This window comes from Aquirufa sp., from assembly GCF_044239315.1.
GTDB lineage: Bacteria > Bacteroidota > Bacteroidia > Cytophagales > Spirosomataceae > Aquirufa.
The window spans coordinates 57,672-115,342 of the sequence record NZ_JBIIBQ010000007.1; the positions used below are offsets into that span (position 1 = coordinate 57,672).

General features: G+C 43.3%; 54 protein-coding genes (2 of these 54 cut by a window edge). 30 read left to right on the forward strand and 24 right to left on the reverse strand.

Going from position 1 to position 57,671, the window contains the following annotated elements:
- On the forward strand, positions 1–189 hold the 3' portion of the coding sequence (locus ACILP5_RS03935; RefSeq protein WP_395617359.1) for a hypothetical protein. 39 nt of this gene lie to the left of the window's left edge; 189 of the gene's 228 nt are visible here — the last part of the coding sequence; the start codon falls outside the window, past its left edge; its stop codon occupies positions 187–189.
- 91 nt (positions 190–280) lie between these two features.
- On the opposite strand, the gene ACILP5_RS03940 is transcribed toward ACILP5_RS03935, so the two are convergent.
- A complete protein-coding gene (locus ACILP5_RS03940; RefSeq protein ID WP_395617360.1) occupies positions 281–499 on the reverse strand; it encodes a DUF4287 domain-containing protein in 219 nt (72 codons plus the stop codon).
- Positions 500–556: 57 nt separating this feature from the next.
- Between ACILP5_RS03940 and ACILP5_RS03945 the strand changes: the two genes are divergently transcribed.
- Positions 557–835 carry a hypothetical protein gene (locus ACILP5_RS03945; RefSeq protein ID WP_395617361.1) on the forward strand — a complete coding sequence of 93 codons (279 nt, stop codon included), beginning with the start codon at positions 557–559 and terminating at the stop codon, positions 833–835.
- A gap of 3 nt (positions 836–838) precedes the next feature.
- Positions 839–1,168 carry a hypothetical protein gene (locus ACILP5_RS03950; RefSeq protein ID WP_395617362.1) on the forward strand — a complete coding sequence of 110 codons (330 nt, stop codon included), beginning with the start codon at positions 839–841 and terminating at the stop codon, positions 1,166–1,168.
- On the opposite strand, the gene ACILP5_RS03955 is transcribed toward ACILP5_RS03950, so the two are convergent.
- From ACILP5_RS03955 to ACILP5_RS03985, 7 genes are read right to left on the reverse strand one after another with little or no spacing between them, the layout of a single operon-like run.
- On the reverse strand, positions 1,169–3,268 hold the full coding sequence (locus tag ACILP5_RS03955) for a c-type cytochrome domain-containing protein (protein ID WP_395617363.1): 2,100 nt from the start codon (positions 3,266–3,268) through the stop codon (positions 1,169–1,171).
- Positions 3,268–4,719: a DUF1501 domain-containing protein gene (locus ACILP5_RS03960; protein WP_395617364.1), complete on the reverse strand. Its 1,452-nt coding sequence runs from the start codon at positions 4,717–4,719 to the stop codon at positions 3,268–3,270. Before ACILP5_RS03960 ends, ACILP5_RS03955 begins: the two co-directional genes overlap by 1 nt.
- Position 4,720: 1 nt before the next feature.
- Positions 4,721–7,039, reverse strand: coding sequence for a PSD1 and planctomycete cytochrome C domain-containing protein (locus tag ACILP5_RS03965; RefSeq protein WP_395617365.1), 2,319 nt, complete (start codon positions 7,037–7,039; stop codon positions 4,721–4,723).
- A 53-nt stretch (positions 7,040–7,092) separates the two neighbouring features.
- On the reverse strand, positions 7,093–8,523 hold the full coding sequence (locus tag ACILP5_RS03970; RefSeq protein ID WP_395617366.1) for a c-type cytochrome domain-containing protein: 1,431 nt from the start codon (positions 8,521–8,523) through the stop codon (positions 7,093–7,095).
- Complete coding sequence (locus ACILP5_RS03975; RefSeq protein WP_395617367.1) at positions 8,524–9,594, reverse strand: 6-bladed beta-propeller; 1,071 nt, start codon at positions 9,592–9,594, stop codon at positions 8,524–8,526.
- A 5-nt stretch (positions 9,595–9,599) separates the two neighbouring features.
- Positions 9,600–12,374, reverse strand: a complete 2,775-nt coding sequence (locus tag ACILP5_RS03980; RefSeq protein WP_395617368.1) for a PSD1 and planctomycete cytochrome C domain-containing protein — start codon at positions 12,372–12,374, stop codon at positions 9,600–9,602.
- A 3-nt stretch (positions 12,375–12,377) separates the two neighbouring features.
- Positions 12,378–13,838, reverse strand: a complete 1,461-nt coding sequence (locus ACILP5_RS03985) for a DUF1501 domain-containing protein (protein WP_395617369.1) — start codon at positions 13,836–13,838, stop codon at positions 12,378–12,380.
- Between the two features lie 104 nt (positions 13,839–13,942).
- Between ACILP5_RS03985 and ACILP5_RS03990 the strand changes: the two genes are divergently transcribed.
- Positions 13,943–15,028 carry a Gfo/Idh/MocA family protein gene (locus tag ACILP5_RS03990; protein ID WP_395617370.1) on the forward strand — a complete coding sequence of 362 codons (1,086 nt, stop codon included), beginning with the start codon at positions 13,943–13,945 and terminating at the stop codon, positions 15,026–15,028.
- Here ACILP5_RS03990 and ACILP5_RS03995 read toward each other — a convergent pair.
- The gene (locus tag ACILP5_RS03995; protein WP_395617371.1) at positions 15,017–16,303 is read right to left on the reverse strand and encodes a GntP family permease; all 1,287 of its coding nucleotides are present in this window, start codon (positions 16,301–16,303) and stop codon (positions 15,017–15,019) included. The genes ACILP5_RS03990 and ACILP5_RS03995 overlap by 12 nt on opposite strands.
- Before the next feature lie 128 nt (positions 16,304–16,431).
- Here ACILP5_RS03995 and ACILP5_RS04000 point away from each other — a divergent pair, with 128 nt between their 5' ends.
- The gene (locus tag ACILP5_RS04000) at positions 16,432–16,986 is read left to right on the forward strand and encodes a hypothetical protein (protein WP_395617372.1); all 555 of its coding nucleotides are present in this window, start codon (positions 16,432–16,434) and stop codon (positions 16,984–16,986) included.
- Positions 16,987–17,104: 118 nt separating this feature from the next.
- Positions 17,105–19,582 carry a zinc-dependent metalloprotease gene (locus ACILP5_RS04005; RefSeq protein WP_395617373.1) on the forward strand — a complete coding sequence of 826 codons (2,478 nt, stop codon included), beginning with the start codon at positions 17,105–17,107 and terminating at the stop codon, positions 19,580–19,582.
- Here ACILP5_RS04005 and ACILP5_RS04010 read toward each other — a convergent pair.
- The gene (locus ACILP5_RS04010; RefSeq protein ID WP_395617374.1) at positions 19,572–19,988 is read right to left on the reverse strand and encodes an SRPBCC domain-containing protein; all 417 of its coding nucleotides are present in this window, start codon (positions 19,986–19,988) and stop codon (positions 19,572–19,574) included. The two genes, ACILP5_RS04005 and ACILP5_RS04010, sit on opposite strands and share 11 nt — an antisense overlap.
- 176 nt (positions 19,989–20,164) lie before the next feature.
- Between ACILP5_RS04010 and ACILP5_RS04015 the strand changes: the two genes are divergently transcribed.
- Both ACILP5_RS04015 and fabV read left to right on the forward strand, forming a co-directional pair.
- Positions 20,165–21,133 carry an outer membrane beta-barrel protein gene (locus ACILP5_RS04015; protein WP_395617375.1) on the forward strand — a complete coding sequence of 323 codons (969 nt, stop codon included), beginning with the start codon at positions 20,165–20,167 and terminating at the stop codon, positions 21,131–21,133.
- Between the two features lie 65 nt (positions 21,134–21,198).
- Positions 21,199–22,401: an enoyl-ACP reductase FabV gene (gene fabV / locus ACILP5_RS04020; protein WP_395617376.1), complete on the forward strand. Its 1,203-nt coding sequence runs from the start codon at positions 21,199–21,201 to the stop codon at positions 22,399–22,401.
- A 231-nt stretch (positions 22,402–22,632) separates the two neighbouring features.
- On the opposite strand, the gene ACILP5_RS04025 is transcribed toward fabV, so the two are convergent.
- Positions 22,633–23,544: a LysR substrate-binding domain-containing protein gene (locus ACILP5_RS04025; protein ID WP_395617377.1), complete on the reverse strand. Its 912-nt coding sequence runs from the start codon at positions 23,542–23,544 to the stop codon at positions 22,633–22,635.
- A 261-nt stretch (positions 23,545–23,805) separates the two neighbouring features.
- Between ACILP5_RS04025 and ACILP5_RS04030 the strand changes: the two genes are divergently transcribed.
- From ACILP5_RS04030 to ACILP5_RS04045, 4 genes are read left to right on the forward strand one after another with little or no spacing between them, the layout of a single operon-like run.
- Positions 23,806–24,774: a sodium-dependent bicarbonate transport family permease gene (locus tag ACILP5_RS04030; RefSeq protein WP_395617378.1), complete on the forward strand. Its 969-nt coding sequence runs from the start codon at positions 23,806–23,808 to the stop codon at positions 24,772–24,774.
- A complete protein-coding gene (locus tag ACILP5_RS04035) occupies positions 24,767–25,609 on the forward strand; it encodes a DUF6671 family protein (protein ID WP_395617379.1) in 843 nt (280 codons plus the stop codon). The genes ACILP5_RS04030 and ACILP5_RS04035 overlap by 8 nt, the downstream gene beginning before the upstream one ends.
- Positions 25,610–25,617: 8 nt before the next feature.
- Positions 25,618–26,568 (forward strand): L-threonylcarbamoyladenylate synthase, encoded by a 951-nt coding sequence (locus ACILP5_RS04040; protein WP_395617380.1) that lies wholly within the window; start codon positions 25,618–25,620, stop codon positions 26,566–26,568.
- Positions 26,565–27,908: a dihydroorotase gene (locus ACILP5_RS04045; protein WP_395617381.1), complete on the forward strand. Its 1,344-nt coding sequence runs from the start codon at positions 26,565–26,567 to the stop codon at positions 27,906–27,908. Before ACILP5_RS04040 ends, ACILP5_RS04045 begins: the two co-directional genes overlap by 4 nt.
- Here ACILP5_RS04045 and ACILP5_RS04050 read toward each other — a convergent pair.
- Positions 27,885–28,421 carry a GNAT family N-acetyltransferase gene (locus tag ACILP5_RS04050; RefSeq protein ID WP_395617382.1) on the reverse strand — a complete coding sequence of 179 codons (537 nt, stop codon included), beginning with the start codon at positions 28,419–28,421 and terminating at the stop codon, positions 27,885–27,887. The two genes, ACILP5_RS04045 and ACILP5_RS04050, sit on opposite strands and share 24 nt — an antisense overlap.
- 76 nt (positions 28,422–28,497) lie before the next feature.
- On the opposite strand from ACILP5_RS04050, the gene ACILP5_RS04055 reads away from it, so the two are divergent.
- Positions 28,498–29,136 (forward strand): DUF4386 domain-containing protein, encoded by a 639-nt coding sequence (locus ACILP5_RS04055; protein WP_395617383.1) that lies wholly within the window; start codon positions 28,498–28,500, stop codon positions 29,134–29,136.
- On the opposite strand, the gene ACILP5_RS04060 is transcribed toward ACILP5_RS04055, so the two are convergent.
- On the reverse strand, positions 29,110–29,913 hold the full coding sequence (locus ACILP5_RS04060; protein ID WP_395617384.1) for a glycerophosphodiester phosphodiesterase family protein: 804 nt from the start codon (positions 29,911–29,913) through the stop codon (positions 29,110–29,112). The genes ACILP5_RS04055 and ACILP5_RS04060 overlap by 27 nt on opposite strands.
- A gap of 293 nt (positions 29,914–30,206) precedes the next feature.
- Between ACILP5_RS04060 and ACILP5_RS04065 the strand changes: the two genes are divergently transcribed.
- Genes ACILP5_RS04065 through ACILP5_RS04095 form a run of 7 tightly spaced genes read left to right on the forward strand, consistent with a single transcriptional unit; the run spans position 30,207 to position 33,510 of the window.
- Positions 30,207–30,452 carry a hypothetical protein gene (locus ACILP5_RS04065; RefSeq protein ID WP_395617385.1) on the forward strand — a complete coding sequence of 82 codons (246 nt, stop codon included), beginning with the start codon at positions 30,207–30,209 and terminating at the stop codon, positions 30,450–30,452.
- Between the two features lie 59 nt (positions 30,453–30,511).
- Entirely contained in the window at positions 30,512–31,297 is a 786-nt protein-coding gene (locus tag ACILP5_RS04070) for a PhzF family phenazine biosynthesis protein (RefSeq protein WP_395617386.1), read from the forward strand.
- Between the two features lie 2 nt (positions 31,298–31,299).
- Positions 31,300–31,455 (forward strand): hypothetical protein, encoded by a 156-nt coding sequence (locus ACILP5_RS04075; protein ID WP_395617387.1) that lies wholly within the window; start codon positions 31,300–31,302, stop codon positions 31,453–31,455.
- A 4-nt stretch (positions 31,456–31,459) separates the two neighbouring features.
- Positions 31,460–31,975: a DinB family protein gene (locus ACILP5_RS04080; RefSeq protein ID WP_395617388.1), complete on the forward strand. Its 516-nt coding sequence runs from the start codon at positions 31,460–31,462 to the stop codon at positions 31,973–31,975.
- A 53-nt stretch (positions 31,976–32,028) separates the two neighbouring features.
- Entirely contained in the window at positions 32,029–32,166 is a 138-nt protein-coding gene (locus tag ACILP5_RS04085) for a DUF2256 domain-containing protein (RefSeq protein ID WP_252624661.1), read from the forward strand.
- Positions 32,123–32,434, forward strand: a complete 312-nt coding sequence (locus ACILP5_RS04090; RefSeq protein ID WP_395617412.1) for a TIGR03643 family protein — start codon at positions 32,123–32,125, stop codon at positions 32,432–32,434. Before ACILP5_RS04085 ends, ACILP5_RS04090 begins: the two co-directional genes overlap by 44 nt.
- On the forward strand, positions 32,434–33,510 hold the full coding sequence (locus ACILP5_RS04095; RefSeq protein WP_395617389.1) for an FAD-binding domain-containing protein: 1,077 nt from the start codon (positions 32,434–32,436) through the stop codon (positions 33,508–33,510). Before ACILP5_RS04090 ends, ACILP5_RS04095 begins: the two co-directional genes overlap by 1 nt.
- Here ACILP5_RS04095 and ACILP5_RS04100 read toward each other — a convergent pair.
- Together ACILP5_RS04100 and ACILP5_RS04105 are read right to left on the reverse strand one after the other, a co-directional pair.
- Positions 33,490–34,929, reverse strand: coding sequence for a cryptochrome/photolyase family protein (locus ACILP5_RS04100; protein ID WP_395617390.1), 1,440 nt, complete (start codon positions 34,927–34,929; stop codon positions 33,490–33,492). The two genes, ACILP5_RS04095 and ACILP5_RS04100, sit on opposite strands and share 21 nt — an antisense overlap.
- Complete coding sequence (locus ACILP5_RS04105) at positions 34,926–36,389, reverse strand: deoxyribodipyrimidine photo-lyase/cryptochrome family protein (protein ID WP_395617391.1); 1,464 nt, start codon at positions 36,387–36,389, stop codon at positions 34,926–34,928. Before ACILP5_RS04105 ends, ACILP5_RS04100 begins: the two co-directional genes overlap by 4 nt.
- Positions 36,390–36,473: 84 nt before the next feature.
- Between ACILP5_RS04105 and ACILP5_RS04110 the strand changes: the two genes are divergently transcribed.
- Complete coding sequence (locus ACILP5_RS04110) at positions 36,474–37,103, forward strand: hypothetical protein (protein ID WP_395617392.1); 630 nt, start codon at positions 36,474–36,476, stop codon at positions 37,101–37,103.
- On the opposite strand, the gene ACILP5_RS04115 is transcribed toward ACILP5_RS04110, so the two are convergent.
- The 3 genes from ACILP5_RS04115 to ACILP5_RS04125 all read right to left on the reverse strand — a co-directional run bounded on the left by ACILP5_RS04115 (position 37,098) and on the right by ACILP5_RS04125 (position 40,338).
- Complete coding sequence (locus ACILP5_RS04115; RefSeq protein ID WP_395617393.1) at positions 37,098–37,586, reverse strand: DUF4442 domain-containing protein; 489 nt, start codon at positions 37,584–37,586, stop codon at positions 37,098–37,100. The two genes, ACILP5_RS04110 and ACILP5_RS04115, sit on opposite strands and share 6 nt — an antisense overlap.
- A gap of 11 nt (positions 37,587–37,597) precedes the next feature.
- Positions 37,598–38,218, reverse strand: a complete 621-nt coding sequence (locus ACILP5_RS04120; RefSeq protein ID WP_395617394.1) for a hypothetical protein — start codon at positions 38,216–38,218, stop codon at positions 37,598–37,600.
- A gap of 113 nt (positions 38,219–38,331) precedes the next feature.
- Positions 38,332–40,338, reverse strand: a complete 2,007-nt coding sequence (locus ACILP5_RS04125; protein WP_395617395.1) for a glycoside hydrolase family 3 protein — start codon at positions 40,336–40,338, stop codon at positions 38,332–38,334.
- A 53-nt stretch (positions 40,339–40,391) separates the two neighbouring features.
- Between ACILP5_RS04125 and ACILP5_RS04130 the strand changes: the two genes are divergently transcribed.
- Together ACILP5_RS04130 and ACILP5_RS04135 are read left to right on the forward strand one after the other, a co-directional pair.
- Positions 40,392–41,039 (forward strand): DUF1801 domain-containing protein, encoded by a 648-nt coding sequence (locus tag ACILP5_RS04130; RefSeq protein ID WP_395617396.1) that lies wholly within the window; start codon positions 40,392–40,394, stop codon positions 41,037–41,039.
- A gap of 59 nt (positions 41,040–41,098) precedes the next feature.
- The gene (locus ACILP5_RS04135) at positions 41,099–41,590 is read left to right on the forward strand and encodes a 2TM domain-containing protein (protein WP_395617397.1); all 492 of its coding nucleotides are present in this window, start codon (positions 41,099–41,101) and stop codon (positions 41,588–41,590) included.
- 48 nt (positions 41,591–41,638) lie between these two features.
- On the opposite strand, the gene katG is transcribed toward ACILP5_RS04135, so the two are convergent.
- The gene (katG, locus tag ACILP5_RS04140; protein ID WP_395617413.1) at positions 41,639–43,783 is read right to left on the reverse strand and encodes a catalase/peroxidase HPI; all 2,145 of its coding nucleotides are present in this window, start codon (positions 43,781–43,783) and stop codon (positions 41,639–41,641) included.
- Between the two features lie 255 nt (positions 43,784–44,038).
- Between katG and ACILP5_RS04145 the strand changes: the two genes are divergently transcribed.
- Positions 44,039–44,929, forward strand: a complete 891-nt coding sequence (locus ACILP5_RS04145; RefSeq protein ID WP_395617398.1) for a LysR substrate-binding domain-containing protein — start codon at positions 44,039–44,041, stop codon at positions 44,927–44,929.
- 15 nt (positions 44,930–44,944) lie between these two features.
- Here ACILP5_RS04145 and ACILP5_RS04150 read toward each other — a convergent pair whose 3' ends face one another.
- Positions 44,945–45,508, reverse strand: a complete 564-nt coding sequence (locus ACILP5_RS04150) for a methyltransferase family protein (protein ID WP_395617399.1) — start codon at positions 45,506–45,508, stop codon at positions 44,945–44,947.
- A 110-nt stretch (positions 45,509–45,618) separates the two neighbouring features.
- Between ACILP5_RS04150 and ACILP5_RS04155 the strand changes: the two genes are divergently transcribed.
- The 6 genes from ACILP5_RS04155 to ACILP5_RS04180 all read left to right on the forward strand — a co-directional run bounded on the left by ACILP5_RS04155 (position 45,619) and on the right by ACILP5_RS04180 (position 52,355).
- A complete protein-coding gene (locus tag ACILP5_RS04155; protein WP_395617400.1) occupies positions 45,619–46,536 on the forward strand; it encodes a TolB family protein in 918 nt (305 codons plus the stop codon).
- Between the two features lie 33 nt (positions 46,537–46,569).
- The gene (locus ACILP5_RS04160; protein WP_395617401.1) at positions 46,570–47,970 is read left to right on the forward strand and encodes a Gfo/Idh/MocA family protein; all 1,401 of its coding nucleotides are present in this window, start codon (positions 46,570–46,572) and stop codon (positions 47,968–47,970) included.
- Between the two features lie 28 nt (positions 47,971–47,998).
- Entirely contained in the window at positions 47,999–49,630 is a 1,632-nt protein-coding gene (locus ACILP5_RS04165) for a sulfatase (protein ID WP_395617414.1), read from the forward strand.
- A gap of 77 nt (positions 49,631–49,707) precedes the next feature.
- Complete coding sequence (locus ACILP5_RS04170; protein WP_395617402.1) at positions 49,708–50,931, forward strand: hypothetical protein; 1,224 nt, start codon at positions 49,708–49,710, stop codon at positions 50,929–50,931.
- Between the two features lie 2 nt (positions 50,932–50,933).
- Complete coding sequence (locus ACILP5_RS04175; RefSeq protein WP_395617403.1) at positions 50,934–52,010, forward strand: bile acid:sodium symporter family protein; 1,077 nt, start codon at positions 50,934–50,936, stop codon at positions 52,008–52,010.
- A gap of 18 nt (positions 52,011–52,028) precedes the next feature.
- Positions 52,029–52,355, forward strand: a complete 327-nt coding sequence (locus ACILP5_RS04180; protein ID WP_395617404.1) for a DUF6370 family protein — start codon at positions 52,029–52,031, stop codon at positions 52,353–52,355.
- On the opposite strand, the gene ACILP5_RS04185 is transcribed toward ACILP5_RS04180, so the two are convergent.
- The 4 genes in view from ACILP5_RS04185 to ACILP5_RS04200 are tightly spaced (at most 45 nt apart) and all read right to left on the reverse strand, a layout consistent with a single transcriptional unit that may run on beyond the window.
- A complete protein-coding gene (locus ACILP5_RS04185) occupies positions 52,352–53,545 on the reverse strand; it encodes a multidrug effflux MFS transporter (RefSeq protein ID WP_395617405.1) in 1,194 nt (397 codons plus the stop codon). The two genes, ACILP5_RS04180 and ACILP5_RS04185, sit on opposite strands and share 4 nt — an antisense overlap.
- 45 nt (positions 53,546–53,590) lie before the next feature.
- Positions 53,591–54,979, reverse strand: coding sequence for a TolC family protein (locus ACILP5_RS04190; RefSeq protein WP_395617406.1), 1,389 nt, complete (start codon positions 54,977–54,979; stop codon positions 53,591–53,593).
- A complete protein-coding gene (locus tag ACILP5_RS04195; RefSeq protein ID WP_395617407.1) occupies positions 54,969–56,267 on the reverse strand; it encodes an HlyD family secretion protein in 1,299 nt (432 codons plus the stop codon). The genes ACILP5_RS04190 and ACILP5_RS04195 overlap by 11 nt, the downstream gene beginning before the upstream one ends.
- Positions 56,254–57,671, reverse strand: partial view of a peptidase domain-containing ABC transporter gene (locus ACILP5_RS04200; RefSeq protein WP_395617408.1) — the 3' portion only. The gene runs 214 nt beyond the window's last position; 1,418 of the gene's 1,632 nt are visible here — the last part of the coding sequence; the start codon falls outside the window, past its right edge; the stop codon is at positions 56,254–56,256. Before ACILP5_RS04200 ends, ACILP5_RS04195 begins: the two co-directional genes overlap by 14 nt.

A 57,671-nucleotide genomic window follows, 5' to 3' on the forward strand; every position in this document is an offset into this window, starting at 1 on the left:
ATTTTAGCCTCTATGAGTTCTTGCGCCACCGTTTTTGGAGGAAGAGTGACTGAGTATCAAAGAACAAAACCTGCTGTAGGTCAGCCAGCCAGAGAAATTAGAGCTGGAGCTTTGATTGCCGATGTTTTCCTTTTCTGGCCAGGTGCCATTGTCGATTTCGCAACCGGAGCGATTTATCGACCAAAGTAATCGTTATCTAAGTAAGAAGCACCTTTTCGAAGGTGCTTCTTTGTTTGGGATTATCATCACGCTGAATAATCAAATGCCATTTTCACTACCACTAATCCTTCTTTCCCTTAAATAAAGCCCAAATCGCCATACAGTGTCCGTGGCCTAAATCGAATACCTCTTTCAACCAATTCGTCACGTCGGTCGCTTTAACAGTTGCAACCAGTTGACCGTTTTTTAGAAAGCCTTTTTGTTCAGCGAGTGATTTTAAATCTTCAGGGCTTTTTCCTGTTTTAGCTTGAATGTTATCGAGATAGGCTTGGAAAGACATATATAGGGTGATTACAAATTCAATTTTTGCAAATATATTTGTTGTAAATAAACCACCATGAAATCATCTTTCAACAAATACTTGTACATCGGTTTCGTCCTTTTTGGGCTTTATGAATTGTTTGTGAAACACTCGGCTTTAGAGGCTGCTACTCGATTCGGAATTGCTTTAGCATTTGATCCATTTGACCAGGATCAACCGTGGAAAGAGCGTCCCATGTGGCAAAAAGCGGTATTAATTTTTCATCTAGCTGTTGTTGCCGGATTGTTTGGCTATGAAGTAGGGAGCTCAGATGATTTAATAAATGGTATTAAAGACGGCTGGAACGGCAAATAGGCTATGTATATCTCACTCACTGGTTTAAAGCCTAAAGGATTCTTCTCTTACCTTCGGTTTTGGCTTTTAGCCATTCCGTCATTTCGTCAAGCCCAAACAGCGCCGGGAATTCTCCATAGCCAAGTTAAAAAGGTGCACGAATACCAATGTACGATTACCGCTTGGGAGAGCCGGGAGCTTATGCTAAATTTCATGCGAAGTGGAGCGCACCTTAAAGCCATGAAAGCCTTTTATCAAATCGCGACGGGTCCTACCTATGGGTATGAATCGGAGACCATTCCTAGTTGGGAGGAGGCGTATGCCTTACTCACGGAAAAGGGTAAAATGCATTGATTAATAAAACAATAATTCATCCACCCGTAACCAAGCGCCCTTTCCCTTGTTGTCTACGAAGGCCGGCATTCTTTTTAATCGCTCCGCTTTGATGCGGTAATATTTTGCCTTTATGCCGGTAACCGGGATGTTAATTCCACGTGGAGAATAGCCATTTTTCTCTTTAGGTTGAGAAGGTTTTACAGTGGTAATCAAACGCAATTTATCTGGCGATTCCCCTGCCCAAACTTCCACCTTCACCGGAGGGAAAACATCTGAATCCGTTCGCTCTAAATAGGAGAGGGTTACACCATGGATGGGCGCCGGCTGCGCAAAGGTAGCGACCGCATCGAAGTCTGTTTCTTTAAATCCAAGCCAAGAATAATTGGATACACCTTTCACCTCTCGAGCGCCTAACACAAAATCGTATAAGCTGGCACCGCCTGCCGCAGGATAGGTAGGGTCTGGCTTGGTTAGTAGATCTATGCGGGCTGGGATGAATTGAGATTTGTACACCCGCATGTCGATGGGCTTACTGGCAAGCCAGCCGGGCTTAGTGGCCAAGATACGTACCTTCGCATAATTCGTGATGGCAATCGATGCCTTTGTTGCCGGGCTACGTAAGCTATCGGGCAAGGAATCATTTAACGTATAGCGGAACAACACGTCACGCAAGGTATGTTTGAAGTTGAGCTTTTCTCCGGGTTTTAAAATCAGATTTTCATTCACTAAAATGGGTGGATTGATCTGCAAAGTTTCCTCCTTTGGAATGTAGCCGGCATCGAATGATACCTTTGGGAATTGGTTACGTAAAGCCCCTAAATCTGCCGTTGAAAGGTTCGTGCTCCACACATGAATTTCCTTTAAGGCAGGGAGTTTTGCAAGCAATTTCGATACCCCTGATTTCCCTACTTTCGTTCCCGACACAGACAACTGCTCTAAGTGATTTAAGCCAGCTAATTGTGCTATTCCTGCATCGTCTATAGACGTGAAATTGAGGTTCAATTTTTCAAGATGAGAGAACTTTGAAACAAGGTTCAGCGATTCATTCGTGATGGGCATTTTCGAGAGCTGCAAGCCTACTAACTGCTCGCTGACTTGCGATAAATTAGACAGCGTTATGGGATCAAATTTTGCCGCTACATAAAAATCTGCCTGCAATGCGGGGGACTCATTTGCGATTGGATACACCGTGCAATACGGGGTGTTCACGGATTCGATGGATGATTCCGACGCAGCTGAAAAATCGTACGATTTTGTGTTTGCTGTTAGGGTATTAGGCTGTAGTAGTTTCTGAAAATCCGCACTGAACTGACCCATTTTCTTATCGAAAGAAGCCCCTTCTTTTACCCATAAAGTCAAGATCGTAATTTCGTCAAGAGTCAACTGCGCTTTACCCAGAGGAGGCATGTGCTCCTTCGCGTTCATGGGCAATTTGATTCGCTGAATGAGGTGACTATTTAACGCATCCCCGGCCTTCCAAATCGCGCCATGTTTTCCGCCCTTCATCAGGTTCGCAATGCTATTCATTTTGAGTGCGCCTTTTGTCTTTTGGTCATTGTGACACGACTCACATTTGGCTTTTAAAATGGGTTGGACAATGTCCTCAAACACCACACTTTCTGAGGTGATTTCTGTCGCCTTCTCCCCAAAACGTAAATAGTCTTCCCCATGCGTTATGCTCGCTCCGGTGTGTCCGGCCACCACTAAGGCGGCGAATCCAAGCGCAGCTCCTATGAGGAGATTTCGGCGAAGTAACACCCAAACAAAATATAGAAATGATACCGCGACTCCCGACCACTGATGCCAGTCCAAAGCGCTCGTTTCGAAGCCGCCTTCTTTGGCCAAAAACAAACCAAAAATGGCTGTAATGGTGGAAAAGATGGCGGTAATTAATAACAGAAATTCAGCTAAAACTTCGAAGGAAGGCAACTGATTTTTGATGGCGAAAAGACCTAGCAATAAAACCCCGAAGCCGATAGGTAAGTGTAAAATTAGAGGATGCAAATGGCCGATACCTACTAGTGGCAATGCAAAGCTTGATTGGAAAATTAATAGGAAAACGAGGAAGCCTTGGAGACCCCACAAAATCAAATTCCCTATCTTTTCGACTTTCCCCATTACGCGATTAATCCTGGTAAAACATTCCCTGCGATATCCGTTAATCGGTAACGACGGCCCAAATGCTTGTAAGTCAATTGTTCGTGATTGATCCCCATCAAATGCTGTACCGTCGCATGGAAATCATGGATGTGCACCGGGTCTTTCACGACGTTATAGCCCAATTCATCTGTCTCCCCATAAACGGATCCCGCCTTTACGCCTCCGCCGGCCATGAAAATACTGTAGGCACGCGGGTGGTGATCGCGGCCGTAATTATCTACCGTATATTTCCCTTGGCAATAATTCGTACGACCAAATTCCCCTCCCCAAATTACCAGCGTTTCATCTAATAATCCGCGCTGTTTCAAATCTGTAATTAGTGCTGCTGAAGATCGGTCTACATCTTGCGCTTGCATCGCCATTTCTTGTGGCAAATTGCCATGAGAGTCCCAACCTTGGTGGTAAATTTGCACGAAGCGAACGCCCGATTCGGAAAGTTTACGCGCTAGCAAAACATTCGCCGCATAAGTACCCGGAACTAAACATTCCGGTCCATACATTTTGATGATGTGGTCTGGCTCTTTTGATAAATCCGTTAATTCCGGAACCGCTGTCTGCATGCGGTAAGCCATTTCGTATTGTTGTACTTTGGCTTCTACTTCCGGATCCTTATTCTCCGCAAAACCTTCGTGGTTTAATTCCGCAAGCTGGTCCAGCATTCTGCGGCGACCGGCCTTATCGATTCCATCCGAATCATTCAAATATAAAATGGGATCCTCTGAACTGCTAAATACCACACCTTGATGCGTCGAATCTAAAAATCCATTCGTCCAAAGCTTCGAATAAACACCCTGTCCATTTCCGCGTCCGCGCGAAAGTAACACGCAGAAAGCAGGTAGGTTTTTGTTCTCACTTCCTAAGCCATACGACATCCAGGCACCCATACTCGGGCGGTTACCTACCTGAGCTCCCGTTTGCAAAAAGGTCAATGCCGGATCGTGATTAATGGCATCGGTACTCATCGTGCGAATCACACAAATGTCATCCGCGATCGAGCCTATGTGCGGGAATATTTCACTGATGTAGGTACCCGATTTTCCGTGTTGTTTGAAATTATAATACGAACCGACGAGCGGGAATTTATCTTGTGATGCCGTCATTCCGGTGAGCCGTTGGGTCCCACGAATCGAGTCCGGTAAATCCTGCCCGGCCATTTTGTTCAGCATGGGCTTGTAATCGAAACTCTCATATTGCGAGGGAGCACCGTTTTGGCATAGGTAAATGACGCGTTTTGCTTTAGGGGCAAAGTGTGCAACGCCTAAAGGCAATGATTGCGCGGAGGCATCGCCTTTGAATAAATCGGGCACGAGCAAGGAACCTAGGGCTAGTCCGCCTATGCCCGCAGCCGCCTGACCGAAGAAATGGCGGCGCGTAATATTGAGTCGATTTTTAAAGAATTCGTTTTCCATATTATACCCGCATGATGGCCTCCTCTAGGTTATAAATTAATTGAATCGTCAGCATCATCGCCGCCGTAGATCCGGTGACCGCCGCCTTGTCCTGTTTGTATTCCCCTATCTTCATGAGCTTCTGAACTTTCTTCGGATTTTGAACACAAGAGGCTTGCTCGGCTTCATAGTATTTTTTCAGCATCGCGAGTTCCTTGTCTTTCGGAGCTCGACAAACAATGCGCCTAAATGCGCGCGTTAATTTATCCTCAAGGCTTCCTTTTTCACGCGAAAATTGACTGGCTAAGACGCGCGAACTTTCCAAAACGTGTGGATCATTCATCATCACCAAAGCCTGCAATGGGGTATTCGTTCGACCTCTCTGCACCTCACATTGATCGCGATTACTCGCATCGAAAATCAACATGGTAGGCGGTGGGACCGTACGTTTAATGAACACATACATACCGCGGCGGTATAAATCTTGGTTGTGGTCTTGGATGTAATTCATCAATGATCCTCTACCAGAAGTGGCTACTTCCCACAAGCCTTTAGGCTGGTAGGTCTTCACACTTGGACCACCAATTTCTTTATTTAAGATACCAGCAGAGGCTAATACTTGATCCCGAATCTGTTCAGCCGGAATTCGTATACGGGACATGCGCGACAAATAGATATTTTCTGGGTCGACTTTTATGGAAGCAGAGCTAACTGTGGAGGCTTGTTGGTAGGTGGCCGACAACACGATTTGTTTGACTAATCGTTTGATATTCCAACCGTGACTTTGGAAGTCAACAGCTAACCAGTCGAGTAATTCCGGATGGGTAGGAAGTTCTCCTTGCATTCCGAAATCGCCCACCGTTTTCACGATGCCTCGCCCAAAAAACTGTGCCCACATGCGGTTAACAAACACGCGAGATGTCAGTGGGTTTGCAGGATCTACTACCCAACGCGCTAAGCCAAGGCGATTTTGTCCGTACTTGGCAGGGGTGAAAGGTAAAATACTTTTTGGCAATCCAAAACCAACCTCAGGCCCAGGCATATCGTAATTCCCGCGCGACAAGACGTAGGTAGGCCGATGTTTACTGGAATCTGCCATGACCATGACGTCGACGGTTGCGGTATCTTTTTTATGAATAAATTTCAGAATCGATTGCACGTCTTTAGTCGATATGGACATATTAGGGGGATCCGCAAACGAGGCGTCGATGGTCCCAAACAATCCCTTTTCAGGCACCTGGTTAAAAAAGGCATAGGTGCTGTAATAGTCCTTTTGCGAAATAGGATCATACTTGTGATCATGGCAGCGCGCGCATTCGAAGGTCAGCGCAAGGAAAGATTTTGAAAAAGTATTCGTCCGATCGTTCACATATTCCACGCGGTATTCTTCGTCGATCACCCCACCTTCTTGCGTAATCTTGTGATTGCGGTTGAAGCCAGTAGCGAGTAGCATCTCTTTAGACGGCCGAGGCATTAGGTCGCCGGCTAGTTGCCACGTGACGAATTTAGCATACGAATAATTTGAATTAAATGCGTGAATTACCCAATCTCTCCACGGCCACATGGTTCGCAAACCATCATCTTGGTAGCCGTGCGAATCCGCATAGCGCGCCAAATCCAGCCATTGAATCGACATTTTTTCGCCGTAATGTTTACTGCTGATTAGCTCGTTAATGATCTTTTCGTAGGCCTGCGGGCTGTCATCTTTTAGGAAACGATCCTGCATTTCGAGCGTCGGCGGCAGGCCAGTTAAATCAAGACAAACTCGTTTCAATAACTGCTCTTTCGATGCTTCAGGGCTAGGCTTTAACGATTTCTCCGCCATTTTTGCGTAGACGAAGTAGTCAATCGGATTGCGCACCCAATCCTCATCTGCATCAGGCAATTTCGATTTTACGGGTTTGATAAAGGCCCAGTGTGGTTTGTAAACGGCCCCTTGTTTGATCCACTTTTCGATGAGGTCAATTTCATGTTTGGAGACTGTTAAATGCGAACTCATCGTAGGCATTCTTAACGAGGTATCCTTCGTGATTAATCGTTGGAAAGCATCTGAAGATTCTGGGTGGCCTGGAACAATGGCACGCATAGAAGGATTATCTTTGAAGGCGGCGTATGCTCCTTCCGGGGTGTCTAATCGAAGGCCAGCCTTTCGCTTGTTCGCATCCGGCCCATGGCATTTGAAACAACGGTCGGAAAGAATCGGTCGGATGTGGTAGTTATAATCAATGACATCCGGCATCGCGGTTTCCTGCGCTTGCGTATCTGAACAGCGGGTATACGCAAAAATGCTCCCGATGGCTAGGAGTAACAGAAACCCAAATCGCTTGCTCAATAATGTCATAGTTTTCAAGACGAATACCGAAATATACGATTAAATTTTTTCTTTGAAAATTGCTATTTGTTAAAGGCTAGCTGAGCGCTGTCTACTTCGATCGGCCACTGCCCTTTGAACCCAGATTGAATGGCTAAATCTGGTCGATTTTTTTTGAGTTGTGCGACGCCTTTTTCGGTAATTCGTGTTTGCCACAAATAAACGCGCTTGAGCGATTTGATTTTCGCAAGCGTTAGCAAACCTCGATCACTGATTTGGGTCCCCACCAGATTAATTGACTCTAAATAGGCCAAGTTTTTTAGGCTCTCGAGATCCTGGTCTGTAATTTTGGTATGCTGTAAATCAAGGAAAATCAACAAAGACATGTCCGCAATTTCCTTCATAAATTCTCCGCTAACACCGGTATTCCCTAATTTTAAGCGGATGATTTGTGCATTAATCGATCGTAAATCAGCCAGTTCTTTGTTGGTTACGCGAGGTGCGTTTATGGCATTGACCTCGATGTAGTTTTGGGCTTTTGAAACTGGATTTGCGAGTAGGCCATGCTTGCGAATCCGCGCAAGATCAGCCTCGTCGGCTGCATCAACTGACTGTTTAAATACGGCGGATTCCATTGCTACCTCCGCTTGTGTATACGATTTTAAAATGGCATTTATTTTTTCGTCAGCGGGTAGTTGGGCTACTTTTTTATTGAAATCAGCCCCCTGCTGTATCCACCAATGCAGTAAAGAAATGTCGTTCTCGGTTAGGGGAGTTTTTCCTTTTGGAGGCATGTGGTGCTCATCGTTTTCTTCCAATAAAAGCCGTTTGATTAGCTCGCTTTCTAAAGGCTTTCCGGCAGCGATAATGGGACCATCTTCGCCGCCTGCTAGGATAAAATTAGGGGCGTCTAAACGAAGTTTGCCTTTTTGTTTTTCTGCATTGTGGCAGGAAATACAGCGCTGGGTTAAAATCGGTTTGACGAGTTGCGTATAAACGACGGCTTCTTTCAGGTTTGTGATTTTAGGGGCCTCTTGCACGTCTTCTTTTTCAATTCCCAGCATTTTCTGTGCAGGGGCAGGGAAACTCGCCGTTAAATAATCAGAACCATGGGTTAGATTTCCTCCATAATGGCCGGTGACCGTAAGGCAAAGGAGCCCGAGAATAAACAGGGAATTCGTTAAATGGCGATTCAGGCCAGCGCGCATGATATAGGTTAAACCAAGCGATAGCACGCAAGTACTTACTCCCAGCCACAGGTGAATTTGTAAGGTCCCAGGATCGTATTCGCCAGCTTGTGCAAGCGACCAACCCATGGCTGCGGAGATTAGGGCAAATGCGGACGTCCAGATTAACATATGCACGACAATTGGCCGGGCAGCTGTATGCTTTTGTGCATAAAAAAAATGCAAAATACCGGCCATGAAGAACATACCGATGGGCAAATGCACCAGCATCGGATGGAAATGTCCCCAAAAAATAAGCCATGACTGGCCTGCCTCCGCGATCACCATTTAGCCAATTCGTTCAAGTTTGATTGGGTAGGTTTTTCCAGACGCCCACTGTGGCACATAGATATTTTCGTCGGAATCCGCATAGACATCGTGCGGGTGAATAAAGACTTTATGCACGTCGTCTTTTACCTGCTTTTGCAAAACGCCATTTTGGTAGATAGGTTCCGAGCCTCCGGGTGTTGAAACTACCTTCATATTTTTATCTAGGATTTGGATATATCCTGAACCCACTAGGGAGGCATCTGTGCTACGGAAGCAGGCGGCTAAAATATAGTCGCCGTGTAATACAGGTCGACAAACAAAAGACCCAGGTAGGTGATATCGAGTGATGAATTTACCATCTAACGTGAAGCGCTTTAAGCTATTATTCACGCGATCCGTGATTAATAATGTCCAGTTATTGGGGTCGCGGGTATCCACTAAAACCCCATGGCAGCAGTTAAACTTATTATCGTCATAAACGGAGGAGTGTCCTCCGAAGTGGCGGATGTAACGGCCTTGCGAATCATATTGAATGATGTAATTAGCCCCATATCCGTCGGCCACATAGATGTCACCATTCTTTGGATTGACCGCTGTTTCCGTGGGAACAAATTGAAGTGGATGATCGTATACGCCCGTCTCTTTTGGGTAATCAATCTTGAAAATTTCGCGACCTTTTAAATCAGTTTTGATGACTTGATGGCGTGTGTTATCGCAGATTAATAAAAACTGTTCGCCTCCTTCATTTAGTATGGTTAAACCATGGGCACCCGGATAGGAATGTCCCCAGGAGTCGAGTAGTTTGCCGGATTTATCGTAGATGAGGACGTTGTTTTTCACCTCGTTAGTGAGCATAAATAATCGGCCTTTTGCGTCTTCCACCATCTCGTGGCAGTCGTTTACGGGATTTTTTCCAGCGTCCAAAATGCCCCAATTGGGCACTACTTTATACCTAAATGAGCCATGGCCTAGGGTGATTTCTCCGGCTTTGGGTGCGATTTTTTTCATGTTGTTGTTGGTTAACAGGCCGGTTCCGATCAGTGCGGAACTGGCTTTTAAAAAGTCTCTGCGTGGGATAGATTCTTTCATCAGTTTTAAGGTTTATTTATGCTTTCATCAATGTTAAATAGGGCGTTTGCCACTAAGGTTTTAGCGACTAAATTAGCCGGATTAGGTGGCACATCGTTATCTGGACAAATTTTTAAAAAGGCCAACGTTTCTTTCGGGTGCGCTCGATAATACGCCAGGGTCTGCGTATAAAAAGTACTTAATGTCTCCGCTTTTTTAGGAGCAATAGTTCTGCCAAATAAATCAGCATAGCCTTTTTCAATAAAACGCAACCCATTCTCTTGGTATTTGCGCGCAAAAAATTGCGATGCCTCTATAAACACGGGATCATTTAGGGTATTCAGCGCTTGCATAGGCGTGTTCGTGCGAATCCTACGTGAAAGGCAAATATCGCGCGTTCCTGCATCAAAGGTTACCATCGTAGGATAAGGGCTGCTGCGTCTCCAATAGGTATAAAGTGAGCGTCTCCATTGTTCTTCTCCACTACTTTTTTCCCATTTCATGCCACTATACGGTGCATTCCAAACCCCATCTGGTTGCTCTGGCATAACACTAGGGCCGCCTAGTTTTTCACTCAATAATCCAGACCAAGCCAGGGCTTGATCGCGTACTTGCTCTGGGCTTAATCGGATGCGTGGACCCCGAGTTATGTAGCGATTGTTCGGGTCTTTTTCGCGAGTGGCCTTATCTACAATTGCAGATTGTTGGTAGCTAGCGGACATGACGATATACTTCAATAAATCTTTCGGTTTGTACTTGAAATCAACCTGAAACTTATAGGCTAAATGATCTAGCAAGGGCTGGTTTACAGGCGAGAGACCTTGACTCCCTAAGTCTTCTAATGTTTCGACGATTCCGATCCCAAACAGCTGTTCCCAGAATCGATTCACCGCCACGCGGGCAGTCAACGGATTGCTTTTGCCACCGATCCAATTCGCTAAATCCAAGCGATTGTTAACGGGGCCATTTTTGAATAAGGCCGGAATTCCAGGTTGTACCGCATCGGCTGGATTTAACCAAGAACCACGAGCAAAAACTCGGGTTGTTCTGGCAAAGTCCGCCGGGTTTTCGAGCATAACGGGGGTTGTTAATTCCGGTTCGGCGGCAATCGCTTTTAGGGCTAAACTTTCAAATTCGGTTGCTTTAAGTGCCGCAGGAACTTCAGGCAATAAAGCCCAAAATCCAATCGTCGCGGTCGTTTGGTCTGGCTTTGTTTTGGCATTCGTAAATTCCCAAACCAGGTCTTGCTTTCCAGGCAAAGAAGGAATGTTTACGAAGGTATAGGCCCAGCCTTTCACAAATAACCCTTTCGGTTTAGCGTATTTTTCCTGCAGCGTCGTATCTAGTTTTATACGAGCGATAACCGGCCCCGTTTTTGTGCCCTGATGAATAGTTAAAAACGTAGGCGCTGGACCCGAGTTTCGACAAGCAATTAACAGCTTGGTTTTTCCCATCACGGGAACGGCTTTAAAGCGCGCGGAACCGTTGTTTCGAACGGCTAAGTATTTGTTATCCGCTAAGGCGCTATTATCAAACTGATCTGCCCAATGTGGATGGATTTTAGGCTCCACAAAACGGATCATATTTCCCCAGGCTTTTTGGGAGGCGACAGGTTGATTGACTAAAAAGGATTTGAGCTGCGCAATCGTTTTTTCATCCTCCGGTTTGTAATGTTTGTAGGTAGGAGAATCATCGGGAATATCTTCGTCGCGGGAGTTATTAAAGAAGGCCATGTAGCGGTAATATTCCTCATGCCGAATCGGATCATAGGGATGGGAATGGCATTGAACACAGCCAAAACTTGTGCCTTGGAGCACCTCCCAAGTCGTATTTACGCGATCTAGGATAGCCGCCGTTCTGAACTCTTCATCCTCCGTTCCCCCTTCATCATTATTCGTAGTATTGCGGTGAAAGGCGGTGGCGATGTAATCGTTTTCTTGTGGATTAGGAAGCAGGTCCCCCGCGAGTTGTTCCTTAATAAACTGATCGTAAGGCTTGTTTTGATTGAAAGAGGCGATGATGTAATCCCGGTATTTCCAAATGCTTCGCGCCTCATCTTTCTCATATCCTTTCGTGTCCGCATAGCGCGCTAAGTCCATCCACATGGAGGCCCATTTTTCTCCAAAATGAGGGGATTTCAACAACTTATCCACCTGCTTTTCATAGGCGTCATCTGACTTATCTTTTTCGAATTCTTGGTAATCGGATGGCGTAGGAGGAAGCCCCGTTAAGTCTAAATAAAGTCTGCGCAATAGGTCTGGTTTAGTCGCCGATTCAGCAGGGGATAAGCCCTGATTTTTTTGTTCAGCTTGGACAAAATAATCCAACTCATTCTTTGCCCATCCACTCGAAATCCCTACCCAACTCAGTGCCTTTTCCCACCAACTTCCTACCGGAATGCTAGGAGCTTCCACGGGCTGATAAGCCCAATGTTCTCCCCAAGTGGCACCCTCTTTTACCCAGGTAGTTAGCAGCTCGATTTCTTCTTTCGAAAGTGCCGGTCTTTGGTACGGCATTTTTTCCTCTGGATCCTGACTGTGCAGTCGCTGAATAAAACTCGATTGTTCCGGATGTCCGGGGATAATGGCCGGCTTTCCAGATTTCGTTTTCGCTAAGGCCTCCTCTTGAAAAAGTAAACTAAAGCCACCTTGCTTTTTAACCCCTCCATGGCAGGAGATGCAATTCTTATTTAGGATGGGTTTTATCTGGGTGCTATAATCTACTTTTTCCGGTTTGCTTCCGAAGTAATAAGCCGCAATTCCAGCGATGCAAAGGCCCAGAAAAAGGATTATTCTGTTCATCACCTAGGCTAAAATCGGTTTAATCACTTTCCCGAATACATCGGTCAAGCGGAAATTTCGCCCTTGGAAAGGGAATGTAAATTCTTCGTGGTTGATGCCTAAGCAGTGCAAAATAGTTGCCTGAAGGTCATAAATGGACGTTTTCCCGCTAACGGTCGCATAGCCTAAATCATCGGTTTCGCCTAGCGACATACCCGGTTTGATACCTCCGCCTGCTAGCCACATGGTAAACGCCTCCGTATGATGGTCACGACCAAAATACCCTTGCGCCTTCCCTTCTCTATTTTCTTGCATGGGCGTACGTCCAAATTCCCCACCCCATACCACTAACGTTTCCTCTAACAATCCACGCTGTTCTAAGTCTATTAACAAGGCCGAAACCGCTCTATCTGTTTGTAAACATTTTTGATGCAAACCAAAATCTACCGATTCATTTTTCCCTGTTCCATGCATATCCCAGCCCCAGTCAAATAGCTGCACGAAACGAACGCCTTTTTCTACCATTTTTCTGGCCAGCAAGCAGTTATTCGCAAAGGATTCTTGCCCTGGATTTGTCCCGTATAACTGGTGGATATAGTCTGGCTCTTTGCTGATGTCCATCACCTCAGGAACGGAACTTTGCATCTTATAGGCCATCTCGTATTGTGCAATTCTGGCAACGGTTTCCGGGTCCCCAAACTCCTGGTAGGTTTCCTGATTTACCGCATTAATGGCATCGATACTAGCCTTACGAATATCGGATGTTAAGCCGTCAGGATTTTTGATAAATAGGACGGGCTCCCCAGCGGAGCGGCACTGCACTCCTTGGTAAACAGATGGGAGAAAACCACTTCCCCAGGCAGATTTACCCGCGTCGGGATTCTTTCCTCCAGAAGCAAGCACCATGAACGAAGGCAGGTTTTCATTCTCAGATCCTAGTCCGTAAGACACCCATGATCCAATCGATGGCCGGCCTAAGCGCGCCGATCCTGTATGCATAAGTAACTGGGCAGGTGCGTGATTAAATTGATCCGTATACATGCCTTTCAAGAAGGTAATTTTATCTGCTTGTGTGGCTAAATGTGGCAGGTGGTCTGAAATCCAATGACCTGCACTTCCTCGTTGCAGGAAATTTGCTTTAGGGCCTAATAAATTAGGCACCCCGCGAATGAAAGCAAATTTTTTTCCTTCAAGTAGTTCCTGTGGGCATTCTTTTCCATCAAATTTGGCAAGTAGAGGCTTGTAGTCAAATAATTCTAGTTGCGACGGCGCCCCAGCCATGTGTAAAAAGATGACCGACTTCGCTTTTCCGAAATGGGGCGGGATTCGAGTAGTCGCTTGTTGTGAGGTAGCCGGTGTTTGACAATTCCACAAGGCAGAACCGAAGGCAAGCGAGCCAATGCCTGTACCGAGCGACTGCAAAAAATGCCGTCTAGTCGCCAATACGGCTTCTTTTTCGATTGCTTCTTTGACTAAATTGTTCATATGGCCTGAATCAGGTTACCGGCGGATAAATCGCAGTTTCAAATATAGAACTTTGCATGATATATAAGTAAAATTTTATAATTTCCTACTCAAATACCATTCTTATGAAAAAGCTACTTTTCTTGATAATGTTGCCTTTTGTGTTTCAGGCTAAACCTGTGCGTGTCGGTATCGCTGGCATGACCCATGGACACGTGGGGCAAGTATATACGGCCATTAAAAAGCCACAACAAGATGTGATCATTGTAGGCTTTGCGGAACCCAATAAGGAATTAGGGATGTCGCTTTTGAAGAAGCAAAATCTCCCAGATTCGCTTTGGTTTCCTTCCTTAGAAGCCCTAATTGCGAAGACGAAACCAGAGGCCATTGCCGCCTTCAACAGTATTTATGAGCATTTGGAAGTAGTTAAAACTTGTGCCCCTAAGGGAATTCATGTGATTGTAGAAAAACCTTTGGCAGTTAATATGGATCACCTGAACCAAATGAATGCCATTGTGGCAAAACACCCTATTCATCTATTAACCAATTTTGAAACTACGTGGTATCCGTCTCATGCAAAAATGTGGCAGATGGTGAAGGAAGAAAAAGTCTTAGGAACCATTCGAAAAGTAGTAATCATGGATGGCCATCGTGGACCTAAAGAAATTGGATGTGCTCCTGAATTTCTACAGTGGTTGACGGATCCCGTTATGAATGGCGGTGGGGCGATTATTGATTTTGGCTGTTATGGGGCAAATATTATGACTTGGTTAATGGACGGCAAAAGACCGCTTTCCGTGACAGCGGTGACGCAGCAACTGAAACCCGATGTGTACCCGAAGGTGGACGACGAAGCGAGTATTATTTTGACATATCCGGATTGTCAAGCGATTATTCAAGCATCTTGGAATTGGCCTTTTGACAGAAAGGATACCGAAGTATATGGTACCAAAGGAATTCTTGTAGCCGATAAAACAAACAAGATGCGCTATGTGAAGGGAGATCGATTCGGGGAGGAAGGAATGATTTCCCTAAGCCCATTACCACACGAGGTTTCTAATGTGTTTCCCTATTTAGCGGCGGTCGTTCAAGGTCGAATTAAACCCAAGAAAGATTTATCCTCTTTCGAAATTAATCAAGCGGTGGTAGAGATTTTATCAGCCGCGAGGGAGTCCGCGAAAACAGGTAAGGCGGTTCAATTAAAGAACTAATTCAATTCCCAATACACCGATTAATCCCATAACTGCGAGTATGGTTTCCATGATGGTCCAGGAGCGCAAGCTGTTTTTGATGGATACGCCGAAGTATTCTTTGTAAAGCCAAAAACCGGCATCATTTACATGCGACAAAACCATAGACCCGGCTCCTATACTTAAAGCGAGCAGATTTGGGTTTGTGCCTGAGGAGGCCAATAAAGGCAATATCAATCCGGCTGTGGTGATGCCTGAAACGGTGGAAGAACCAGTCACAATCCGTAAAACGGCGGCAATTCCCCAGGCAATGATCAAGGGATTCAGGGCTGAATCTTGGGTAAACGAATGTAAGGCATCCCCCACGTGCATTTCTTGAAGTACTTCTTTAAAAGCACCTGCACCACCGAAGGTTAGCATCAGCGGAGACACTTCTTTGATGGATTCCACCAGCCATGCGCTGATTTCCGCCCAAGTAATTCCACGCCTGATTCCGAGCACATATACGGCGGCGAATACGGATACCAAGAGTGCCACCATAGGTTCGCCCAGTAATTCAATGACAGGCAATTGAACGAATGATTTAATAGCAATCAGCACCACAGGTAGTAATAAAATGAATAGACTATGTGCTACACTTGGGTTTTGGCCTACTTCATCTACCTCCACAAATGACATGGGAGTAGCGGGAATGTTTTTTACTGTTTTCCCAAACAACCAGCCAGAAGTTAACATGGCCGGAATCGAAATAAGGATACCATAACCCAGCGTGGCACCCATATCAGCCCCAGGCAAATGGGTAACTAAATAATAGGGAGCTGGATGAGGAGGCAGAAAACCTTGCGTAGTAGAAAGGGACGCCAGCATGGGAATTCCCAGGTAGACCGGGGGTAATTGATAGCGTTCTGCAGTCGACAACACGAGCGGCGCCAGCAAAAGAAACGCGACCGAAAAGAAAAGAGGAAGACCCACAATAAACCCGATCAACATAAAAGCAACAGGCAGGTTTTTTGGCCCAAATAGACGAACAAAATACTCAGATAAAACATAGGTGGCTCGGCTTTTCGCGACCATTTTACCTAACATGGCCCCTAAAATGATGATGGGGATGATGGATCCTAAGGTGCCGCCTATTCCCTTTTGAATGGCAGCAATGGTCTGTTCTGAAGAAAGCGAGCCTACCATTCCAAGGCCCAAGGAAACGACTAAGAAGGAAATAAATGGTTGAAGTTTCAGGACCGAGATTAGGGTCACTAATACCAATATGGCGATGCCGATTAGAAGCCAAATGCTCATATTTATCGATAGGTTTTTACAAATATAGGATAATTTCGTAGACGAAAGCGGAGGATTCAATCGACGAAATGACAACCTGAATGATGCATCTTTGTGGAACTTTGTCCAATCATAAAAACCCAACCAAAATGAAAAAATACCTAGCCATTTTAGCCGCGGCCATTCTATTTATGTCTTGTAAAAAAGACGAGAATGTTGAGCCTACAGATGACAATGAATTAATCACACGTGTAGAGTTAACCTTTATAAATAAGGCTACCAATGCATCAACCAAGTATACTTTTCAAGACAAAGATGGAGACCCGAAGACAGCTCCTGAAAAGTTTGATAAAATTGTTTTAACAAAAGGCGTTACCTACACGATGAGTATCGAAGCTTTTGATGACACTAAATCTCCAGTAACGGATATTACAGAGGAAATAGATGAAGAGTCAGATGTGCATTTATTTGTATTCAAAACCACGCCAGCTTCTTTATTAACGACGACGATTGAAGATATAGATAAAAATGGTTTGCCTATTGGTTTAACCACGAAAGTGCTAGCCTCTTCCACAGCTGGTACAGGTAAATTCAATGTGTTATTAAAACACCAGCCAGTATTAAATGGAGTTAAAGTGAAGACGGGACAAGAAGCGGGAGGGAGTACGGATATCGATCTTACATTTGATTTGGAAGTGAAATAGCCTCATAATCACTTAAAAAGGAAGCCCTCAGACGAGGGCTTTTTTTATGGTTAGCCTACAAGGTGTTCGTAGATTAAATAATTATTTCATTAATTTGGGATAAATAGAAATAAGACGAATGAAAAAAGCAATTCTCCTTAGTTGCGGCTTACTTGCAGCTACTTTTTTAAGCCACGCTCAATCGAGCAAAGCTCCAGCTGCAATCCAGCCTAAACCTGCCGATTCTTCCGCTGTGAAGAAGCCTGCATCGAAGTCGAAATCTTACGATCAGGTCATTACGAAGGAGGCGAAATCCAAAAAAGGCCTATTCACCACTCACCAGGTAGGCGATAAGTTCTATTTCGAAATCCCGAAAAAACATTTAGGCAAAGATATGTTATTGGTCAGCCAAATCGCCAAACTTCCAAGTGGTATCGGCGGGGGCTACGTCAATGCGGGAACGTCTTCTCGGGAGCAATTGATTGTTTGGGAGAAATTCCAAGAAAAGATTATGATCAAAATCAAATCCTACGCGTCGGTTGCAGCAGATTCATTGCCTATTAGCTTGTCAGTAAAGGCCAATAATTACGAGCCTACCTTGTATATGTTTGACATTGAAACCTACAGCAAAGATTCTTCTAATGTAGTGATTGATGTAACTAAATTTTACAGTAGTGACGTTCCGGCAATGAGTGCTTTAGATGCCTCCTTGCGTGCGACTCATGGGGTGAGAAACTTAGATGCGTCAAGGAGTTTTATTCGTTCCATGAAGTCGTTCCCGTTGAACATCGAAGTGCTACAAGATTTCACCTACAATGCTTCGAAACCATCCGTAACGGCTTACACGGAAACCATTAGCTTGCAGATGAATCAGTCGATGATTTTATTGCCTGAGAAGCCGATGAAGCCGCGTTTATTTGATGAGCGTGTGGGGTATTTCACCCAAAGACAATACGATTATTCCAGTGAGGAATTAAAATCAGATCAAAAAACATACATCCAGCGCTGGCGCCTAGAGCCGAAAGACATGGCGGCTTACAAGCGCGGGGAACTAGTTGAACCGATAAAACCAATCGTCTATTACCTTGATCCTGCGACGCCGATGAAGTTGCGCAAGCACATGAAAAAAGGGGTGGAGAACTGGCAAAAAGCCTTTGAAGTTGCCGGTTTTAAAAATGCGATTATTTGCAAAGATCCTCCAACTGCTGCCGAAGATCCGGATTTTTCTCCTGAAGATATCCGTTATTCCGTGATTCGCTATGTTGCAAGCACGACGCGCAATGCGACGGGACCCAGTGTGAGCGATCCGCGTTCTGGAGAGATTATTGAGAGTGATATTATTTGGTACCATAACCATTTACGTTCCTACCGTAATCGATTCTTATTAGAAACCGGTGCCTCTAATCCGAACGCACGTACCCTAGATACGCGTGAGGAGGACATTGGCGAGATGATGGAAATGGTGATTTCACATGAGGTGGGACACGCCTTAGGTTTCCCGCACAACATGGGGGCGAGTAGCTCGTACGAGGTGGAGAATTACCGCAAGGCAGATTTCACGAATAAAGAAGGAATTTCTGCTAGTATCATGGATTACGCGCGCTTTAATTATATCGCGCAGCCAGGAGACCAGGGCGTTCGTTATATCCGACAAATGGGCCCTTATGATGATTATGCTGTGAATTGGGGTTATAGAGTATTGCCTGATGCAGTTCGTCCAGAAGACGAAGTGCCTACCTTGAATAAGTGGGTGGAGGCGAAAGCGGGTGACCCACGATTCCGTTTTGGAAATCAGGGAACGAATTTCGATCCAAGTTCTCAAACAGAAGACATTGGAAATGATCCGATTCGCGCGAGCACCTATGCGGTGAAAAACTTGAAGTATGTGGCCAAAAATTTAGCCGATTGGACGAGCAAAAAGACCAACGATTACGAGGATTTGATCGAGTTGAACGATGAATTATTGGGTTCATGGTCGCGCTATGTGGGTCACGTGACGACCATGGTGGGCGGTGTTTATGAGCAATATGCTAAACCAAATCAAAACATTTCTTCTTATAATCCGGTGCCTAAAGCAAGCCAACAAGCAGCAGTCAATTGGTTAATCGCGAATGTTTTCACGAATGTGGATTGGTTGATAAACAGAGAGGTGGTAACGCACAACATGGCGGGTTACATCGATCGAATGAGAAGTTTACAGGTTAGTCCGATGAACCGGATGTTAAGTTTAGAGACTTTTGCGCGTTTGGATAATAGTGGATTGACTACTCCAAATCATTACAAGACCATTGATCTTTTCCAAGATGTACGCGGAGGCATTTGGAATGAATTAACTAGTGGCAAAAACATCGATCAATTCCGCCGTAATTTACAGAAGGCCTACATCGAACGCATGAAAGCGTTGATGACAGATCAGGCGAATGCACCAGCTGCTTTCGGTGCCCGCGAAAGCTATCCAGTAGCACAATCTGATGTACGCTCGATCGTGCGAGGGGAGTTGAAGGCGCTTCAAGCTAGTTTAGCGGCCTCAAAGGCGAAGTTTACAGATAAAGAGGTGCGCTACCACTTGGATGATTGTTTAGAGCGCGTGGGGTTGATTTTAAATCCTAGGAAGTAGGATTTTCAGCATAGCTTTTAAAGTTATCTAAAATCATCTGCCAGCCGGCTTGTTGCAGGGCCTCTGGGTTTTGATTTTCTGGTTCAAATTCCTCAGTTACTTTCGTGCCCATTTCGGTGGATGCGAAAGTAACTTTCATTTTACGCCCATCACCGATGAGGATATCGAGTGATTTTTGCTCCTCTATTTTCTGGAAAGTTCCCCAAAAATCAAAGCTCATCGAGCCATCTCTCGCCGCCATTTCATAGTGAAATTCTCCACCTACTTGCAGGTTTGTTTTCGCCGACGGGCAGTGCCAATCTGGTGATGCGAAGTTCCAGTTTTGAACGTGTTCAGGACTTGTCCACTTCTCCCAAACGGTAGCTAGGGGAGCGTTGATGGTGGTTTGTACGGTAATGAAAGCCATTCTACTTATGAGCTGTGGTGAGTAAATAAGACCTCTTTTCGGATCCTTAGGGGGCAAAAACAGGTAATTTTTTACAAATGTACTTTTTTGAGAGTGCAAATGTGAGCCACAACTGATAAATTTTGACTTAACTTTGCCTCGCTATTTTCATCTCAAAAGATGTGAATTTATTCGGAATGAAGAATCTATTGATTTTGTGTCTACTCAGTATGTCTGCCATGGGGCAGTCGGACACCTTGCGGTATACGTTTGGGGCTTATGTAGAAACCTATTATGGGCATAGCTTTGCTAGCCCGAAGGCTACGGAAAAGTCGGCCTTGTTTTACAATCACACTTCGCTTAACCGCCCAGCAATTAACTTAGGGCTCGTGGAGTTTTCCGTGTCAAAATCGAAGTGGACTCTTCGGGGGGATTTCATGTTGGGAACCTATTCGCAGAAAAACTTAGCCGCTGAGCCTGGTCTTTTGAAACATATTTACCAACTCAATGCGCAAGTGCAATTAGCGCCTAAGCACCAGCTGATTGTGGGAATTATGCCTTCACACATTGGCTTAGAGTCAGCGAAAAACTGGGAAAATCCGAGTTTTTCGCGCAGTTATATCGCAGAGAATTCCCCGTATTATGAAACAGGAATGGCCTGGAGTTATAACCCTACCCAGCGGATGAATGTGAAGGTTTTAGCTTTAACGGGCTGGCAAACGATCCATCGATTCCGCCCGGCATTAGGGACACAGATTACGATAGATAATGCCAAAGGTCTTCGCTTTAATTCGAGTGGTTTCATCGGGGATGAGGGAAAAGGACTAAGAGTATTTTATGATAATTATGTGCGGATTCCCATTTCAAATCGGTTCAATGCCTCCATTAGTTCGGATTTCGGGGTTGAGTCAGGTAAGTTTTGGCATGGGGGAGCGGTTTTTCTCACCTGGAAAGCAAAGCCATCGCTGAAGTTCACTGGGCGTTTGGAATATTATAATGACCCGCATGCCATTATCTTGGCGGAATCTTTAACGGACGTTTCGCAGTCTTTGACAGTAGATTACCAATTGAAGTCATGGACGATGTTGCGCACCGAGTTGAAGCATTCTGCTAAATGGGGAAATGAAATCGTGGCGGGGCTTTTGTTCAACCTCCAGGCTAATTGACCCAGGGCATCTTATGGGATAATTAGGGGCTTTGACTATATTTGCACAAACAAAATACAAGCACCATGATTATTGAACCTAGAATGAGAGGGTTTATCTGTTTGACATCTCACCCGAAAGGATGCGAAAAGAACGTATTAAATCAAATTGACTACGTGAAGTCAAAGGGAGCCATCGATGGCCCTAAAAAAGTGCTTGTCATCGGAGCCTCGACGGGCTTTGGTTTAGCTTCTCGAATCACGAGTGCATTCGGATCGAATGCCGCGACGATAGGCGTTTTCTTTGAAAAAGCTCCTGCAGAAGGCAAAACAGCCTCTCCGGGATATTATAATAGCCTTGCTTTCGAAGCAGCGGCAGGCAAAGCGGGTCTTTATGCGAAAAGCATTAACGGCGACGCGTTCTCGAACGAAGTAAAAACCCAAACAATCGACTTAATCAAGGCGGATCTAGGCCAAATCGATTTAGTGATTTATAGTTTAGCGTCTCCTGTACGTCAGCATCCAGTTTCGGGCGTGTTGCACCGTTCGGTTTTGAAGCCTATCGGCGACACATTCACGGATAAAACGGTTGATTTCCACACGGGGATTGTTTCGGATGTGACAATTACACCTTGCAGTGATGAAGATATTGCGAACACGGTTGAAGTAATGGGTGGTGAAGATTGGCAGATGTGGATGGATGCCTTGTTGAATGCGGGCGTTTTAGCAGATGGCGCGATGACCGTTGCGTATTCCTACATTGGACCTAAAGTAACGGAGCCCGTTTACCGCAAGGGAACTATCGGAATGGCGAAAGACCATTTAGAAGCGACGGCATTTAAGATTACGGATGATTTGGCCAAAATAGGAGGCAAAGCCTTCGTTTCAGTGAACAAAGCCTTAGTAACTCAAGCTAGTTCAGCGATCCCTGTGATTCCTTTGTACATCTCTTTGTTGTACAAAATAATGAAAGCAGAAGGCACTCACGAGGGTTGTATCGAACAAATTCAACGTCTTTATAGCCAACGCTTGTACACAAACGGAGAGATTCCTGTGGACGAAAAAGGCCGTATACGTATCGACGATTGGGAAATGAATGACGAGGTTCAAAAAGAGGTTGCGGAATTATGGAAAGGAGCTACGACAGAAAACTTGACTGCGATCGGCGATTTAGCGGGCTATAAATCAGATTTCTTGAACTTATTCGGTTTCGGTTTTGAAGGTGTAGATTACGCTGCGGAGGCAAATGAAATGGTGGAGATTCCGGGATTGATAACGGTAGCGAAATAAAAGGAAACCCATTCGGCAGATCCAATTGATACGATTTTGAGAGAGATGCCGGAGAAATCATATTATTAATATTTTTTATGATTTCTATAACATAGTTTAAATTTTATTATTCATTAATGTAGTTTACTTTTGAAATGCAAACGACTCTGACTCAATTAAATCATTTATTGTGTTAGTTTAATTAATGAACATTTAGTTATTAAAGGCCAAGCATTCTTTGCTTGGCTTTTTTCATTCAAAGTATTTCTGTCTGATTTGAGCTTTATTTTCGATTAAATAGGTTAAAAATGCCTTCGAAACAGGAGATAAATTTTTGTCTTTGTGCCAGATTAATTTCCATTTTGTTGAGATAGGTAGACCATTTCTTTCTATGATCTTTAAGGCACCTGATTTGATCTCATTTTTTATACCAATGATAGGCATGATCGAATAGCCTAATCCAGCAATAACCGCCTGTTTCACTGCTTCATTTGACATTAATTCAATTTTTTTCAAACCATCTACGCCTTGTTTTTTAAAGTAGTTCTCCATTATTTTTCTGGTACCAGATCCATTTTCTCTGAATATGAGTGGGAGTTCATTTTTGAAATCTTTGTAGTTAAAGGTAGGCGACATTACAGCTGTTTCATTATTTCCGACTAGGTATAAATCGTTTGAAAGGATATCGACGTAGTCAAAAGTAGGGTTTTCTAATGCGTCTGAAACTAAGCTAAAATCGACTTCATTTAAGAGCTGACTTTCTAATACTTTTTCCCTGTTTGTCACATCAATGCTTATTTCAACGCCAGGATTTGAACGAAGAAATTCGGTCAGAAAATACGGTAATACATATTTACCAGTTGAAACAATAGAGATTTTTAGACGACCTACTAGTTGATCTTTGAATGCCATGGTTTTGTAGTTAATGGCATATACTTGGTCTAAGATTCCTTTCGCTGATTCTGCAATTTCTCTTCCAAAATCCGTAATGTAAATTTTTTTTCCAATGATCTCGAGAAGTGGAATATCGAATTGCGCTTGAAGGTTTTTAATCTGTATAGAAACCGCAGGCTGTGTAAGGTTTAACTCTTCCGCCGCTTTTGTAATGCTAGAAGTGTTCACCACCTTCAAGAAAATCTGTAATTGATTTAGGGTATAGTTCATAACATAACATTATGTATTTCATTATAAACTTAAATAAAAATTATTATTGTTACTGTATTTATTTTGTAACTAAATTAAGTATAATGCTATCCGCCTTAAAATTTGTCTTCCTTACTTCTCATATAATCCTAATTGTAGGATTGCTATTTGTCACTTTTCAGGAGTCTGATATCGTTCAAGAAAAGGTCAATTTGGCATTAATTATATTTACCACTTTAAATCTGATTCGCCTAATTCAAAAGGGGAATAAGGAAAATCATAATGATCAATTTTGAGCTCCTATCCTTTAATTTAACGAACCCTACTCTACTTTTTTTCATCTTAGGGGTTTTTGCAAAATATGTCAAGAGTGATTTAGAAGTACCTGCTGCCTCTAAAAACTTTATCTCTTTGTATTTATTATTTTCCATTGGTTTCAATGGGGGAAGTGAATTAGCGGTGACTGGAATTACGAATGAAGTAATCGTGAGTCTTTTATTTGGGATGTCTTTAGCACTCATTATCCCACTGTATTCTTATTTCATTTTGCGCATTAAATTAAATTCCTCAGATGCAGGTGCTATTGCTGCATCCTATGGCTCTGTCAGCGCCGTAACTTTTGTTTCAGCTGTTGCTTTTTTAGAGATGAACAAACTGCATGTAGGGGGAGAAATGGTAGCCGTTATGGCCTCTATGGAGTTCCCCGCTATTATCATGGGGGTTATTTTAATGAATGTGTTCCCTGAAAAAAAAGCAGAGATAGTTCCCGTTCAATGGAAAGTGGCGATGAAACACTCATTGACGAATGGAAGTGTGTTAATGATTTTTGGAAGTTTACTCATCGGATTCGTATCTGATTCTTCCCAATCCATCGGAATTAAGCATTTTACTTCAGATATATTTAAGGGCTTTTTAGCCATATTTCTTCTGGATATGGGAATGGTGGCCGCTAGCAGGTTTAAGGCCTTTAAAAAGCAGGGGTCATTTTTATTGCTTTTTGCCTTGCTAGTGCCACTTTTTAATGGGGTTTCCGTGGCCTATATTTCACAATTCATAACGAATAATGTGGGGGATCGACTGATATTCTCCATTTTGGCAGCTAGCGCCTCCTACATTGCTGTACCAGCAGCAATGCGCTTAGTAGCACCTAAAGCAGACCCAGGAATTTATATTCCCATGGCATTAGGGGTAACGTTTCCCTTAAATATTACGTTGGGTTTCCCATTGTATATGCAAATTATCCATGGCTAGTGAACAGTATTTTAAGGGGAAGAAAGTCGTGATCGTGACTAAACATGGGAAAGAAATGGTCATAGGGCCGGCGTTGGAAGAATTTTTTGGGATGGAGTATATCGTTTCTGAGAATATAGATACCGATTTATTAGGCACATTTACGGGAGAGGTGGAGCGAGTTTTATCACCTGTGGAGGCAGCTAGGCAAAAATGTATTTTAGCGTTAGAGGAATATGATGTGGATTTTGCCATCGGTTCGGAAGGATCTTTTGGTCCTCATCCTACCCTGTATTTTTTACCTGCGGATGAGGAATTTATCGTTTTAATGAACCGAAAAAAGGACTTTGAGATTGCAGTTAAAATGGCGAGCCTACAAACAAATTATGCTTCTTATGACATGGACTCCGAGAGTACATTAAATTCATTTTTGGAACAAGTAAAATTCCCCTCTCACGGCTTGCATGTGAAAGGTCCTAAGGATTACCTTGCGAAAGGAATTAGGTCGCAAAATCGATTAAACCAGGCGCTTCAGGAGGCGGTCGATCAATTTGGAACCTATACGATCGAAACCGATATGCGTGCGATGAACAATCCTACCCGGATGTCAGTTATTCAAGAGCTGACCGGAAAATTAGTCGAGAAGATGAAGAGCTGTTGTCCTAGCTGCCAAAGACCTGGATTTAGTCCTTCCGATGTGATTCGTGGTCTGGTGTGTTCTTGTTGCTCCTTACCGACTAAATCGGTTAAATCCGTTATTTATAGTTGTGAAGGGTGCCACTACACAACATGTATCGATTTCCCGGAATCGAAAACGACCGAGGATCCGATGTTTTGTGATTTTTGTAACCCCTAAGTAAAGATATGATTACGTCAGATTTATCATTTGTAAAAGACCAGCTAGAGCGGGGAGAGGTAGTAGGAATTCCTACGGAAACCGTTTACGGTCTAGCCGCAAATATTTACGATGAGCAAGCGATTGCAAAGATTTTTACAACCAAAGGAAGACCGAATACGAATCCTTTGATTGTACACGTAAAATCGATGGATCAAGCGCGTACACTTGTGTCACATTTTCCGGCGAAAGCGTCTATTTTAGCGGAGCGTTTTTGGCCTGGTCCTTTAACATTAATCCTGCCCAAAAGCGATTTAATTTCTGCTGCCATTACTGCCCAGCAATCTACGGTAGCGATAAGAATGCCTAACCACAAAACAACGTTAGCCTTGTTGGAAACGCTAGATTTTCCATTAGCCGCTCCCAGTGCAAATCCATATAACCGAATTAGCCCAACACGCGCTGCGCATGTGGACGCATATTTTCCTCAAATCCCTATTCTAGAAGGCGGCAATTGTGAGGCCGGTGTAGAGTCTACCATTCTTTCATTTGATGGAGATGAAGTGGTTTTATTACGGCATGGCGCTATTTCAATCGAGGATATTGAAGCGGAGGTAGGTCGAATTTTGGATCGAACTTCCTCCGAGTCAGTTCACCTGGCTCCAGGCAGAAGCAAGAAACATTATTCGCCTTTGTGTGAATTAATTATCAGCTATGAACCCCTGTTTATGCTCAGTGCCGTACAGGAAAAGAAAGTGGGGATTTTATGGTTTAATGAAGTGAAGATTGATAGTCCTAAAGTAGCCATTAATCACATACTTTCTCCCAGCGGAAGTTTTAAAGAAGCCGCCGCTCACATGTACGATGCCTTGCATCAATTAGAAAAATCAGGAGTCGAATTAATTATTGTAGAGCGTCTACCTAATTATAATTTGGGACGTACCATTAATGACCGGTTTGAGAGAGCCGCAGCCAAATGAAAAAACAATTACTTGTAAATGCTAAACTTGTCAATGAAGGCGCTTGCTTTGTTGCAGATGTATTGATTCATCACGGGCGCATTGAAAAAATCGCCCCCCATATTAGCGACTCTAATGTGGATGTTTTCGATATCAATGGGAATTATCTGATCCCCGGAATGATCGACGACCAAGTCCATTTTAGAGATCCTGGCTTAACTTATAAAGCAGATTTAACGACAGAATCAAGAGCGGCTGTAGCCGGAGGAGTGACCTCGTTCATGGATATGCCTAACACCGTTCCTAATACACTTACTCGTAATTTATTGGAACAAAAATACCAGGCCGCGGCGCAGCAATCGCTCGCTAATTTTTCTTTTTTCATGGGGGTAACCGCCGGGAATTTAGAAGAGGCTTTACGAGTGGATAACGAAAGCGTTTGTGGTATTACAGATGATGGGCTTTACTTTAATGAGCAGCAGATTTTAGCCAATAATCCGGAGTATTTAGAAAAGCTTTTCTCGCGGGCAGAAACGTTAGTCGCGTTACATAGCGAGGATGAATCCATCATTGATCGAAATTACGAGCGGTATTTTGATGAGACTCAGGGTCGTATTCCTTTTGCTTTACATGCCAAAATTCGAAGTGTAGAGGCCTGCGTGACAGCCACTAAAAGGGTCTTATCCATTCAAGCAAAACACCAAAATAGACTACACTTTTTTCATATTTCGACAGGGGAGGAAGCGCTTCTATTTTCTGATTCAGATGACTATTCGACGAAGCGAGTAACGGCTGAAGCCTGTATCCATCACCTTTGGTTTACAGATGCTGATTATGAAAAACGGGGTGGAGATATTAAATGGAACCCTTCCATCAAGACTGAAAATGACCGCCAAATGTTGATCCAGGCATTAAAAGAGGGCCGTATAGATATCATCGCTTCTGATCATGCACCGCATAGTAAGGAGGAGAAAACAGGAACGTATGAGCAAGTAAAATCGGGAGCACCGATCGTGCAACATACTATTCCGCTCTTGTTTGAATTGGCTTCTCGAGGTGAAATTTCCATCGAACAGATTGTCGAAAAAACCAGTCACCGGGTGGCGGATATTTACCGAATGAAAGAGAGAGGTTATTTGCGCGAAGGCTACTTTGCGGATTTGGTTGAAGTGGCTCCTAATTCCCCTTGGGAGGTTAGTGAAAAATCGCTGCTCTACAAGTGTGGCTGGGCACCCGTTACAGGTCAGCAACTCTCCGCTAAAGTCAAGCGCACTTTTGTGAATGGAAATCTTGTATTTCAGGAGGATAAATTTATTTCGGATGCCAAAGGATCCCGCTTATTTTTCGAAAAAATCAGGTAGCGGTTTTTTCATTAATACATCCCTTTGAGCATCATCCCCCAGCTGGAAAATATGTTCGCCAAATTCTACGAATCCATTTTTCTCATAGAATCTAATGGCTCTCGGATTCATCTCCCAAACACCTAGCCAGATATAGGGAGATTTGCGCGCTTTTGCGATGGCTAAAGCTTGCATGTAAAGTAAAGTGCCTACCTGTTTTCCTTGGTATTTCTGAAGTACATAGATGCGCTCGATTTCCAGTGCGTCTGGATCCTGTTTTTCGTTTTGTGCGTCACCCGCATTGACCTTTAAATAACCAATCACTTCGTCTACTTGCATGGCAAAGTAAAACTGGGAATTTTCGTTTCGAAGTTCTTTCCCAAGTTTTTCCTCCGAAAATCCTTCCTCTAAATAAGCGGCCATATTCTCTTCTGTATTACCGTCCACATAGGTTTCCGAAAAGGTTTGCCGCCCGATCGCTTGTAAGGCAGATAGGTCTTCTAAGTTAGCTTGACGGATTTGTAGGTTATTCATAGGATTCCAAAGATAGCAGGCTTGCCGTTTAAATAATAATCTGTTTTGCCTTACCGGAATTGTCGTAATTGCCCCTATGACAGCATCACGCAAAACTTCCTTGACCGCCGGTATACTCTACTTGCTCACCTTTATTTCGATCCCGACCTTGTCGCTTTATCATGAAATACATCAACCTGCCTTTATTTCCAGCTCGGCCCCCACTTCTGATGTGGTTATCGGCGGGATGTTGGAATTACTGATGGCTTTGTTTTGTATTGGGACTGCGATCGTTTTGTACCCGGTATTGAAGAAGCAAAATGAATCCTTGGCTTTGGGTTTTGTGGCTGCTCGCGTACTGGAGGCGGCATTGATTTTTGCAGGTGTTGCAGCTCTATTAACCGTCTTGCAACTGCGCATTTTAGGGGCGGAGGCTTTGGTGATGAGCCGTGGCCTGGTGATGCTGTATGATCGTCTATTTTTGATTAGCCAAAGTTTCATTCCCGCCGTCAATGGCCTTCTTTTGGGTACGCTTTTATACCAAAGCCGTTTAGTTCCCCGTATTCTTCCTATCATCGGAATCATCGGGGCTTTTACTTTGACTGCCGGAGATGTAGCCGTTCTTTTCGGTCTAATGGATCAGCGTGCACCTCTTGCAGGTGTATCTGCGATTCCCATTGCGCTTTGGGAATTCTCTCTGGGGGTTTATCTAGTGGTGAAGGGTTTCAAGCACTAATTTAGGCTTGTCCGTTTGAATCAAATCTACCCCTAGTTTAGCGGCCTTCTTATAGTTAGTTTCGGTGTCTAATGGACCGAGTAAATCTGTGAATACACGAATGTTTTTGGAATGAATTTCATCCACCATTTCTTGTGTTAAACTTAAAAAAGAAGCGTCGAATGCGGCGGGATGAAGTGATGCTATTTTAGGTTGAATTTCTTCTTTATTACGAAGGCTTGGCATTAATCGCGCTTGGGGTAATACCTGTTTTAACGAAAGCAAAAAGGAATCATTTCCATAAAAATAGGAATCATATGCGAGTTTATATTTAACTAGTGTTTCCACTAAGTGGGCAGGAGCAACGTCCTTACAATCCACATAAATATAAGTTTTCTTTTTATGCCAAAAATTCCAGCGCGAAATCAGTTGACATACCTCTTCTAAAGTTGGTATTCTTTCCTTATCAAATTCGATAAAACCTTTACCTGCGGATAATTCGCTTAGCTCAGCAAAGCGTTTGTTTTTCAGAGGCCCTTCTGCGTTCGTAGTTCTGTTTAGAGTACCATCATGCAGAATGACGAGTTTCCCATCCAGTGTAGTGCGCACGTCGATTTCAATATAATCAACTCCTACTTTTAAGGCATCTTTATAGGTTGCTAATGTATTCTCAGGCGCCCGTCCTGTATTTCCGCGATGTGCAGAAATCAGGATGGGTGCAGGAGAGGAACTTCCTTGTGCATATGAGTTAAATTGTGTAGCCCAGGTGAGCACTAATAAAATGATAAATCGTTTCAAGGATTACTTTGTAAAGTTCGTGTTTGCTTCCGTTGTTAATAAAACGTTAGGCCAATAAGCAAGTACCAATTATTGTCTGATAAAGATATTACCTAATTGTTAAAAAAGGCTACCGCGCTACAGATTTAACTAAGCCATTTTTAGTGAGAAAAACCCCTAAATTAGGCTCATTTCGAAGTGTTAAAAACCACGTCATTTTTAACAAAAAATAGCTAATTCCTTAACTATTTGATTAAATGAAAAGCGGGTATTTCTGTTATTTTTGAATAGATAAACATCTAAACAATCTGATTATGGAAATGCCCTTAAATCTCACAGAAGGCCAAAAAGAGCTAGTAAAAGCTGTTTTCGAATCGTATTCAACAAAAGTAAAATCAATTTTTGATGTCGATTATTACATCGATCAAATTTTTGAGACGTGTATTTTTCAATCGGAAGAATTTGATCTTTCAAATGACAACGTATCAGGGGATTTAGCGGTCTGCTATTTCAACTTGATTTATGATTATTTAGATCTCGTTTACGAAGAAGTAGCCTAAGCGCATTTTTGCTGAAAAATTGTAAATTTGTATTTTTCAATTTTATAATTTTCGCGCAAATGCAAATCCCTATTTACCAAGTCGACGCCTTTAGTAATCAATTATTCAAAGGTAACCCTGCGGCCGTTTGTCCATTAAATGAATGGCTGCCGGATGAACTGATGCAAAACATTGCTCAGGAGAATAATTTGGCCGAAACTGCTTTCATAGTTCCCGCTAATGAGGGTTACGAAATTCGCTGGTTTACCCCTACCGTGGAAGTCGATTTATGTGGCCATGCTACCTTAGCGAGCGCACATGTGGTGTTTCACGAACTCGGTTACTCGGGAGATTTCGTCCATTTTCATTCACCTAGAAGTGGCCTCTTAACGGTGACAAAAAGAGGGGACGAATTCGGGCTCGATTTCCCTTGTGATACGATCTCGCAAATCGATGTTGATCCCATTCATAGTACTGGACTTTCTAAAGCCCCTCGCGCCGTTTACAAAGGCAAAACGGATTACCTGTTCGTCTATGATGCGGAGGCGGATATTCGTGAACTCCAACCCGATTTCGAAGCCTTGAAAATTCATCCGGTTCGCGGGATTATTGTGACGGCTCCGGGGGAAAAGGTAGATTTTGTTTCTCGATTTTTTGGTCCAGCATGTGGGGTAAATGAGGATTCGGTGACGGGTTCTGCCCATACGACTTTGACCCCTTATTGGTCTTCGGTTTTAGGAAAAACCACTTTGTCCGCTCTTCAATTATCACAAAGAACCGGTTCATTGACCTGTACTTTGAAAGGCGATCGAGTGGAAATAGCCGGTGAAAGCGTATTATATTTGCGGGGCGAGATTAACGCGTAAAGATGAAAAATAGTAAACCTGCTAAATCGGGCGGTATGCTGGGGAAGCAAACGGTGAACGAGCTTCGGGGAAACGATAAAATTATTCCCAAAAGTGCATTCAAAAGTAATTTGGTAAAAACAGTCAATAAACGAGTAAACAACCCCTATAAATTATAACAACTTGAAAAAACTATTTACCTTTTTCGCCGTTTTAGCGATGGCCACTAGCTTAACAGCACAAACGCCTAAAGAGAATATTCTAAAAGACTGGGAGCGCGCTCGTGCTTACACGAAAGAATATTTAGATGCGATGCCAGAATCAGGATATGCGTTAAAACCGACCAAAGAAATGCGTTCTTTTGCAGGCCAAATGCTTCACATCGCTGATGCCAATTATGGTATTGTAGGAACGGCTACTAAAGTTGCGCCTACGGCAAAAGATTTGGAAAAATCGAACGATGTGGCGAAAGCGAGCGTAACGGAGAAAGTACTAGCTTCTTATGATTTTGCTATCAATGCCATCAAAAATTACCCAGATGCGAAATGGGCAGAGATGATTAAATTATTCAATCGCTTCGACGTAACGCGTGGCCAAGTGATTGATAAGGCTTTCGAGCACCAAACACACCACCGCGGTCAAACTACGGTTTACATTCGTATGGCAGGCGCGACTCCACCAGCAGAGAAGTTGTTCTAGTCGAAACATTTTTAGATGAAAAGGGTTTGTCTTTGTAGGCAAGCCCTTTTTTTATGCAAGGCGTTAAAAAACAACATTTACCTTCCAAAACCTGTCCCGTATGCAACCGCCCCTTCGCCTGGCGCAAGAAATGGGAGAAGAATTGGGATCAAATCATCTACTGTGGTGAAAAGTGCAGACGTAGCAAATAAGTTTACCGACGAGGACATCGACCGGATCATCCAAATGGCGTGGGAAGATCGCACACCTTTTGAGGCGATTGAATTTCAGTTTGGGCTGAAAGAAAAAGAGGTCATCGAATTCATGCGATTGAATAGTAAGGAGTCCAGCTTCCGCATGTGGCGCAAGCGTATGGCGGGTCGCGGAACGAAACATTTGCAAAAACGCGTCGCCGTAGATCCCCGCTTTAAATGCACCTTGCAGCGTAGCATCAGCCTGAATAAAATCAGCAAACGCTAGTGGAATTTCCGACGACACTTGAAGCCGTTTATGCCCGGATTGATTCATTCGATCCCGCTCATTATGCTCGCTCTCGAAATTTTCTGAACGGTGGCGTTTCCTACCTTTCTCCCTATTTGTCGCGCGGATTTATCACATTACCACAAGTCGTAGCTCGATTAAAAGAGCGCGGCATAGGCATGGAACAGGCTGAAAAATTCATTCAAGAGTTAGCGTGGCGTGAGTTTTATACCCGAACTTGGTTTCAAAAAGGCGATGGGATTTTTGCAGACATTCGCCATCCACAAGAAGGAGTGCTGAACAACGGAATTCCGGCTGCAGTAGTAGCGGCAGAGACTGGGATTCGGTCGTTGGATACCTTTTTAGCTACGTTTCCACAGCGCGGTTATCTACATAATCACCTACGTATGTACCTCGCGGCCATCACCTGCAACGTGGGAAAATACCATTGGTCTGAACCTGCGGCTTGGTTGTATTACCATTTATTGGACGGGGATTTAGCGAGTAATGCCTTGAGCTGGCAATGGTGCGCTGGTACTTTTAGCAATAAGCTATATTATGTGAACCAAGAAAATATCAATAAATACACGGGCAGCAGGCAACAAGGCACTTTTTTAGATTGTACCTACGAGGAACTGCCCCTGCTTAAGGTGCCAGAGGAATTGAGAAAATCAGCGAAAGCGGACCTTGTTTTCACTCCTCCCGTGACGAAAGCACTCGAGCTTCAGGAAGATATTCCCACTTTTGTGTATACTCATTATACCCTCGATCCTACTTTCCATGAAGGCGAAGAAGGCAACCGAATTTTAGTCTTAGAACCGAGTCATTTTGCGAAACATCCGATGTCTCCGCGGACGATGGAGTTTATCCTTTCACTCGCTGAAAACATACCAGGAATTCAGATTTATTACGGTGAATATTCTGATTTACACGTGCGTGGAATTTTCCGTGACCACCCGATTAATACGCATTTTCAAGGGGTGCGTGAGGCACATCCTACGCTCGCTCCCGGACTTTTAGGGGAGTTCAACAGCTTCTTTTCTTTTTGGAATAAATTAAGCAAAAAGCTGAGCTAGAAAGGTTTCAGCATTTTTTAAATGCGTTTCCTTTTTTTCCAAAGGCATCTTGTCCCAGGTACTGATCAGCATCGCCCAACGCGGATTTTTGCGGAATGTCTCCCGCTGTTTATCTAAGAATCGCCAAAACAAACCATCCCAAATCTCCTGCCATTCGCCTTTCGGATAGTCACTCATTTTCAAGATATAGTTCGATCCGCAGATATAGGGTTTCGTCGTCATCAATCCGCCATCGCTAAATTGCGACATGCCATAGACATTCGGAACCATCACCCAATCGTAGGCGTCGATGTACATTTCCATGAACCAGCGATAGACCGCATCTGGTTTTATCTCGCATAATAACATGAAATTCCCCAATACCATGAGGCGTTCGATGTGGTGATTATAACCCGTTTTCAAGAGCTTGCGAATTGTCTGATCAATCGGTTCTAATCCCGTGGTTCCGTCATAAAAGGCAGACGGCATTTCGTTCGTGAATCCCCAGTAATTAGTAGTGCGCTGTTGCACACTTATTTTGCGGTACAGCAATTGGACAAACTCGCGCCAGCCGATGATTTGGCGAATAAAGCCCTCCACGCTGTTTAATGGGCCATCGCATTCGGCTACACGTGCCACAACATCAGCAGGATTAAGCAATCCCACATTAATCAGCGGACTTAAAATGCTATGAAACAAAGTCTTTTCTTGTGCCTTGATAGCATCTTCATAATCGCCAAACAAATGCATCCGTTCTCTTAAAAACAACTCTAAGGCTGCTTGCGCTTCCGCATGTGTCACGGGATAATAAGCGCCTGAAAAGGGCATGTCACTCGATCCGGGGTTATCTGGGAAATGCTGTGAAACATAGCTCACGGCCTCGTTAATGTATGCGTTCGGAACGGCCTCAGTGAAAGGAGTCGGGATGACCGTATTCTTCGGAATTTTCTTTCTGTTTTCGGAGTCGTAGGTCCACTGGCCTCCCGCCGGTTTGCCGTCTTCTTCTAGCAAGATGCCACGGTCTTTGCGCTGCTGTGTATAGAAGGCAGTTTGGTAATAGGGCTTGCGATTTCCTAACAAGCCGGTGTCCGTATTTAGGAAATTAGGGCTAGGTAAAAGACGAACGCTGCCCGACCTACGTAAGCGTCTCTCTAGCAAATAATCATTCGGATCGAACAAGGTAATATCACCTTTTATGTACTCGCCGAGAGACACTTCTGAAGAACGGGAATCTTGGGAATCTATATACTTTACGACTTTTCCCGCCTCACGAAGTCGATCCGCAAAAGCGCGCATGCTTGCTCGGTGGAAAATCAGTTTCTGCTTGTGAAAGGCATATTGTTTAAAGAATAAATCGGATTCGACGAGGTAAAACACATCGGCCTCTTGGGCCAAAGTCTCTTCGAAAAGTTGATGCGGAAAAATTAAAAAGGCGCTCATTTATTTACATGTTTAGCTAAGATTCGCGCGCCTTCTTGTCGGGCTTTTTTTGTCTTTCGTAATCCCCATACTTGGTCGGATGCCGATTTTCTAGTCGCACTTAAATCTACCACTGGCGATGGATAATCCACGCCTATTTTAACCCCATACAAAGTCTGTTCCATGTCGCTCAATTTCCATGGTTCATGGATCAAGGTGGCAGGAACTGCGGCTAATTCTGGCACCCATTTTTTGATGAAAACACCATCCGGGTCATGTGCATAGGAATTCTTCACCGGGTTATAAATGCGGATGGTATTTATGCCCGTCACACCGGCTTGCATCTGAATTTGTGGATAATGAATGCCGGGTTCATAGTCGAGAAATTGCCGTGCTAAAAAGTGGGCTAAATCTCGCCAATCTTGCCACAGATTAAAGATAAAAAACGACACCACCATCGCGCGCATCCGGAAGTTTAAATAACCCGTCGCGACCACACAACGCATGCAAGCATCTACGAGTGGAACTCCGGTATGACCGGTTTCCCAAGCCTGAATTAATTGTTCATCGCGGTCTTTCTCTAGCGCTTGATAGGCCTTATTTACTGGCTCAAACTCCATGCGAGATTCATCTTCAAACTTCTGTATAAAGTGACTTTGCCAGTGCAGTCTCGACACGAAATTTTGTAGCGAACGCTTGTTTCTAGCCGTTTTATAATGCTGCATCGTAAAGGTGTGCGCCATCCGCATGCTGATATTTCCGTAGGCCAAATAGGGAGAAATCCGACTGCAGGCTTTTCGACTCGCCTCTGGTTTACTGATTAATGAACTATAACCCACATGCCGGGTTTCGATGAAGCTTTTAAGGTATTTCCAGCCCCAATATTCGCCTCCCTCTTGGAAAGTGGGATTGCGTGTTAGAAAAGAGGATGGCAATTCAGGACCCTTGTGATTGGCATAAAAATCAGCAGGCAAAGTCAGCAAATTCCAATCATCCTCTCGTTGAAAAAAGGGTTCGCTGCGCATCGTCGCCTCCCAACGTTGCTGCCATGTTTTACGTGATTTCAAGCGGCGAATAACCCCATTCGTGGGAGTTTCTTTCCAGACAATTCCGGCACTGTGACAAAAATCGGCGACGTCCTTATCGCGCTGAAAGCTCAGTCCATTTCCAATCTCCTCGTGAGAATAAATCGTCTTGATATCGTAAGCAGAAGTGAGAGCTTGAAACACCGGCAAAACTTCCGAATGAAAAAGGTATAGGGTCCCATTTCGGTCCTCCAGTCTACCCTGCATTTCTTTTAAAGACTCGTTTATAAACCGCCAGTGCCGTACATCGCTGTCTGGAAAAGCAATCAGGGATGGCTCAAAAAAGTAAACTAACAACACCGGTATATCAGAATCCAAAGCCCTGTACAAGGGCTCGTGATCCGTGAACCGAAGATCACGTTTGAACCAGACGATGTTGATAGGGTTTTTGGCCATAAAATACTAACCGATAAAACCCATAGGATGTTTTCAGAAAGAAAAAGCGTACCTTTGCACCGTTTTAAAACTTAATGTATCAGAATGAAACAATTGTTGGCCTTATGCTTTTTTTTAGCCGCGTTCACAATCAACGCTCAGACTGGTAGTATCGAAATGAGTACCGGAGGCTTCTCATTCATTCCTGCATTCACCTCGAAAGAGCCCAATATCATCATCAACGCGAGCACAAATCCGAAAAGAAGATTAACAGGTGCGATGATGTACATGATGCGTATGCAAAGCATGACGCCTACGACGGTGGCCCTATTTACGCGTTACCGTTTTATTGATAAGAAATTTAAGGCTACTGCCGGTATTCATATTCCCGCATTTCAGATGACGGAAGAGTATAAAGTGACGAGTTTCTTTGGTCGTGAATTAACCCTAAGTTATCCTGTAAGCTCGAAATGGAATGTTGGATCCTTTATTTTGAACGGGAATGCCCGAAATACCGATTTTAAAGTGACTCTCGTATCTGGAAATACGAATTACCATCATAAAAAATGGAATTTTTTAACGCAGGGATATTATCTGACGGTAGGAGATTTGACGGGTTTGGCGGAGACAATTTCATATGATATTGACAAGCATTTTCAGGCCAAAGCCTTTGGCAATATCACCCTCACAGATGGGCAAGTAATCGGTACCGTGAGTATCAAATACACGCTATAAGTTCTTCGCCTTAAAGGTCCAGGTAAAGACAAATTCAGCGACGATTTCACCTGCCTGATTTCGGCCTATCGAAGTGACCTGTAATTTTGAACCAGCTGGATTAGCTAAAGCTTCATTCACCGTATCGCGCAACGCCTCGCCATCTTCGCAAGTAAAAATAATTACCCCAGTCGCCTTTTTAATAAATTTCGCTTCTAGCTTTTCGACGAGCATACTCACTGCCGGTTGGCGCTTATAAACTTGCCCAAAAGCCAACATCCCACAACTCATTTCCGCAGCCATCGCCTCTACGGCAAAATACATCGAGCGAAACGGATTCTGATTAAACCAAGAAAGCTTCACACGAACTCCGCATGATTTTTCATCGAAGTGCGCTATCGATAATCCGGCCCAAAAGGCGGATGACAGTTTTTGGAATACAAAAAACTTAAATAGTACAGGGTTTGTGATGATTCGTTTGAAGGCAGGGAAGTGTGGGTTCATTTAGGGGGAAATTATTTTTTCTTTAGTGCAATATAAAAAACGGTATCTATAAAATACAGCATTCCATTTTGTGTAAGGACATTTTCGTCATGAAGATCTTCCAGAATTAAACCAAGATCTACATTATAGTAATCGTGGTTTTTTGTATTTCGGAAACCATTATTTTCCAAAAATAATTTAACAAGGCTTAAATCAGTTTTTTGGGTTGCTTTAATAAATGGTTGCTCTACGACCGCATAAATTATATCTAGTTCTTTGAAGAAACCTAATAATTGATAAGCTGTATCTGGGAAGAATAAATTATTGAGTAAAAGATTGTGCAAGTAGTCTACCCAAGAAGCATAATAGATAGCATCATTCAATTTTAAAACCGAGGTTCCATCTTTTAAATAGACTTTTTGCTCAGCACCTTGCGAAACGTAATTTTCAACATTGATATTACCCAACCACAAGTTCTCTTGGTTAGCAAATTGAATTAAACTCTCTCTTTCTTGTTGTTTGTTTTGCTTGTACTCTTGAGCCATTGAGCCTGTTCCTTTGCTTCTTTTAAGGAAACTGCAGGTTGTTTGGATAAGATGGCAATGCTTAACTTGGCTCTTTCCTGAAAGGATATATTGTATTTCATCTTTCATCTTTTATTGGTTGTACAAAGGTAAGAAAATTAAGCATCCATTTTAAGTGGATGCTTAATGCTTTCTAAATTACCTAGTTAACCAAAACAAACAAAACAGCTTATTGATAATTATTAATAACTCAAACCATGTCCAAACGCAAACAATCCATACCCCGGACCTTCCATATATCCCGGAACATCTGATTTATTTGCATCCACCACCGCTTGATTCAATGGAGTCGTAAATGGCATTTTGCCAGACGGATTATAAGCTCCCGTTACGATATCTAAAAGTGCTTCTTGCGTGGTTCCAAATGTCGCAATAATGGAAGAAGCTTTCCCTTTATCGATTTCCGCAATCACCCATGGATTGGTATAGTTGATGGCTACGATGGTTGGTTTCGCGTTCAATAGTTCATTCACATGCGCGACGTCGATGCGATTAGCGGACAAATTCAAATCAATTTTCGCTCCTTGAGAGCTAAATAAGCCACCAGCTGAAGGAATTAACCACAATAAAACCACATCTGCTTCTTCTTTCGTGGATACGAACTCTAAGCCTGGATAGTTTGGTTTTGAGACCTTGATCGCCTCTGCCGCGTTGCGACCCGAGTTGAAATAGGTTTCAAAATAGACCTTAGTCTTCTTTGCAATAGGCAAACGTTTTTCGTCGTTACGCACTAGCACTATAGATTTGCGAAGGGCTAAATTAGCTGCATCCACCGCCTCTTTATTACCTACGATTTTCACCGCTTCCTCAACATTCACATATGGATTCTCGAATAGACCTAACTCGAATTTCTCTTTTAGTAATTTCGTTACTGATTGATTAATACGCTCCTCTGAAACCATTCCTTTTTTTGCCACTTCGATTAATGACGTCGGGTCAGCTGAGCCAGAGAAGATATCAACACCAGCATTCAATGCTTTTTGGTAGCGCTCCGCAATAGTCATGTTTTCCACACCCCAAGGCATCATCTCAATAGGGCCAGTGTCTGAATTAATGATTCCTTTGAACCCTAATTTGCCTTGCAACAAATCACCGATCATGGCCTTGTTGAACGAGAAACCTACCTCTTCGAATTCCTTGCCTTTCGGTGCTGAATAGTAGGGCATAATTGCCGAAGTTCCTGCCGCGATTGCCGCCTTAAATGGCTTCACGTGAAAGTCAAACATACCACCTGGATAGTGCGCAAATTTTCCCCAATCGAAGTGAGAATCTTGTCCACCTTCTTGTGGCCCGCCGCCTGGAAAGTGTTTGGTGGTCATCGCCACGGACGAAGGCGATAGTTTTGTTCCTTGGAATCCTAAAACGATTTGGGTAATCATATTCGAAGCTAAATCAGCATCTTCGCCAAAAGTCCCCTCTACACGACCCCAACGAGGCTCTGTCGCTAAATCAGCCATGTACATGTAGCCTTTTCGTAGACCTACCGCACGCCATTCGGTCGCGGCTGTTTCTGCAAATTTGCGCGTTAACGTAAAGTCGCGCATGGCTGCTAAACCTAATTCACCCGGCCATTTCGAGAAGGACGTTACGCCTACGCTTAATCCCACTGAGGCGTCCGTAGTCACGTGATTTCGTGGGTTTGAAGCCACAATCGCGGGGATGCCTAGGCGAGTACTTTCACAAAGTTCTTGTAGGTTATTTGACCATTTGGCTAAAATCGCCGGCTCAGCATTCGCCCGTAAAATGAAATGGCGAAGGTGAAATTGCGTTACCCCTTTTGTCGTACCTGCAGCTCCCATATTAGGTGATGCTAATGGTTTGCGGGTGAACATATTGGTATTTTGGACTTGATCCTCTTCGTTAAAACCTTCCGTGATTTTCGGTCGAGGTCCAGCACTACCCTGAACCCCATTATTGAAAACTTGATCACCTCCCATACGGGTCGTGCTGATCAACATGAAGCCTACTTTTTCTTCCAAAGTCATTTGGGATACCAAGTCCTTTGCTCGTTCCGCCACTGGTAGGCGCCAGTCTTCGTATTTATCAAGTTTATTATTCTTGTTTAAATCTTTAAAGGACAATTTTCCTACCCGTAAAGTGGGCGTTTTCATAGCGACAATAACGGGTTGCGTTTGGGCTAGTAAAGAACTAGAGGCAAAAAGCAAGGCAATAAGCACACGTGATTTCATAGGTTTTTTCTTTCTTTGTATAGGAAAGCACATTCGAACCTATTTCTAATCAGATGAAAGACCCTAATGTAGACGAATTCATACAAAGTGCCGACAAGTGGCAAGCGGAGATGGCGTATTTACGCTTCCTCTTACTGGACTGTTTGATGGTCGAAACCTATAAATGGAGAACACCGGTGTATATGGTGGGCAAGAAAAACCTCCTTGCCATCTCTAGTTTAAAAGAGCATTGCGCCTTGAATTTTTTTAATGGAGCATTGCTTCAAGACGAGGAGGGTTTATTAATTAAGCCCGGCGAGCATACGCAATTAGGACGCTGGATGAAGTTTAATTCGGTGGAGCAGATCCAGCAAAATGAGGACCTCATTAAGGCCTACATTTTAGAGGCAATTGAAGTAGAGAAACTGGGTTTGAAAATGGAGAAGCCGTCTGAAATCCCCTATCCGGAAGAATTAGTCACTATTTTCGCCGCGAAACCAGCGATGAAAGCGGCATTTGAAAAATTAACCCGCGGTCGTCAAAGAGCCTACCTCCGCTTTTTCACCGACGGGAAGCAATCCGCAACTCGAATAACGCGCATCGAGAAAAATGAAAAGTACATCCTAAAAGGCATCGGTATTACCGATTGTATTTGTGGTTTAACAAAGCGCAAGCCGAGTTGCGATGGTTCGCACAGAGTTATTGAGAATTTTAAAAGATGACGCAAAGAAGTCATAAGAAAGGCGTTTGTTGCCCCGCTTTTTAACCCCAATTTTGCCCCATGAATTTTGGAGAACAATTAAAGGAAATCCGTACCTCGAAAGGATTAACCCAAAACGAGCTTTCTGACAAGAGCGGTATCGCTCTAAGAACCGTTCAACGCATGGAGCGCAACGAAGGGAAACCGAGCTTGTATTCGATGAATGCGATCGGGGATGCCTTAGGTGTGAATTTGACTTTATTGTATGCTCCGGATGATGAAACCGAAAAACGAAATATCATGGAAAGCACAGACCAACAATTATGGAAGCTTGCCCGTAGGCGTGCCAAATTCAAGCGGAGCCTAGGCTCTTATTCACTTGTTATTTCTTTTCTATGGGTTATCTGGTATTTGACAATGCCAGTTGAAGCCAAAAAGTATTATATTCCGTGGCCTATTTGGCCGATGCTAGGCTGGGGTTTAGGGTTGACGATTCAATACCTGGGGGCCTACCATACTTTTGGTGAATCATTGGAGCAAAGCGAATACGATAAGTTAAAAGCCCAAAAATAAAGCCAGCCACCCTTTCGAGCAGCTGGCTTTAAACTCAACCTAAAAAGACTATTTAAAAGTCACGTCGAAACGATCTAAGTTCATCACCTTCATCCAAGCCGCTACGAAATCCTTCACAAATTTAGTTTGTGAATCCTTCGTTGCATAGACTTCAGCAAGCGCACGTAGCTCTGAGTTCGATCCGAAAATCAAGTCGGCACGCGTTGCAGTCGCAACCACGGCTCCTTTTTCGTTTTTACCTACGTATTCTTCTTTTGCTTCGTCTGTTGGCTTCCAGGTAGTTCCCATCTCCAACAAGTTCACAAAGAAGTCGTTTGTTAACGCGTCTTTTTTCGTTGTAAACACGCCGTGTTTCGAACCGTTATAATTCGTGTTCAACACACGCATACCACCTGTTAACACCGTCATTTCTGGCGCAGTCAAGGTTAATAATTGTGCTTTGTCTACGAAGATTTCTTCTGTCGAAAGTGTGTAACGTGTTTTCGTATAGTTACGGAAACCATCGCCCATCGGCTCTAATAAGCTAACGGAAGCGATATCTGTTTGCTCTTGTGAAGCATCCATACGTCCTGGCGTGAATGGAACGGTTGTTTTCACACCTGCATTCGCTGCTGCTTTTTCTACCGCTGCTGAACCACCTAAGACGATTAAGTCTGCGATAGAGATCTTTTTCTTACCAGATTTGGCATTAAAATCTTTCTGAATTTTTTCATAAACAGCTAACACTTTCTCTAATTGCTTCGGATTGTTTACTTCCCAATTACGTTGTGGCATCAAGCGAATACGCGCTCCATTTGCACCACCACGGCGATCTGAGTGACGGTAGGTTGAAGCCGAAGCCCAAGCCGTCGAAACTAATTCGCTGATCGATAAACCAGAGTTTAAAATGGTCGTTTTCAAAGCCGCCACGTCTTGCGCGTTCACTACTTCGTGATTCACCGCAGGAATTGGATCTTGCCAAAGCAATTGCTCCTTCGGAACCTCTGGCCCTAAATACGTTGAGCTAGGACCCATGTCGCGGTGCGTTAATTTGAACCAAGCTTTCGCAAAAGCCTTCGCATACAATTCTGGATTATCTAAGAAACTACGTGAGATTTTCTCGTAAACTGGATCAGCGCGTAAAGCGATATCCGTTGTCAACATCGTAGGCTTGTGGAAAACGTTTTTGTCAAACGCATCCGGGATGATGTTCGCGCTATTCTTCGCGATCCACTGATTAGCACCCGCTGGGCTTTTCTCTAACGTCCACTCGTTGTTGAATAATAAGTGTAGGTATCCGATACCCCATTGCGTAGGTGTCGATGTCCAAGTCACCTCTAAACCCGACGTGATCGCATCTTTTCCTTTACCTGATTTGTACGTGCTTTCCCAGCCCATTCCTTGCTTTTCAATGCCTGCTGCTTCTGGGTCTGCACCTACGTTTGTTGCAGGTCCTGCACCGTGTGTTTTACCAAAGGTGTGACCACCCGCGATCAACGCAACCGTTTCCTCATCGTTCATCGCCATGCGACCAAACGTCTCACGGATATCTTTTGCCGAAGCTATTGGATCTGGAACGCCATTGGGTCCTTCTGGATTTACATAAATTAAGCCCATTTGAACCGCAGCTAAGGGAGACTCTAATTTGCGATCTCCTGAATAGCGATTCTTATCGTCTAACCATTTCTTCTCTGATCCCCAATACACGTTTTCTTCTGGTTCCCAAACGTCCGTACGGCCACCCGCAAAACCAAAGGTCTTAAAGCCCATTTGCTCTAGGGATACGTTTCCTGTCAAGACCATTAAGTCAGCCCAAGAAATTTTATCGCCATACTTTTGCTTGATCGGCCATAACAAACGACGCGCCTTATCTAGGTTCGTATTATCTGGCCAAGAGTTCAAAGGAGAGAAACGTTGCTGACCAGCTCTTGCACCCCCACGTCCATCACCTGAACGATACGTACCTGCGCTATGCCATGCCATACGAATAAAAAGTGGGCCATAATTGCCAAAGTCAGCCGGCCACCAATCTTGTGATTTCGTTAATACGGCAGCGATGTCTTTTTTCAATGCGAAATAGTCAAGGCTCTTAAATGCTTTGATGTAGTTGAAGTCAGGTCCCATCGGGTTTGACTTCTCAGAGTTTTGACGTAGCATACCTACGTTCAATTGGCTAGGCCACCAATCTTTGTTGGTAGTTCCCGATGCTTTCATGCCCGTGTGCGGGTTGATGCCAGCGTGTGGATTTACGCCTGCTGCTGCATGTGGGTTAGCGCCATGCGGATTAGCTCCTGCCGCTGCTGGCTTAGCTGAATAATCCTGTGCTTGAGCAGCAAATGAAGCTGCAATCGCACTGATTAATAGTAGTTTTTTCATGATTCTTGATTTTTAGTGGGATGAAATTAGTGGTAAAAAATTTATAGAGAAAACTGAAATTTTCTATATTTGACATAGATAAAATCTATAATCGTGAATATACAGCAATTAGAATACATATTAGCGGTTGACCAATTGAAAAGCTTCTCTAAAGCAGCTGATTATTGTCATGTTACACAGGCAACGCTCAGTGCTATGGTGAAAAAGCTGGAGGAACAGCTGGATATCGTGATTTTCGATCGCAAGGCGAATCCGATTGCGACGACGGAAAACGGAAGGGAAATACTGATACAAGCCCAACAGGTGGTATCCCACGCACAGGCGCTCTTAGATTCGTCTAAATCCATCAATCGTAAAATAGAAGGGAAGCTGAAACTAGGTGTGATCCCTACGATAGCGAGTTCGTTGATGTCTATTATTTTAAAGCCTTTAATGGAAAAGTACCCGGCTTTGATTTTTGAAATTCACGAGCAAACTACCTCCCAATTGATGAAAAGTTTGCAGGATGGAAAGCTAGATCTGGGGATATTGAGCACACCCATCGCCATCTCTGACTTGGAAACCGAATTACTTTATAAGGAGGAATTAGTCTTGTACGGGCACTTTGGCAGAAAGGAAATTAAAAAAACAGAGTTAAATGAGCAGCGCCTATTTTTATTACAGGATGGGCATTGTCTCCGGGATCAAATCATTCAGCTCTGTGAATTGAAAAAGAATAAATTTCTACCGAGTAATCTCCGCTTTGAGTCGAATACTTTTGATACCCTATTGAATTTAGTGGACGATTTTCAAGGCATGACTTTTCTGCCCAAACTCTATTCTGCTCAATTATCCGAAGCGCGACAAAAGCGCCTTATTCCCTTAGAAGAAGGTCGCCTAGAAAGGGAAATAAGCCTTTGTTATTACCGGCCTTATGCGAAATGGAATGTAATCAAGCGGCTAAATGCGGATATTCAGGATTTAGTAAAACAGCATTTGAGCTAAAAAAAGTTCTAAGAATTAATAAATAAAGGGGATAAGCGCCTTCACACGTTTTTGATAGGAAGTATAAGTTGTGCCAAAAACCGCCACTAACTTTCGCTCCTCCAGTCGGTAGCCCACTAGGATATAGACGTAAGAAATGAGTAGAACGAGCCCCATTTTTTGGGTGGGGATAAGTAAAAATAGGCCTAGAATCAAGATGATTGTGGCGAAATAGAGTGGATGACGAACGTAGTGGTACATCCCTGTTTGGACTAATTCTGGTTTCCCTTCTGCCTTAATTCCGAGAAATTCAGCACCGTCAAAAGCCTGAAAAGCGAGGAATAAAAATACGAGACCGATAGCCGTTACGCTAATTCCCGCCACGAGGTTTCCGACGAATAAATAGGCATCTGGAGAAAGCACGCTTTGAATCAATAAGGGGATCAATCCGGCTAAAGCAATCAAGTTATAAAGTAGTCGGTAATAGCTAAAAAGGAAGGGCGATTTCCGCTGAATGAGGGTTTTAGCCGTCGTGGAGGCTAAAAAGCTATGGATAAAAAAATAGAGCACCCAAGCTATTCCAAGAATCGTAATTTCCATTTTGAAAATGATTAGACACAAATCTAAACTATAATGGACATAATTATCCTTTTTATCAGGATATGAAATGTTAAAACTATTTCTAACTTATGTTTCTAAACCGATGAAACATGAAAAAAATAGCACTCCTTTTGCTGGGCTTCAGCTTTTCCTTGTCTGCGCAGATTCCTGCTGGGAAAAAGGTAATCACCTCCCTTTATATTTATGATTTAGCTTCCGGTAAGTCTGATTTAATCCTAACGGAGAAGCGACATTTTGAAGCACCTAACTGGTCTCGTGATGGAAAGTTTTTACTCATTAATGCGTATGGAAAACTCGAAAAAATCAGTCCCCAAGGCGAGAAATTAGGCGAGTTAAACACGGGTTCCGTCGCTAAGGCGAATAATGATCATGGGTACAGTTTTGATGGGAAAACCTTGTTTATTTCTAGTGGAAAGCCTGAGATTAAAGGAGGGTCGTCCTTCATTTACAAAGTTTCAGCGGATGGGGGAGAACCTGTTCAGCTAACTCCTTTGACACCTTCGTATTGGCATGGAGTGTCACCTGACATGAAAATGATGGTTTATTGTGCCGTTAGAAATGGGAATTTTGATATTTATGCGATGCCTACAAATGGCGGTGAAGAAATTCGCTTGACCACGGAAGAGAGTTTGGATGATGGCCCAGAATATTCTCCAGACGGGAAATACATTTATATCAATTCATATCGTTCGGGCATGATGCAGATTTGGCGGATGAAGGCAGATGGATCTGATCCTGAGCAGATGACTTTCGATGCGCATTCGAATTGGTTTGCACACATCGCACCCAATAATAAAGTGGCCACTATTATTTCGTATCTGGAGGACCAAAAGCAGGGGCACCCTTTTGGCCGCCAAGTTAAATTGCGCTTGCTCGACTTAAAAACGAAAAAAGTGAAAGATTTAACCGAGGCTTTTTATGGTGGGCAGGGTACAATCAATGTGCCCTCTTGGAGTCCAGACGGCAAGAAATTCGCCTATGTACGGTATGCTTTGGAAGATTTGTAAAAAGGAAGTAAATTCACAAAAAACCTATTGGATATGAACAAAGATAGTCAAGCTTCTAGACGGAAGTTCTTACAACAAATTGGGGCAACTAGCCTCGTGGCAGCCTCTTCGCCCTTCGCCTCTTTAGGCGCTCAACAAAAAGCAGAGGAACGCATTTTAACCTATGAAAAACGCATCTCGGTGGGCGAAAAAATTCGCTTAGGAGTGATTGGTTTTGGGGTGCAAGGGCACTTTGACTTGGCTTCAGCGCTGAAAGTGCCTGGCGTAGAATTAGCCGGAATCTGTGATTTATACACGGGCCGCATCGAAAATGCAAAAGAATTATACGGGAAGGATTTATATACGACACGTAATTACAAAGAATTATTAGACCGTTCGGATATTGACGCGGTGATTATCGCAACACATGATGTGTGGCACTCGCGAATTACGATAGACGCTTTGGCAAAAGGCAAACACGTCTACATCGAAAAACCAATGGTCTATAAAATAGACGAAGGCCCTAAGGTGATTGCAGCCCAAAAGAAATACGGCAAAGTCCTACAAGTAGGATCTCAGCGTGTGAGCAGCATCGGTTTAGCGAAAGCGAAAGAGATGTTAGCGGCAGGTGAAATCGGAAAACTAAATATGGTGAATGCGGTATATGATCGCCAAAGCTCCATCGGTGCTTGGCAATATACCATCCCTAAGGACGCAGATGCATCTACTTGTGATTGGAATCGATTCATAGAGGCAACAGCTAAAATGGAATTTGATGCGAAGAAATTCTTCTGGTGGCGTGCCTTTAAAGAAGTGGGAACGGGTGTAGCGGGGGATTTATTCATCCACTTGTTATCAGGCACCCACTTTATGACAAACTCCAATGGACCAGAGACGATTTTCTCAACAGGTCAATTCAGCCACTGGAACGATGGACGTAATTTACCAGACGTGATGTCAGGCGTGATGCAATACGGTAATACAGCGCAGCATCCTGCTTTCCAGTTAACCTTACAAGTAAACTTTGTCAGCGGAACAGGCGGACAAGAAGTGATTCGTTTGATCGGTTCGGAAGGGGTAATGGATGTGAAAGGAAACACGATTTCAGTGAAGCATAGCATCATGCCGGAAGCTCCTGGCTTCGGTGGATATGATTCAGTATTTACCCTTCCTAAAAGTATGCAGGAAGAAATGACGCGTGATTACAACGCGAAATGGACAGAAGCACAACGCGCACGCCCAATCAAGGAAGATGTTGTATTTAAAGCACCTGCGGGATATAGCGAGCACGTAGATCACTTTACAAACTTCTTTGACGCGATTCGCAACGGGACTACGGTTGTGGAAGATGCGACTTTTGGCTTTAGAGCTGCTGCGCCTGCATTAGCTTGTAACGAAAGTTATTTCAGCAAGAAAATTATTCAGTGGGATCCAGTGAATATGAAATTGAAGTAAGATGAAGAGAATGCTTGTTTGGGTTTTTATGGGGTTACTTAGTCACGCAGTTTTAGGACAAAAGGCTACTCATAAGCGCCCAAACATCATTTTCATCATGTCAGATGACCATGCTTATCAGGCCATTTCAGCGTATGATAAGCGCTTGCTTTCTACCCCTAACATTGACCGCATTGCGAAGTCGGGCATTCTGTTTACGAATGCGAGCGTAACAAATTCTATTTGTGCACCGAGCCGCGCGACCATCTTGACAGGGAAACATTCACACCTAAATGGGAAAGTGGATAACCATTTCCCATTTGACACGGCTAACACTACTTTTCCGCAAATTTTACAATCGAATGGCTACCAGACGGCGATGTTTGGCAAGCTGCATTTTGGAAATACACCGAAGGGTTTCGATCAATTTAAGATTCTTCCTGATCAGGGGAATTATTATAACCCTGATTTTATTACTAAAAAGGAAGGCAATATCAAGGTCACAGGGTATGTGACTGATATTATCACCGATATGACGCTGGATTGGCTACAGAAGGAGCGTTCCTCCGAAAAGCCATTTATGCTTATGTATTTGCATAAAGCGCCGCATCGTCCTTGGTTGATGGCGGAACGGCATTTGGACGAAATGACCCAGAAAACGTTTCCAGAACCGAAGACCCTTTTCGATGATTATGCTGGACGAACTTCGCCAGCTAAGGAGGCAGAGATGAATATCTTAACTAGTATGGGCTGGGCGGGGGATAATAAAATCTATCCTGCGATATTGGACTCATTAAAAATTCCTGAAATGAGATCTGATAAGCAACGATTTAAGGCTGACATGGGTCGCTTAAATCCGAGTCAAAAAGCAAACTTTGATCGGGTATATGACCGGATCAATGCGGAGTTCAAGAAGGCCTATCCCAGCATGACGGATCAAGATAAAATGCGTTGGAAATTTCAACGCTATATGCAAGATTACCTAGGGACACTGCGAGCGGTGGATGAGAACGTGGGTCGGTTATTGGATTATTTGGAAGCTAATAAGCTGATGGAAAATACCATCATCGTGTATACATCCGACCAAGGATTTTACTTAGGGGAACATGGCTGGTTCGATAAACGCTTTGTCTATGACGAGTCCTTTAAAACGCCATTAATGGTCTCATGGCCTGGCCATATTCAGGCAGGCCAGCGTTCGGATGCGTTAGTCCAAAACCTTGATTTTGCCCAAACTTTTCTAGATGCGGCCGGTGTGCCGGCACCTGCGGATATGCAGGGTCAAAGCTTAATTCCTTTGATGACGGGCAAGTCTTGGAAGCGGGATGCCGTTTATTACCATTACTATGAGTATCCAGCGGAGCATATGGTAAATCGCCATTATGCCATTGTAACGAAAAAGTATAAGTTGATTCATTACTATTTTAAGGCAGGGGAGTGGGAGTTAATCGATCGCGAAAAAGACCCTTTGGAGCTTAAAAATGTGTACAATGAACCTGCCTATGCCTCCATTCGTAAAACATTGCATAAAGAATTAGAAGCCCTTCGCGTTAAATACAAAGACAATACCACCATCAGTGACGGCTATGTCGATCGCTTTCTACAGGATGCGGCTTCGGGGAAGGTATATGGTGTGCCTAAAGAAAAGGCCGCTGAAATGAAGGCAAAACGCCAAAAATAACGCCATTCATAGGCGGTATTTGCCGTTGAGTAAAAGTTTGCCCCCACCTATGTTCATTTCCGTAATTTTATCATCATATGGAAAATCAAATCGTTCAAAACATCACAGATCCAGCAGTATTGGAACAATTATACCGTTCTAATCCCGCGATTTTCACGCGTGCTTTTCAATCGGTTTATCCTCAAATTTCGTCTGAAGTAACTGCTAAAATATGGAAGGAGCGCTTAGCGGTTTCCACTACTTCTTGGGGTTCTAAAGGGGATTGGACTTTGCTTGCAATCATCGCAGCCATTGCCGCATTTTTAATGCAATTGCCCGATCTGTTTTCGATATCACATGATCTGTATTTCCCCCGCAATATGTCTTTCATAGTAATACCGGGGATCGGAGCTTATTTTGCTTACAAGCAAGGTGTAGGTATTCGCGATTTAGCCTGGCCTTTATTTATTTTAGTCGCATCCATTGTCTACATTAACCTATTACCAGAGGGAAGCACGACGCTTTTATTGACATGTTTGCATATCCCTATTTTACTATGGTTAGCGGTGGGGTATATTTTTGCTGGGAATGATTCGGTGAAACGGATGGAATTTTTGCGCTACCACGGAGATTTAGTTTTGATGACGGAAGTGATTGGACTTGCGGGCGGATTGTTTACTGGTTTAACGCTAAATTTATTTAAACTGATTGAGATCGATATCGAGGATTATTATTTCCGCTATTTGGTGCTTTCTATCTTACCATCTGTGCCGCTTTTCGCTACTTTTTTAGTCCGTCAAAACGCTAGCCTAGTCAGCAAAATTTCCCCTGTCATCGCGCGCATATTTACGCCCATAGTTACGATTACCCTAGTCTTGTTTTTAGGGGCGGTTATATTCACCGGGAAGGACCCCTACAATGACCGGGAATTCTTGTTAGTGTTTAATGGAATTTTGATCGGTGTGATGGCCTTGATTTTGTTCTCTTTAGGGGAGGCGACGAAAGTAAATGCATCGCGGGTACATCAGTATTTTTTGTTTGCTTTAGCGCTGGTTGCGATCATCGATAATGGCATTGCGCTATCGGCGATCGGATACCGACTTGTGGAATTCGGAATTACGCCTAACCGTTTAGTTGTTCTAGGGAGCAATGCCCTAATTATGGTTCATTTAATGCTGGTTACGAAAAATTTATGGGGGTTTTTAAAGGGCCAAACTACTATCAAAGAAGTGGAAGAAGGAATCACTTCCTATTTGCCTATTTATGCTATTTGGGCTGCCATTGTTAGCTTTTTGTTTCCACTTATATTCCAGTTTAACTAGAGATGAATAAGTCCAAATCACGTATTTTTCAAGTGCTATTAGGGGCCGGAATCGTGGCTGGACTAGCCGCTATAATTTGTGCCGTTTCCGGAATTTCTGGAGCAGCCATTTGCTTGATGGCTTGTTTTGTATTACTTGCCTTGGGCTTTCAAGGCCATCCTATTTTGAAGGGGTTCTCTTACACTCTGTTTATATTTGCCGCCTCCACTTATGCCCTTAATTATCCAGAACATTTAGTGGCTTATCAAGGATTTCCTTTAAAGAAATTGGTCACTCCCTTATTAATAATTACCATGTTTGGAATGGGGATTCACATGAATTTGGGGCGCTTTGTGGAGATCGTTAAATCGCCTAAACCTATTCTTGCTGGAATTTTTTGCCACTATTTAATCATGCCCGGTATTGGTATGGCACTCGCCATGTCGACGGATCTTCCACCTGAAATTGCTGCCGGAATTATTCTAGTGGGCTGTTCTCCTAGTGGAGTGGCTTCTAATGTGATGGCCTATATTTCTGGAGGAAATTTAGCTCTATCCGTGACAGTGACAGCAATATCGACGCTACTAGCCCCTTTAGTCACGCCCTTGTTGATGAAGTTGCTGGCGAATCAATTAGTGCCCATAGACTTTTGGGATATGTTTTGGCACATTATGGAAATCGTAATTTTCCCGGTTATTGCTGGATTAGTGTACAATCGATACGCTTATGGGAAACAGAAATGGTTAGATGAATTATTGCCTATTTTGTCGATGGCGTCCATCATCTTTATTGTCGCCTTGACTGTATCGGCGGGGCATAATACCTTATTGACGATTGGCTGGTTGCTGATTTTAATTGTGTTAGTACATAATTTATTAGGCTACTTTTTTGGCTATAAGATTAGCAAATGGATGGGGATTAATGAGCAAGACTCTCGGACTATTGCCTTTGAGGTAGGTTTGCAAAATGCGGGTTTAGCGACTGGGATAGCTGCGAAAATGGGTTATATAGCCACGATGGGCTTAGTGCCTGGTATTTTTGGATCAATGCAAAATATTACCGCTTCGATTATAGCGAATTGGTGGGGTAGAAATAAATAGTTTAAACGGATAATTGATATGAAAATGTTAGCATTCTTCTTTGTTTTGGCCTCATTTTTAGCCTCAGCCCAAACGAAACCAGCCGGGAAGTTAGACCCCGCAAAACCTGTATTAGTGCTAGATGCTTCTTGCGGGACGTGTAATTTTGGGATGCCTGGTAAAGAATGTTTCCTAGCGGTTAAATACGAAGGCAAAGTTCATGCGGTAGAAGGCACGGGATTAGATGATCACGGAGATGCGCATGAAGACAAGGGATTTTGCATGGCGGTGCGCAAGGCCAAAGTCCAGGGCAGCTTGAAAGGCGATAAATTCGTCGTAACGTATTTCGAGCTTTTAAAGCCTTAAGTCACAATATATTTCCGACCGATTCCGAATAAAATGGTGTTCGCTATTACCGCACATCCTACGATGATGATGGCCATCGTGAACGGGGTTCCATCGAATAAAAGCCCTACTAAGGTCGCGCAGACTGCGCCCCAAGCCATTTGGATAGAGCCTAGCATCGCTGAGGCAGTCCCAGCCCCTCTGTGAAATGGACGTAAAGCTAGTGTGGCTACGTTAGGAAAATTAAAGCCTTGGCAGCCCATAATCAGGAAGAGCAAGGCGATGTTTAATTCCATTGTAAGCAGCTCAAACTTCGCTAAAATGGACAATAAAACCCCTAAGAGTAACTGCGTGGGTAAAGTAACTTTCAAAATTTGTAAGCTCGAATACTTTCTTAAAACCACTCGGTTTAATTGACTCGCAGAGATAATTCCGGAGGCCACAATCGCAAAAATGAATCCGAATTTCGACTCATTCACCCCGTAATAAGTCAAAAAGGTCAATGGTGCTCCACCTACATAAGTGAAAATACTACCTGCCCCTATGGCACCTGTGAAAGCAAAAACTAAATATTCTTTTTCTTTGAACAAGGCTTTATAAGCCTTGACCACTGTGTTAACGCGAAAGGGTCCGCCTTGTTCCCGATTTGTCTTTTCCGGCAACCAAGATTTGATCAAGAAAATGATAACGGTCAGGATGAAAGCTAAGACTAAAAAGATGGCTTTCCAGCTTGCAATCGTTAACAATAAGCTACCTAAGGAAGGCGCTAAAATAGGAGAGACGCCGAGGATTAAAATCATCAAAGACATGACTTTCGGTCTTTCTTTTTCTTCGAATGTTTCTCGAATGACCGCATTAGGGGCCACCATTCCGACGCTACCTCCTAGTGCTTGAAATAAACGACAAACGATTAACATTTCGACTGAAGTCGAGAAGGCACAAGCAATCGAACTGAGTACATAGAGGGATAAACCTATGTAGAGTACATTTTTCCGCCCGAAATGATCTAGCAGTGGGCCACTCATTAATTGGCCTAAACAAATCCCGAAAAAGAAGCTGGAAAGCGTGTAACCCATCTCCTCTTGTGAGCATTGTAAAACCGCAGCGATATTTTTAAAAGCGGGTAAATACATGTCGATGGACAAAGGTCCAATCGCAGACAAGATTCCAAGAATTAAGATAATTTTCGTGCGGTTCGCAGAAGTAGGCATTATGGAGGGGTATTTTTAGAAGACGCAAAGGTACGCCCAATATTCCTAAATTAATACCCCTGCGCTTGCTTGTAAAGCATAGATTGTCTTAAACAGGTAGGCTTTTAGCTCAGTTAACTTTTCAGCTGCCTCCATCGCTTTGGTTTCCCGACTGTTAATTAAAAACAAAGAAGATTCTCCTTGTTCGAACCGGTTTTCTTCCGCTTTTACCAAGGCTTGGTAGTTTAAGACGGCTTTCTGTTGTGTGTCAATTTGTTTTTTTAGGGCCTCTACTTCGTTATAATAGGAGCTTACTTTTACTTGAATCTGTTGTCTTTTTTGGGCTAGATTAAGCGACTCTTCTTGAATTTTGAGTTTAGCTAATTGATAATCAGCTCTCCCCTGAGACAAGCGAAGTGGCATGGCAAACTTGATACCGTATTGATAATTATTATCAAATAGGGGCCGCACTTCCACATTCGGGGTAAGGCCCCTAGATAAGGCATTGTAGGTCACATCTAGTTTGGGCAACAAGCTTTGGAACTTTAACTTTCTCTCCACTTGCAGACCTTCAATCTTAAACTGATACGCACTTAAATCCGGGTGATTTGCATAGGCCTTTTCTAAAAGAGAATTCAGGTCTAAATCAAAGTCCGCCAACCAGGCAAACTCATTCACCACCTCTGCAGGTTGCACTTCTGGAGATAACTCCTGTGGGGTATTATTCTCTTGCCATAAATAAACAGATAAGGAGAGGCGAGAATTCTCGCGTTCTACCCATCTAGCTTGGTATAGATTATCAAAATATTGTAGCTGAGTAATGGCTTCTACCGTATCTATAGCTGGTCTTTCTCCCAGCTCCACGCTTTGTTTCACGAAGGAAACACGGGCTGTAGCGATTTGTAAATTTTGATCAACAATTTTTAAAACGCGCACACTTTTTACCCAATTCCAGTAGGAAGCCATGGCTTCTGAAAACAGGGCATTTAGCATACTTCTCTGCTCTTGAAGGGCCATCTTATTCATCAGCTTTGCTTGCTGTAGGCTGGCCCGGCGCTGGTCCATAATTAAGTTCTTCGCTAACGGAACAGTAATTCCGATGTAGCTAGTTTCACCTAAAGTTTCATTCGAATTCAGGCGCGTTCCTTGTAAATTTTCCATTCCAGAACGCAGTTCAATACCATACCAGGTAGGAATGCTGAGCTCTGGTGCGTGGGAGTTATAATAATTTTTCCCGTCAAATGTTTTCTGAGTGCTGTAATGGCTTAGAATTGGATCAAAGCCTCCTCTAGCCTGTAGGATTTGTGCCTCTGATTTCTGCACACCTATGCCAGCCTGCTTCGCAATAGGGTGGTAAGTTTGTACGATTTTCAAAAACGCTTCAGGATATAAAACCGGCGTTTGGGCGAAGCTGGCAATGCTTATAAACAAGAAAGCAATCAGACTATTTTTCATCCTTTTTTACCGTGTAAAAATCAGCAGGGAAACCGTTAATATTTCGCCATAGTTCGTACCAAAGTGGTACATCATTTAACAAGGTAATTCCTTGAGCACCCGCTCCCATTTTGATTTGCTTAGGCCATTTTTTGTCTTTCGGATCCTCCACAACAATCACGCGGAACATCCCCTTATCATCAATGTTATTTTCTACTGCTCGGATCTTACCAGGGAATGTTCCAAAACTCTGATCTGGCCATCCTCCAGCAAAAATAATCGCCGGGAAACCATCAAAAATGAATCGAACGTTTTGTCCAGGAACCACAAGTGGCAAATCTACAGGTCTTACATACATTTCCACGGCGTAGTCCGTATTTTTCGGAACGATGGTTAACAACTCTTCACCATCTTTAAGAAGTTCTCCAATACCCGCTTTTTTCGCGTTGATAATCTGACCATTTTGAGGGGCTAAGATATAGTACATCCCGTCTCGAATGGTATAAGAAGCTACTTGATTTTCTAATTTAGCGACATCCCCTTTTCCAGTCTCAATCATCCCCAAGCTTTGGAATTTTTCTCCCTCCGCTTTGTTTATTTTTTCGCTGTATTCTTGATCCACACCCCGTAATTCAATTTTCGTATTTTGAATTTCTTGCAGTGTTTGATTTACCTTATTTTCTGAAATGGTTTTTTTCGCTAACGAGTTTTGCATAGACGCATTTCTTTGTTGGAATTGTGTCTGCGAAATCAAACCCTTTTTGAACATTTCTTGGTTTCGTTCAAACTGGTCTTTTACTAAGTTATACTCATTAGAAGCCGCTTCCAGTTCAGATTTTTCACCCGTTAACTTTTGCTGTAATTGGGTTATCTTGTTTGTTAATTGGTCTTGTTTTAGGGTCCTCGAAGTTCGCAAATTGTTTATTTGATCCTCTGTTGCTTGTACTTTTTGTTCATAAAAAGTAACAGTCCCCTTTTTTGCATTTACCTGTTCTTGTGTTCTAAGAATTAACTTAGGGTCTAAATACTCCGCCTTGATCTCGGATATTTTAGCCAGTGTATCCCCTTGTTGAACGAAATCACCCTCCTTTACCCACCAGCGATTAATTTTACCAGCGATAGGGCTATAAATTTTTTGAGGTTTTTGTTCTTGGAAAAGACTCGTAATCTGTCCTTTCGAACGGATATTTTGCGTCCAAGGAAGGAAAAGTATACCTATAATAATTAGGCCTAATCCGATTAACCAAGGTCTCGTAGCTGGCCCTTTCCCGCGCAGGTAAATCTGATTAAATGACTTAAACTTTTCCATGATCGAAGACCAATTTTTTATTGAATCCTAAAGACTCGTTAGTAGAAATGATAACAGTTACGTCTGATTTTTTCAATAAATAATCACGCAAATTCTCAGCTAATGGTGCACTCAATCCATTCCAAGGATTTTCTAACAAAAGCAAACGTTTATCCCCGCAAAGTGCGCGAAGTATAAGAATCTTTTTAATGATCGTCTGTGGCGTCCTCTTACCCAGTGGCTCGATTTCCGTATCAAAACCTTGCGGGAAATGATTCAGGAAATCAGCGAATCCTAAGTTATTAGCTGTTTCTAAAATGAGAGATGGATTGACATCTTTATTACCTAAGCTAATATTTTCCCAAACTGTACCATCAAATATCTCTTGCGCTTGAAGTAAAATGCCTGTTTGCTTGCGCAGACTATCTAAACTGTAGTTTTTAATAGGGACTTTGTTAATTAATAAAGTTCCTTTAAAGTCAGGGTAGTTACCCGTTAAAATCCGCATGAAGATGGATTTACCCGAACCTCCCGGGCCCGTTATTTGGATTTTATCTCCTGCTTCAATATGTAGATTTAAAGAATCCAATACGGGTTTATCTGTCTCAAATTCAAAACTAAAGTTTTTCATTTCGATTTCTAATCCCGTTTGTGTTTTTAGCTCTAGATCACCGCTGCTGTCTATTGGGCTATCGGTAACGGTGCCTAATTTTTCTAAACCGGTAATGACATCATAGGCACTATCTAAGCTGGTGATTAATTTTTCTACCGCTCCGATCACTAACATAATGACAATTTCTGCCGCAACGAATTCCCCAATGTTTAACTGTTGATTAATTAACAAATAGGATCCTAAGGTGAGCATTAGGGTTGTTAGGGCAATCTTAAAAAAGAGGAGGGATTTGTATTGAAAGAGCAAAACATAAAAGTGATTTGTTCTTGCAGTTAAGTAACCCATCACACTGGAATCAGTTCTTTTTAAATTTAAATCAGAGCCTTGACTAAATTTGAATGTTTTGATAGTGCGGGCAATCTCACCAAAAAATCCAGCTACTTCATATTTATAATTTGATTCCTCGATACTTGTTTCGATTCCCTTTTCAGAAGTATAATACAAAATTACGCCTAATAGAACTAATAAGATTACTCCTAAAATGATGAAAAGAGGGTGATAAAGAGACAAAAGGACGATTCCGAAAATAATTTGAACCGTCGCAACTGGAATATCAAGTAGTAGTTTCGCAAAGCCCTTTTGAATATTAATTGAGTCGAAAAAACGATTCACCTTCTCTGGAATATGGTATTTATCCATTTGCTTTAAATCCAATTGCGGGATTTTATCTGCAAATTCAAAGGCGTAATGCGCGAAAACTTTTTGCTGAATCGATTCGATGATTTTCATCTGATTGATTTGGAATAATCCCA

Coding starts and splice junctions, on each gene's coding strand:
- ACILP5_RS04155 (WP_395617400.1), top strand. CDS start 45,619: ATGAAAAAAATAGCACTCCTTTTGCTGGGCTTCAGCTTTTCCTTGTCT.
- ACILP5_RS04125 (WP_395617395.1), bottom strand. CDS start 40,338: ATGAAATCACGTGTGCTTATTGCCTTGCTTTTTGCCTCTAGTTCTTTA.
- ACILP5_RS04160 (WP_395617401.1), top strand. CDS start 46,570: ATGAACAAAGATAGTCAAGCTTCTAGACGGAAGTTCTTACAACAAATT.
- ACILP5_RS03995 (WP_395617371.1), bottom strand. CDS start 16,303: ATGAGCATTTGGCTTCTAATCGGCATCGCCATATTGGTATTAGTGACC.
- ACILP5_RS04040 (WP_395617380.1), top strand. CDS start 25,618: ATGATTACGTCAGATTTATCATTTGTAAAAGACCAGCTAGAGCGGGGA.
- ACILP5_RS04005 (WP_395617373.1), top strand. CDS start 17,105: ATGAAAAAAGCAATTCTCCTTAGTTGCGGCTTACTTGCAGCTACTTTT.
- ACILP5_RS04195 (WP_395617407.1), bottom strand. CDS start 56,267: ATGGAAAAGTTTAAGTCATTTAATCAGATTTACCTGCGCGGGAAAGGG.
- ACILP5_RS04045 (WP_395617381.1), top strand. CDS start 26,565: ATGAAAAAACAATTACTTGTAAATGCTAAACTTGTCAATGAAGGCGCT.
- ACILP5_RS04135 (WP_395617397.1), top strand. CDS start 41,099: ATGAATTTTGGAGAACAATTAAAGGAAATCCGTACCTCGAAAGGATTA.
- ACILP5_RS04010 (WP_395617374.1), bottom strand. CDS start 19,988: ATGGCTTTCATTACCGTACAAACCACCATCAACGCTCCCCTAGCTACC.
- ACILP5_RS04075 (WP_395617387.1), top strand. CDS start 31,300: ATGAAAAATAGTAAACCTGCTAAATCGGGCGGTATGCTGGGGAAGCAA.
- ACILP5_RS03955 (WP_395617363.1), bottom strand. CDS start 3,268: ATGGGGAAAGTCGAAAAGATAGGGAATTTGATTTTGTGGGGTCTCCAA.
- ACILP5_RS03970 (WP_395617366.1), bottom strand. CDS start 8,523: ATGGTGATCGCGGAGGCAGGCCAGTCATGGCTTATTTTTTGGGGACAT.
- ACILP5_RS03965 (WP_395617365.1), bottom strand. CDS start 7,039: ATGACATTATTGAGCAAGCGATTTGGGTTTCTGTTACTCCTAGCCATC.
- ACILP5_RS03945 (WP_395617361.1), top strand. CDS start 557: ATGAAATCATCTTTCAACAAATACTTGTACATCGGTTTCGTCCTTTTT.
- ACILP5_RS04165 (WP_395617414.1), top strand. CDS start 47,999: ATGGGGTTACTTAGTCACGCAGTTTTAGGACAAAAGGCTACTCATAAG.
- ACILP5_RS03985 (WP_395617369.1), bottom strand. CDS start 13,838: ATGAACAATTTAGTCAAAGAAGCAATCGAAAAAGAAGCCGTATTGGCG.
- ACILP5_RS04185 (WP_395617405.1), bottom strand. CDS start 53,545: ATGCCTACTTCTGCGAACCGCACGAAAATTATCTTAATTCTTGGAATC.
- ACILP5_RS04190 (WP_395617406.1), bottom strand. CDS start 54,979: ATGAAAAATAGTCTGATTGCTTTCTTGTTTATAAGCATTGCCAGCTTC.
- ACILP5_RS04130 (WP_395617396.1), top strand. CDS start 40,392: ATGAAAGACCCTAATGTAGACGAATTCATACAAAGTGCCGACAAGTGG.
- ACILP5_RS04055 (WP_395617383.1), top strand. CDS start 28,498: ATGACAGCATCACGCAAAACTTCCTTGACCGCCGGTATACTCTACTTG.
- fabV (WP_395617376.1), top strand. CDS start 21,199: ATGATTATTGAACCTAGAATGAGAGGGTTTATCTGTTTGACATCTCAC.
- ACILP5_RS04175 (WP_395617403.1), top strand. CDS start 50,934: ATGAATAAGTCCAAATCACGTATTTTTCAAGTGCTATTAGGGGCCGGA.
- ACILP5_RS04115 (WP_395617393.1), bottom strand. CDS start 37,586: ATGAACCCACACTTCCCTGCCTTCAAACGAATCATCACAAACCCTGTA.
- ACILP5_RS04120 (WP_395617394.1), bottom strand. CDS start 38,218: ATGAAAGATGAAATACAATATATCCTTTCAGGAAAGAGCCAAGTTAAG.
- ACILP5_RS04035 (WP_395617379.1), top strand. CDS start 24,767: ATGGCTAGTGAACAGTATTTTAAGGGGAAGAAAGTCGTGATCGTGACT.
- ACILP5_RS04070 (WP_395617386.1), top strand. CDS start 30,512: ATGCAAATCCCTATTTACCAAGTCGACGCCTTTAGTAATCAATTATTC.
- ACILP5_RS03960 (WP_395617364.1), bottom strand. CDS start 4,719: ATGGAAAACGAATTCTTTAAAAATCGACTCAATATTACGCGCCGCCAT.
- ACILP5_RS04000 (WP_395617372.1), top strand. CDS start 16,432: ATGAAAAAATACCTAGCCATTTTAGCCGCGGCCATTCTATTTATGTCT.
- ACILP5_RS04105 (WP_395617391.1), bottom strand. CDS start 36,389: ATGGCCAAAAACCCTATCAACATCGTCTGGTTCAAACGTGATCTTCGG.
- ACILP5_RS03940 (WP_395617360.1), bottom strand. CDS start 499: ATGTCTTTCCAAGCCTATCTCGATAACATTCAAGCTAAAACAGGAAAA.
- ACILP5_RS04100 (WP_395617390.1), bottom strand. CDS start 34,929: ATGAGCGCCTTTTTAATTTTTCCGCATCAACTTTTCGAAGAGACTTTG.
- ACILP5_RS03975 (WP_395617367.1), bottom strand. CDS start 9,594: ATGAAAGAATCTATCCCACGCAGAGACTTTTTAAAAGCCAGTTCCGCA.
- ACILP5_RS04170 (WP_395617402.1), top strand. CDS start 49,708: ATGGAAAATCAAATCGTTCAAAACATCACAGATCCAGCAGTATTGGAA.
- ACILP5_RS03980 (WP_395617368.1), bottom strand. CDS start 12,374: ATGAACAGAATAATCCTTTTTCTGGGCCTTTGCATCGCTGGAATTGCG.
- ACILP5_RS03950 (WP_395617362.1), top strand. CDS start 839: ATGTATATCTCACTCACTGGTTTAAAGCCTAAAGGATTCTTCTCTTAC.
- ACILP5_RS04150 (WP_395617399.1), bottom strand. CDS start 45,508: ATGGAAATTACGATTCTTGGAATAGCTTGGGTGCTCTATTTTTTTATC.
- ACILP5_RS04180 (WP_395617404.1), top strand. CDS start 52,029: ATGAAAATGTTAGCATTCTTCTTTGTTTTGGCCTCATTTTTAGCCTCA.
- ACILP5_RS04050 (WP_395617382.1), bottom strand. CDS start 28,421: ATGAATAACCTACAAATCCGTCAAGCTAACTTAGAAGACCTATCTGCC.
- ACILP5_RS04025 (WP_395617377.1), bottom strand. CDS start 23,544: ATGAACTATACCCTAAATCAATTACAGATTTTCTTGAAGGTGGTGAAC.
- ACILP5_RS04085 (WP_252624661.1), top strand. CDS start 32,029: ATGCAAGGCGTTAAAAAACAACATTTACCTTCCAAAACCTGTCCCGTA.
- ACILP5_RS03990 (WP_395617370.1), top strand. CDS start 13,943: ATGAAAAAGCTACTTTTCTTGATAATGTTGCCTTTTGTGTTTCAGGCT.
- ACILP5_RS04030 (WP_395617378.1), top strand. CDS start 23,806: ATGATCAATTTTGAGCTCCTATCCTTTAATTTAACGAACCCTACTCTA.
- katG (WP_395617413.1), bottom strand. CDS start 43,783: ATGAAAGCATCGGGAACTACCAACAAAGATTGGTGGCCTAGCCAATTG.
- ACILP5_RS04110 (WP_395617392.1), top strand. CDS start 36,474: ATGAAACAATTGTTGGCCTTATGCTTTTTTTTAGCCGCGTTCACAATC.
- ACILP5_RS04065 (WP_395617385.1), top strand. CDS start 30,207: ATGGAAATGCCCTTAAATCTCACAGAAGGCCAAAAAGAGCTAGTAAAA.
- ACILP5_RS04015 (WP_395617375.1), top strand. CDS start 20,165: ATGAAGAATCTATTGATTTTGTGTCTACTCAGTATGTCTGCCATGGGG.